This is a genomic window from Rhodococcus sp. IEGM 1318, from assembly GCF_033142465.1.
GTDB classification, from domain to species: Bacteria; Actinomycetota; Actinomycetes; order Mycobacteriales; family Mycobacteriaceae; genus Rhodococcus_F; species Rhodococcus_F qingshengii_B.
Map to the genome: position 1 here is coordinate 1 of NZ_JAWLSC010000017.1, position 57,671 is coordinate 57,671.

Consider the following 57,671-nt stretch of genomic DNA (forward strand, 5'->3'; position numbering starts at 1 on the left):
TCTTTGAGCACGTCGGGACGGGTGTCGTTGAGGATCTCATTGCACCCCTCGAGGCCGAGGAAGTCGTCCAGGGTGAGGTCCGCGGCCTGCAACATGGTGCCCATCGCTCCGTCGCCGATGACAACGCGCTGTTTCAGCGCATCAAGCAGGGCAGAGTTAAATGGGGCAGACATGCCGTCCAGAGTAGTGGGCGCACCGACAAGCTCTGGCCGTAGGCTGGGTGGGTGAGTCCAAGTGAGTTCCCCGTCACTCCCGACGGCCCGGTCGATTTCGACGATTCCGCGGCCTTCGAGAGCCCTGACGGCTTTGCCGTCGACAGCAGCGACCGCCTCGAGGGCGACATCCCTGTCCTACGTGATCCCATCCTCGTTGCAGCTTTCGAGGGCTGGAACGACGCCGGTGACGCAGCCAGCGGTGCGGTCGAACATCTCGAGCTGATCTGGGATGCCCAGCCGCTCGCCGAACTCGATTCCGAGGACTACTACGACTACCAGGTCAACCGTCCCACGGTCCGTCAGGTCGACGGTGTCACTCGCGAAATCGTGTGGCCGGCAACACGTTTGTCGGTCTGTTCGCCTCCCGGCAGTGAGAGCGACATCGTCCTTCTTCGCGGGATCGAACCCAACATGCGGTGGCGCAGTTTCTGCGAGGATCTGCTCGAATTGATCGACCAACTGAACGTCAAGACCGTGGTCATCCTCGGCGCCCTGCTCGCCGACACTCCGCACACCCGCCCGGTGCCGGTCACGGGCACGGCGTACAGCAGCGAATCTGCTGCACGATTCAACCTCGAACAAACCCGATACGAAGGCCCGACAGGCATCACCGGAGTCCTTCAGGACGAGTGCGTTCGTGCTGGTGTACCCGCTATTTCGTTCTGGGCAGCGGTTCCGCACTACGTCTCGCAGCCACCCAACCCGAAGGCCACGGTAGCCCTCCTTCAACGAGTCGAGGATGTTCTCGACATCGAGGTCCCCCTCGGTGAACTCCCGGCTCAGTCGGAGGACTGGGAGGAAGCGGTCAACGAAATGACCGCGGACGACGAGGAAATCGGCGAATACGTGCGCACCCTGGAAGAGCGAGGAGACGCCGAAACCGACATCAGCGAAGCAATCTCCAAGATCGACGGCGACGCCATCGCTGCGGAATTCGAGCGCTACCTCAGACGGCGAGGCCCCGGCAGCTTCGGACTGTGAGCAAGAACACTCCAGAGGAAGAAGGCGGAAGTACACAGCGCCCCATGCGCCTCCGGCTTCAACTGATCGCGCTGTACGCCGGCGGGTTCCTCGGCCCGTTCGGCGGCGGTGTGGTTGCTTCGATCCTCCCCGAGATCGGTGACGATCTCGGGGTCGGGCCGTCGGCGGCCGCCTCCTCGCTCACCGCGTACCTGCTCCCCTTCGCCGCTCTGATGTTGGTGTCCGGGACACTCGGGACGCGGTGGGGCAAAGTCCGGACCGTGCGGATCGCATACGGGGTCTACGTCTTCGCGTCGTTGGCGTGCTTCCTCGCCCCGACTCTCGAGATTTTCCTGGCCGCCCGGGTACTGCAGGGCTCCGCGAACGCATTCACCACACCGCTACTGCTCGCTTCGTTGGCGGCCGCAACACCGCAGGCTCGACTGGGTCGAGCACTCGGAGCCTTCGGCGCTTTCCAGGCCGCAGGGCAGTCGTCAGCTCCGTTGATCGGCGGCCTCGCGGCCGAATTCAACTGGCGTCTGGCCTTTCTCGTCATTGCAGTGGTCGCAGGCATCCTGGGAGCCGTCGGACTCCCGAAGTCCGAAGCGCCGACAGCGACCACTCCCGCACGCCTACGAGATGCACTGCGCCCCGAAGTGCTCCGGATCGGCATCGCTGCACTGCTCGGCTGGGGCGCCCTCGGTGGGCTGAGCTTCCTGCTTGCCTTCCGCTTCGAAGACGAGTTCGGACTGTCCCCCACCGTCCGCGGCCTACTGCTCACCGTTTTCGGTGTGGCCGGTATCCTCTCGGCCCGACGCATCGGAATCCTCATCGATCGCATCGGCGCACGTTCCTCCGTGATGATCGGCGCCCTGGGCGGTGCAGTTCTGGTGTCCGTCGTCGGCCTCGCCGGCTTGGTACCGGTGATCGCGATCGCATGGTTTGTCGCAGGCGTCGCGAGCCAGTTCGTCCTGGTAGGCGTCAACGCGGCGGTACTCGGCTCTGAGGGGCCCAACCGCGGCGGCGCCGTGTCGGTCGTGCAAGCGATGCGCTTCGGCGGCGCTGCCCTTGCTCCCCTGGCCCTGACACCGATCTACGACTCTTCGCCTGCCGCGAGCTTCCTGATCCCCGCGATACTGCTCGCCGTCGTCGCTCCCCTGGTGATGCCGAAGCAACGCTGATCCGTCTTGGCCGGTTTCGGAATTTTTGTTGTGCGAATGGTGACGAGCTTGGGTAAAAGGACCGCCGTTGTCTTGTGATCGACTGTTTGAGCGATATTCGGAAAATCTTGTGTTTCCGTCGTCGACAGATATTGGTACTATTAGAACATGAGCGAATCTGAGTCGGAACCGGAACGGCCGATCGACATTTTTCGGCGATCGGTTGCCGTCATCGAAGAAAATTTGCCTCCTACCTGGTCTTTGTCGACACAGCGCTCCCCCGACTTGTCCGAGGCGCCACTCCGACTCGACCTCCGCTCCCCTGACGGCGCGGTGGCCAAATTCGGCGTCTACGCTGCTCACGGTGTCCTGAGCAGCGACGTTCCCGGTATCGCCGACCGCTTCCCCACCGGTCAACCCGGCTTCGTGTGCGCAAAATATCTGTCCGAGCCGGTCCGCCGGCAGCTCGATTCCCACGCGATCTCGTACGCAGACGCCACGGGCAATGTGTCGTTGACCGCTGATCGACCCGCCGTCTGGGTGCGTGGACGCGGAGCCGACGCCGATCCGTGGCGGGGGCCCGGACGTCCTTCCGGACAACTGACGGGCGATCCGTCAGCTCGCGTCGTGCGTGCGCTCGCCGATTTCGCGGCGCCACTGGCGATCACTGCCTTGGTGCGCCTGGCCGGTGCGTCGACGGGAGCAACCTATCGGGTGGTTCAGACACTGTCGGATCGTGAACTGGTGACCAGGCTCCCCCGCGGTGGGATCGGCGACGTCCGCTGGCCGAAGATGCTTCGGGAATGGGCGGCTGAAGCCGGCGCCAAAGCGCCGACGCCTCACGGATTTCACGCCCCGGACGGTTTGGAGGCTCTCTTCGATCAACTGCGTCAACTCAGCGGTCACATCTATGCCGGTACTGCTTCGGTGGCCGCTGCGCCCTTTGCTCGGTATGCGCCCACCCGACGTGCTCACTTCCATGCCGACAACGTCGATCAGTTCGCCGACGCTCTCGGCCTCCGGCGAGTGGAATCCGGCGGTGACGTGTGGATCACCGCTCCCCTCTCACCGTCCGCGTTCGACCGATTGCTCACTCGCGACGGGATTCGCATCGTCGCACCGAGCCAGGCGTTCGCTGATCTTCTGGCCGGCCCGGACTCCGATGAAGCGGCAGCCGAGCACCTGCTCACGTGGATGATCGAGAACGAATCACAGTGGCGACGCGCCGCATCCCCTGCTACGGATCGCCCATAGGAAAAAGAGGGGGCGTCTCTCGCCTACCCTGTCATGGTGGAAGAAACGAGTGCGCCCGATTACGCCGCGTACGCCGACACCAATCGACTGAAGCTGTTTTCGTTCACGATCGCGGAAAAACGGGCCGAATACCTCTGGGTGCTTCGTGCCTTCGACCATGCTCGCGCCAACTACACCGTGCTGCTGCATGCCGGAACCGTCGCGCACATCCTCGAGAAGATCGGTGGCTCGGATCCGGCGGCCGATCTGTCGGCGGCGGAGGTCACTCCCCTGTTGGATCAGCTTCACGTCTGGGAGATCCTCGAGCGCAGCTACGACGGCACCCGCGCGGCCACGCTGGCCGAGTACCGTAATCGACACTTCGTCTACCAGTTCGGCCAGGCCGGATACCAGGTCTATCGATCAGTCGAAGACGTTCTTGCTGCCCGCCTGGACTCGGCGTCGCTTTCGCGTCTCGCCTTGGCGGATCTGCTCGCAGACATGTCCGAACTCGCCGAAGCCAACCGAAGTTCCGACGGCGACCTGATCTTCCGCAAGCTCAAGCGCCTGGACTCGACGCTCTCGGACATGGCTGATCGAGCCGCGCACTTCTATCTGACACTGGGCGACCTGGTACGTACCACGGAGATCACTCCGCAGGCTTTCCTCACGCACAAGGACGCTCTGCTGACTCACATGCGCGAGTTCAGTTCCGACCTGGCGCGCTACGCCCCCAAGCTCAAAGAAGCGATCGAGCACGTCGAATCCACCGGTGTCGATCGCATGATCCGCCTCGCCGCGGCCAGTGACGAGCGGGTGTTCGTCCCGATCACTGAACGTGAAGACGATTGGGCGGCGCGGTGGCGAGGATTGACCGCCTGGTTCGTCTCCGCGGAATCGGGGATCAGCGAATCCGAACGCCTCCGTGAAGGCACGATGAGTGCGATCGCGGCGGTTCTGGCCCTCCTTCGCCGCGTCACGGAGACCCGTCGCGGCGGCGTCAGCCGCGAGAGCCAGCTCCGGCACCTCGCCGGCTGGTTTGCCGCAACCCCGTCCGAAGACGCAGCTCATGCTCTGTTCCAGGCAGTGTTCGACCTCGGCCGTCCACGCCATCTCTCGATGGTGCATCCGGACGCCGACATCATTTCTCACTCGCGTTCGTGGTGGGAGGCGCCGCCGGTGGAGATCGCACGAACCCTCGCCGAAACCGGCCGTCCGCCCTCACCCGGATTGCCGAGCAAGGTCGCCCGCAACGACGGCAGCATCCGCCGACTGCGCGAAGAGCAGTTGGCGGCGCAACGTACCCGCAGCGCCGCCGCGCAATCTCTCGCGTCGAACGGTGTCTATCAGCGTGAACTCAACGAGCAGGAGACCGAAGTTTTGCTGAGTCTGCTCAATGCAGCATTGACCGCGCGCGTTCCGGTGGTGGGACGCGTCAAGAGCTCCACCGGTAGCGAGAACGGGGTGAAGCTGACACTGAGTCCCTCGGACGGTTCGACCACCATCAAAACCGCCCGCGGGCGTATGCACCTCGACGGTATCGAGGTCAGTGTTCGATGAGAGCTCGCGAGATCACGCCCCTTGCCCTCGATTCGTACCAACGAGCGGCGCGCGTGATTCTGTCCAACCACCTGATCACCTCGACGTATCCGGATCGAATTGCGTTGCCGCTCTTGCGCCGTTGGGCCACCGAGCTGCGTGACGACCTACTCGAACTGTTCGGCTACCGCCTCGAGGTGACAGAGACCACCGCGCGCCTGTTCACGGTGTCGGATCGACTCAACCCGTCGGCACCGGCGAGAACTGCCTCCGAGCGAACTTTCGATCGCACGCGCTACGCATACCTGGCGTTGTGCCTGGCCGCACTTGGCCGCGCCGGAAACCAGATCACGTTGTCGGAGTTGGCCGATCACGTCGCGGCCGACGCCGCGCAGGTCGACGGCGTCGAGCTGTCCACCGATCGTGCGTCGGACCGCGACGCGTTCGTCGATGCCGTCGGTTGGCTCGGCGTCCGGGGCGCCATCGCCCTCGCCGACGGTGACGCAAACGGCTGGGCGTCCAATCCCGAAGCGGGAGAGGCGCTCTACGACATAGATCGTTCCGTCGTCGTGGCCCTGTTCCGTCCGCCGCGCGCCCTGCAGCACCTGCACTCCATCCGAGGGCTACTGGCGGCGGAGACCTCGAGTGCCTCCGAGGACGACGGAATTCCCGTGGACGCGAAAGAGATCGGGCGCCGGGTGCGTCGGGCTCTCGTCGAGCGCCCGGTCGTACTGGCCGGCGAACTCGATCAGCACGAGTTGATCGCGTTGGCGCAGCCCAAGACCGCGTCGGAAGTCGAACTCCTGACGGGGTTGGTGGCCGAGCGTCGCGCCGAGGGAATCGCGATGATCGATCCCACCGGTCGACTCTCCGACGTCCGCTTCCCGAGCACCGGAACGATCGCTCAGGTAGCGCTTCTCTTGGCCGGCGAGATTGCCGACCGCGTACTCGACGTCGACGCTCCCGAATTGCCGAAACTTCCGATCCCGCACGTGTCGGACGATCACCTGATCGAACAGCTCGATGCCGCCATCCCCGAGGCTGGAATCTTCGAGGACCTCGCCGACGAGGAAGAAGAATTCGCGCTTCCTGCCGGCGAACCGACCGAGCCACCGGAACCCGTCACGTACCCGAAAATCGACGACGACTGGCTCGCCGACAAGGTCACCGAGTTGGTGGACCAGTTCGGGCGAACCTTCGCGGCGCAGTGGCAGGCCGATCACAACGGACTGCGCAAGCAGGCGCTCGGGTTGTTGCAGCGTTTACGCCTGACGCACGTGGTCGACGACGGAGTTCTGGTCTTACCCGTGTTGGCCCGGTACCGAGACGTCGTGGTCTCCGTGCGCGAACGCGACCCTCGGATCGACTTCGCGGTGGACAACTCCGCCCCGGATCCGGTCGACGAATTCGGCCCCGAACCTTCCCCCAACGGCGAACTATCAGAGGTAGAGAACGTATGAGCAACGCCCGCTTCCGACCTACTCGGGCTGGAATCATCAACCTCTGGGATTACCGAGACCAAGAGTTCTCGTTCGCCGACGGTCGACTGGTTCTGCGAGGACCCAACGGATCCGGCAAGACCAAGGCCCTCGAGGTCCTGTTCCCGTTCGTCTTCGACGGCCGCATCGAACCGCGGCGCCTCAACCCGTTCGCCGGTGAAGAGCGCACCATGAAGTCCAACCTGCTCTACCGCGGTCAGGACAGCGCGCACTCCTACGTGTGGATGGAGTTCTGCCGCGGCTCACTCGAAGATCCCGAGTCGGTGACCGTGGGAATTGGCATGCGTGCAACACGCACCAATGACAAGGTCACTCGCTGGTACTTCGTCGCCGACGGCCGCGTCGGGGTCGACTTCTCGCTGATCGGCAACGACGATCGTCCCCTGACCAAGAAGCAGTTGGCCGAACAACTCGGCAGCGATTCCATCACCGACCGTCCCCTCGACTACCGCACCGCGATCGACGCGCGGATGTTCGGTCTCGGTGTGCAGCGCTACGACCAGCTGATCAACCTCATTCTCACGCTTCGTCGCCCCCAGCTCGCGAAGAACCTTGATCCGAAGGGCCTCTCGCAGGCGCTCACCGACGGCCTCCGCCCGCTCGACGACCAGCTGGTCCTCGAAGCTGCGCGTTCGTTCAGCGACATGGAGGAGGTCGGCCGGGCGCTCGAGGGGCTGGCGGCAGCTGATCAGGCGGCACAGAGTTTCATCGGGGTCTACACCAAGTACCTGCGTCAACAGTCCCGCGGAGAGATCGAACAGGTCAGTACCCGCCTCGCAGCGGTCACCAGAGGTGTTGCCGCCATGGACGAGTCGTCGCTCGCCCAGACCCGCAGCCGAGAGGCGCGGGCAGCTGCCGAGGAACGCTTCAACCAGGCCGAGCAGGCACTCGAGAACGCGCGCGCCAATGTCGAAGCACTGCAACGCTCGAGCGCCTATGAAGGCAAGCAGCAACTCGACGATCTCGCCCAGGCCGTCGCGACGCTGAAGCTCTCGACCGAGCAGCAGGCAGACAAGTCACGAAAAGCGCAGGCCGCACTGGCGCAGCGCGGCGACGAAGCCGACAAGGCCGCATCGTCGGTCAAGCGTGCGGCCGAAGCACTCTCGCGTGCCGAGGACGAACTGCAGGCAGCCGCCGAGGACGCCGGCATCGTCTGGACTCCCCTACCCGACGGCTCACGCAGCGACCAGATCACGGCAGCCGTCCGTGGACATGCCGAAGAGCGTGACGGTGACGTACGCGTTGTCCGCACCGCTCTGGCGACCGTCGAGAAGGCGGCGACCGAACGAACCCGGGCTGAAAACAGCTCTCGCCGTGGACAAGAGCTGCTCGAAGCGTCCAAGGCAGCGGTGCTCGAGGGCGAAGCTGCCGTGGAACTCGCGCGCAGTCAGTGCGCCAGCGGGCTGCGCGCGTGGTGGACCGATCACTCCTCTCTGTTCTCGGCAGTCGGCGCCGACACGTCGCTGTTCGAGGCCCTCGACGCAGCGCTCGCCGAGGTCGGCGACGAGGACGCTCCGGCGCTGTCCGCAGTTCTCGCCGAGCACACCGAGGCAGGAACCGAGACGCTGCGCGAGCGTCGGCGCGAAGCAGAAGCGGAAATCTCGGCATCACACGCCTCCATCGCGGCTCTCAAATCCGAGCGCAAAGCCGTCTCGGCGGAACACGACGATGCTCCGCCGGCCTTCCACGCACGCACCGACAACCGCAGTGAACTGGGCGGTGCACCGCTGTGGCAGTTGGTCCGCTTCGCCGACTCCGTCGAACTGGACGTGGCTACAGGTATCGAATCCGCGCTCCAGGCAGCAAATCTGCTGGACGGCTGGGTCTGCCCGGACGAGAAGATTCCCGATCACGTCAGCGAGCAGTTCCTGACCGCTCTACCCGTCAAGCAGCGTCCGAAGGGACGAACGCTGGCCGATGTCCTCGAAGTCGAAGGCAATGCCGACGTACCCGACGCTCGGGTACAGGAGATTCTCGCGTCGATCAGTCTCGTCGAGGCACCGGGCGACTCCGATGCAAGCGTCGCGATCGGCGTCGACGGTCGCTTCTGGCAGGGCGTCGCGCGTGGCCGCCACGTCAAAGCCGACGCCGAGTACATCGGCACGACAGCTCGGGCGCGTCGACGCGAAGCTCGGATCACCGAGATCGACGCGGCCCTGGAAGAGCTTGCCGCAGCAGTCGATGCAGCCAAGTCACTGGTGACGCAGACCAACGAGCAGTTGAGCCGGATCAACTCTGCGGCAAAGGAATTGCCGAAGACCGGTTCGATTCTGCGTGCACTCAAGACCGTCACCGAATCCGCCGGTGCTCTCCGCACTCGCTCGGAAGCCACCGAAACAGCGCAACGCGAACTCGACGCGGCGATCGCCGATCTCGCGGCGAAGGAAAAGCAGCTCCGGGCGACGGCGTCGCACCACCGGACGCCGCACGTCGGCCGTGAACTGGACTCCCTCGCCGCGGCGATCCGGCACTTCGAGAAGCAGGGTGAACTGGCGCTGCGCTGCCGGCGCGAGCACGCCAAGGAAGTAGAACTCGAGCGCGAGTCCCGCGACCGCCTCGACGAATCACGCGCCAATGCCGAGGAATTCGCCGAAGAAGCCGCCATCGCCGAGGAGAGTCTGCTCCAGCAGGTGCAGCGTCTCGAGACGCTCCGCGACACTCTCGGTGCCAGCGCCGAGCAGATCGATCTCGACCTGGCAAAAGCGCGCGCGAAGATCGAAGAATGCAAGGTCGAACAGCGTGCTGCGCGAAAGGCATACGACGCTGCGGTGCTCCAGATCGGCACGGCAGAGGGTGCATACAACACCGCTGTCGAGACGTTGCGTCACACCCTGACCGAAACCCGCAGTGATGCAGAACGACTCGCACCCTATGCTCGCCCGGATCTTCTCGAGTTGTTGGGCGTCAAGGAACATCTGAGCTGGCCGGCAAGTTCGGCGGCGTGGATGAGCCCCGATCAGTTGGTCTACCGCATCCAGAACGAAGATCGCAGCGAGGACGCGGCCCACCCGCCCGTCCTCCCCGAAGACGTCGACAAGTTGTACCGAGCGCTCGAGGCTGCGACCTCGGCGGTACGCGTCACCGACGGCGCCCGCAAGGCAACCCGCACGGCACTGACCTCGGCGTTGCAGGACTTCGACGCCCAACTCGCAGCAGCCGGACAGGACTACCGTCTGCAGTGGGATGCACCGGACGGACTGACCGTCGTACGAGTGCAGGACGATCAGGGCTATTCGTCGATCGGTGAATTCGCAACGCGGATCCACGATGCTCGCGGCGATCAGGAGCAGTTGCTCACCGAATCCGAGCGTCGAATTCTCGAAGATGCCCTGCTGACCGGATTGGCTCAGCAGATCCATGAGCGCACAGTCGACGCACGAGAGTTGATCGCACAGATGGGCACCGAGATGCGTGAGCGTCGTATGTCCTCGGGCAACACCATCGGCGTTCACTGGGTGCTCGCCGACAACCTCGACGACAGCTCGCGGGCGATCTCCAAGCTGCTGGATCGAGATGCGTCGGCCCTCGGGGTTGACGAACTTGCGACTCTGCGAGCGCATTTCGCGACCCAGATCCGCACCGCCCGCGCTGCACACCCCGAACGCTCGTACCCGGAGATCTTGTCCTCGGCGCTCGACTACCGGCAGTGGCGCGTGTTCTCGTTCACCCTCATCAGCGGTGAGGGCAAGGAAGATCGGCTTACTGTTGCGCGGCACAGCGCACTGTCCGGTGGCGAGCAGTCGGTTTCGCTGCACCTTCCGCTCTTCGCCGCGGCGCACGTCATGTTGGACTCGGCCGACCCGCACGCCCCGCGTCTGTTGGCACTCGACGAAGCTTTCGCCGGTGTCGACGACAACGGTCGCAGCGAGCTTCTCGGCTTGAGCGTTCAGTTCGACCTGGATCTCTTCATGACCGGCTACGACCTGTGGATCACGTACGCAGACGTCCCCGGCTGTGCGCACTACGACCTCGCGCACTCCACGGCAGAACAGGCGGTCAGCGCCGCGCTTCTGGTGTGGTCCAACGGTGAGCTGCTCGCCGAGCACGACGGAACAGATCTTGCGCGGGCGCTGGGCTCGCCGCTACGGCGCCGGGTGCCGACCCCAGCCGAGGGTGCGTTGGACTACGCCTAGAAACTGCTGTGCGCGGTTGAGGACCGCAGAGGCTCCTCAACCGCGCACGGGGGGACTTCAGCGAAGCGAAATACCCAGCAACGCATCCACGGCATCGGCGAACTCGCCGGGTGCCTGTGCGTCGGATCCGCCACCTTCTATTGCGCGGCGTGCCCAACCGTCGAGCGCGTCGAGAGCCTTCGGGGTGTCGAGGTCGTCGGCCAGGTGCTGACGCAACCGTGCGACGGTGTCGGTGACGGACTGTGCGGAGCCGAGGGCCGCTGCCTCCCGCCACACCTTCAGACGCGACTGAGCATCCTCGAGGACCTCTTCGGTCCACGCGCGATCCTGGCGGTAGTGGCCGGAGAGCAGTCCGAGACGGATTGCTGCGGGGTCCACCCCCTCGCCGCGCAACTTGGAGACGAAGACCAGGTTTCCACGACTCTTCGACATCTTCTCGCCGTCGAGGCCGATCATGCCGGTATGCACGTAGTGCCGCGCGAAACGGCGATCACCCGTTGCCGATTCGGCATGCGCAGCCGAGAACTCGTGGTGCGGGAAGATCAGGTCGCTGCCACCGCCCTGGACGTCGAATCCGGAGCCGATGCGGTTGAGCGCAATGGCGGCGCATTCGATGTGCCAACCGGGGCGTCCCGGCCCGAAGGGCGAGGGCCACGAGGGCTCGCCCGGACGCTCCGCACGCCAGACAAGTGCGTCGAGCGGATTGCGCTTGCCGACGCGATCGGGATCTCCGCCGCGTTCGGCAAAGAACTTCTCCATCGTCGCGCGGTCGTACCCCGACTCGTAACCGAACTGCTCGGTCGCGTCGGCGCGGAAGTAGACGTCGGCGAACTCGGCGTCGTCGACGACGTAAGCGGCGCCGGACGCCACGAACTTCTCCACCAACTCGACTACTTCGTTCACCGACTCGACGGCGCCGATGTAGTCCTTCGGCGGTAGAACCCGCAACGCTTCCATGTCCTCACGGAAGAGTGCCGTCTCACGCATGCCGAGGACCATCCAGTCCTCGCCGTCGCGATTGGCGCGCTCGAACAGCGGGTCGTCCACGTCGGTCACGTTCTGGACGTAGTGAACGTCGTGTCCGGCGTCGCGCCAGATGCGGTTCACGAGGTCGAACGTGAGATACGTGGCCGCGTGACCGAGGTGGGTGGCGTCGTACGGGGTGATGCCGCAGACGTACATCGTCGCCTTCTTACCCGGCGTGACGGGACGAACCTGACGGTCGGCTGTGTCGTACAGCCGCAACGGCTGCCCCTGACCGGGAACGGACGGGAGTGCGGTATCGGACCAAGACTGCATGCTGCCGAGCCTAGTGGAGGCTGCTCTGAGGCTGGGAGGGTGCTGGCTGATCCTGCTCCGGTTCGGGCATCGACGCGAGCTTGCTCGGCCACCAGATCTTCTGACCGATGTCGTAGGTCAAGGCCGGTACCAGCAGAGATCGGACGATCAGGGCGTCGAGCAGGACGCCGAACGCCACGATGAACGCGATCTGCGCGAGGAACAACAGCGGGATCACCGCCAACGCCGAGAAGGTTGCTGCCAGAACAACTCCGGCAGAAGTGATCACCCCGCCGGTGACTGTGAGTCCCCGCAGAGCACCCGCGCGAGTGCCGATCTTCAGCGCTTCCTCCCGCACCCTCGTCATGAGGAAGATGTTGTAGTCGATTCCCAGCGCCACGAGGAACACGAATGCGAAGAGCGGAACCACAGGATCCGCACCGGGGAAACCGAAGACGTGGTCGAACACCAGCGACGAAATGCCCAGTGTCGCAGCAAACGAGAGCACAACGGTGCCCATGAGGAGCAACGGCGCCAGAAGCGAACGCAGCAGGAGCGAAAGAATGACGAACACCACGATGATCACCACCGGAATGATGAGAGTCCGGTCCCGAGTCGACGTGGTCTTGGTGTCGAGATCGGTCGCAGTGACGCCGCCCACCAACGCATCGGCGCCCTCCACGGAGTGAACTGCATTACGCAACCGGACAATTGTGTCCTCGGCCTCGAGTGAGTCGGCGGCGTCAGTCAGCGTTGCCTGCAGGGAGACTCGTCCGTCGACCACCAGAGGCACTCCCCCGTTCTGGACGACACTCACATCACTGACACCGTCGACGCGACTTGCTGCCGCGACCGCATCGACCTGGTCGGCATTGGCGATGACCACGGCCGGCGACCCTGAACCGGCGTCGAAGTGCTCACCGAGAATCTCCTGGCCTGCAACCGAATCGACGTCGAGCAAGAAGATGTCGGACGAAGAGACACCGCTGGCCTTGAACTGCGGCATCATCAGGGCGAAGATCACCAACACCAACGTCGACGCCACCCAGAAGCGCCGCGGATGCCTTCCGATTCGAGCAGCGAGCCCGGCCCAGAACCGGTGATCGTTCGCCTCGTCGTGGTGCTCCCGGTCGGCGTCGAACTTCGGCTTGGTCGGCCAGTAGGCAGTTCGCCCGAACAGAACCAGCATCGCGGGTAGGAATGTCATCGACGCGAGGAAGGACGCAGCAATCCCGATGGCCGCCACTGGACCGAGTCCGCGGTTGGAGTTCAGGTCGGAGAGCAACAGGCACAGAACGCCCGCGATGACCGTTCCGGCCGACGCTGCGACGGGTTCGAGCGTCGCGCGCCACGCGGTACGCATCGCCGCGTACTTGTCCTTCTCGATTCGCAACTCCTCGCGGTAGCGCGAGACCAGGAGCAGCGCGTAGTCCGTGGCGGCGCCGAACACGAGGATGAACAGGATTCCCTGGCTCTGACCGTTCAAGGCGATGACGTCTGCGTCCGCGAGCAGATATACGAGCAAGCTCGACAAACCGAGGGCGAAGATCGCCGAGAAGATCACGACGAACGGCAGGATCGGGCTCCGGTAGACGACGATCAGAATCAAGATCACTACGGACCCGGCGACCAACAACAGCAATCCGTCGATGCCCGCGAATGCTGCCGAAAGATCCGCAACCTGCCCCGCGGGTCCGGTCACCTTGACCGTGAGTCCATCAGGGCTCGATTCCAGCGCCGTGCGAAGCGCTTTCACACTGTCCTTGACCTCGAGCGTGCTGTCGACCGGCAAAAACATCTGCAGTGCCTGGCCGTCGGCTGACGGGATCGGCGGCGATGACGCGTCACCGAACCCCTCGGTACCGACGAATGAATCGACGGTCTGGGACAGGAAGGTGGAGTCCGAGGGTTCGAGTCCACCCGATCGTTCCGCCACGATGATGGCCGGCACGAAGCGTGTGTCCGTGAAGCTCTCTTGAAGCTTCGCCACCTCGGTGGCTTCGGCTGACGCGGGCAGGAACGAGGTGTTGTCGTTCTGCTGCACCGTGCTGAGCTTTCCGGCGAACGGCCCCCCGAACCCTCCGATTGCCAGCCAGCCGATCACGAGGAGAGCTGGCACAATCCATCGAAGGCGTCGAACAGGACGATTTTGTACTGGTGTGCTCACTGGGTCTCCAGGGATCGGCAACAGAGAGGACTTGTCGACTATTTTGTTCAGTATGCTGAGTAATTGCAACCGGAAGGCGAAAACATGAGCAGCGACGGCCTGGACGACTGGCCCACCGGCCGACTGTTGTCCACCGCTGCACGCCTGGTAGAGCACTCGTGGGAGAAGGTTCTGCGGTCTCAGGATATGACTCACGCGGGTCTCATCGTGCTCCATTCGATCGCTGGTGGACCGGCGTCGCAACGCGACATCGCGAAGAATGCCCGGGTCACCGATCAGACGATGAGTCGCACGATCGACCGTCTCGAACGAGCGGGTTACGTCACCCGAGACACCGATCCGCGGGACGAGCGTCGGCGCGTGATCGCGATAACCGACGCCGGCCGACGGACGTACGAGCGACTACTGACGCTCGAGAAGGAAGATGCGGCGTTGACCGTCGGGGTCGGGGATGTCGCCGCGCTGCGAGAACAACTACTGCGATTGGTTCGCTCACCCGGATTGAAGACGGCAACTCGCGAACAGCAGGAAAATTCGGGCGATTAGAAAGCAGGCCAGGGAATCGTTCGATGGCCGTTCGGTTCGGGCATCACAGCGGACTCTGCGAACTGCATGGCCCGCACCGCCAAAGCCACGATCTCTTCCTCGGTGATCAGCCCGGACAACTCGTCTCCGAGACCCCCGTCGAGAGTTGTCGCGAATTCGGCGACGTCGGTAATCAAGGCGCCCGGTACGGGCTGCCCGGCCCACCCCCACAACACCGTCCGCAGCTTGTTCTCCGAGTGAAGACAGATTCCGTGATCAACCCCGTACACCGAGCCGTCGACGCCCTCGAGGGCGTGACCACCCTTGCGGTCGGCATTGTTGATGAGGACGTCCAGAACGGCCATGCGTTGCAGCCGCGGATCGTCCGCATGGATGAGGGAGACGGGTTCACCCTCCGAGTCGAAGGCCTGCAGAACCTCGAACCACCCGGGTGGAACATTGCCGGGACTGCACAGGTCGACCATCTCGAGGCCGCCTGATCCGTCCGCGCGGCGATCAACGGTGTCGATCCACCGCTGCACCATTCCTGGACCGAAAGGACCGTCCCGCAACACTGTTCGCGGAATCACTCCCCAGCCCAGCGCCTCGGACACGCGATACGACGCGACCTCACGCCCCGCCAGAGTGCCGTCCGGGAAATCCCACAGGGGACGTTCCCCACGCACCGGCTTGTAGACCACACGGGTGGACTGCTCCCCCAGAGTCGACTCGCACACCAGCGTGGCGTTGCTCGCCGTGGTGATCTGACCGATCAGAGTCAGATCACCCTCGAGCAGAACGTCCGGCACTCCAGGTTCGGCCACGACGTCAGACCTCGTCGTCGTCTGCGTCGTCGATCGCAAAACCGAAGGACTCGCCGCGGCGGTATCCGTTCGTGCGGATGCAGACGTGTCCCTCGGGCGCCAACGGTTCACCACACAGTGGGCACGGCGCGCGTCCTGCCGCGATGACGCGTTCGGACCGCAGCGAAAATTCGCGCGCTTGCTCAGGTGTCAGAAACACACGGACCGCGTCGGGACCGTCGTCAGCGTCGTCGAGGACAACCGATTCGTCGAACTCCGTCTCGCTGACGGCAAGCAGCTCCACGACGACCGCGCCGGCATCGGCGTCCCAACCGAGTCCCATCGTGCCCACCCGGAACTCCGCATCGAGTGGAGTGACCAACGGGCTGAGATCGGAGACGTCGTCGGCTTGCGGCGGAACCTCGGTTCCGAACCGGCGATGTACCTCTTCGAGGAGTAGCCCCATGCGATCGGCAAGAACCTGAACCTGCTGCTTCTCGAGCAGCACACTCACCACCCGTGCTTCGTGCACGGCTTGGAGATAGAAAGACCTGTCACCGGGTTCGCCCACCGTTCCTGCGACAAATCGGTCAGGAGTGCGAAATACGTGAATCGCGCGCGACATTGCACCTCCTCGAGTTCGAGCAGAACATCACTGAGTACCCATTATCCGTCACAGCTCACGCACCGACCTCTCCGCCGGGTACGGACTCCTGCGCGGGAGCCGAGCCGTTGGTCGCGGCCTTCGCTGCACCGATCGCTGCGAGCACGTCTCCGGTGTCGTTGACCCGCAGTACGAACGGCAGCGTGGCCGTGTACCGAATCACGCTGACCGAAGCCGGCTCGGCGACGATGCGCTGGAACGAATCGAGGTGCATCGCAAACGCGTCGGCGAGAACCGATTTGATGACGTCACCGTGCGTGCACGCGATCCAGACGACGTCTTTGCCGTGTTCTTCGGCCAGCCGTGCGTCGTGCTCACGGATCGCGGCAACGGCTCGCGCCTGCACCTGGGCCAGTCCTTCACCGCCCGGGAACACCGCACCGGAAGCGTGGCGCTGCACCACTTTCCAGAGCGGTTCCTCCAGCAGTTCCTTGAGAGGGCGGCCCGTCCAGTCGCCGTAGTCGACCTCGATGAGGCGATCCTCCACCACCGGCGTCAGACCACGGTCGACGGCAATGGGGCCGACCGTCTGCTCGCACCGCAACAGCGGCGAGCGGACGATCTCCGCGATGTCCAGACCGACCAGCCGATCGACGACGCCTTCAGCCTGTTTCCGGCCGTGATCGTCGAGTTCCACACCCGGCGTTCGACCGGCCAGGGTATGGGCAGTGTTGGACGTCGACCGCCCGTGCCGCAGTAGGACAACTGTCATTCCACAACCCTAATGGGGCGGTGGCCCGACGGACGGGTGGTCGACGCCGAAACGGGCTCTATGTCGCGGACACGACCCCTGTGGCCAGCAGCGCAAGGACGACTACGCCGAGAGCGATTCTGTATCCGACGAACCAGTACATGGAGTGATTCACCACGAAGCGAAGCAGCCAGGCGATTGCTGCGTAGCCGACCGCGAAGGCGATGACGGTCGCCACGAGCAACTGCGGGCCGCTCGCGTTCAGGCCCTCACCTGCCGGTTCGAAAGCGTCCGGAAGGCTGAACAGGCCGGAGGCGAGAACTGCCGGAATCGCCAAGAGGAACGAGTAGCGAGCTGCGGCCTCACGGGTGAGCCCGAGGAAGAGACCGGCGCTGATCGTGCCACCGGAGCGCGAGACGCCCGGGATGAGCGCGAGTGCCTGCGCCGAACCCATGATGATGCCGTCTCGCGCTGTGAGCGTTTCGATGGGCCGAGTCTTGCGCCCGTAGTACTCGGCAGCGGCAATGACAAGCGCGAACACGATCAGCATTGTGGCGATCAACCACAGATTGCGTGCGCCGGTACGGATCTGGTCTTTGAAGAAGAAGCCGAGGATGCCGACCGGAATGGTGCCGATGATGACGTACCAACCCATGCGGTAGTCGAGATCGCCCCGGTGCTCGGCGTTGAACACACCCCGGAACCAGGCAGTGATGATCCTCACGATGTCCCGCGCAAAATAGATCAGCACTGCCAGCTCGGTGCCGAGCTGCGTCACCGCGGTGAAGGACGCACCGGCGTCGCTGCCGAAGAATATCTCCGACACGATTCGCAAATGTCCGGAAGACGAGATGGGCAGAAACTCGGTCAATCCCTGCACGAGGCCCAGGATCACGGCCTGGAGCCAGGTCATCGCTTCGCCCATCACTCACCGATCCCGGCTGATTCGAATGGGGTTACTGCACACAGGTTTCGTGTGTCGGGTTCACGTTTCACCGGCGCCACGCTACCGGTGCTCACTGCCGCGCGCCGCGCCCGGCACGTCCGTGTCCGAATACCCCGACTCGGGGCGAGCGCCCACTAGTCTGCACGTGGTGAGATCTCTCGGGTGCCGCACTTGCGCACACGAGTCGGGCGCGAGATGCAGGCGGTTATGAAGCACAGATCTGTCGGAACGAGCGGACTTCGGGTCTCGCGACTTGGACTCGGCACACTGACATGGGGACGCGACACGGACGGTGACGAGGCTGCGGCGCAGCTGCTCGCCTTCGCCGAGGCCGGCGGAACCTTGGTCGACACCTCGCCCGCGTACGGCGCCGGTGCGGCGCAACGGATCCTCGCCGAGTTGCTCGACGACGTCGTTCCGCGTGACGAACTCATCATCAGCTCGAGCGCCGGAATCGATCCCACTCCGATCGGCACCGACCGCGTCGACTGCTCGCGGCGCGGATTGCTCCGCCAACTCGATGCGACTCTTCGTGAACTCGGAACCGACTTCCTCGACATGTGGCAGGTCGCAACCTGGGATCCGCTCACGCCCGTCGACGAGGTTGCAGCAACCCTCGACTACGCGGTCGCGAGCGGCAAGGTGCGGTACGTCGGGGTGCGCGGCTACCTCGGCTGGCAGCTAGCGACGGCCGTCGGAGCCGGTGGCGCAACAACACTCGCCGCGACGCAGGCCGAATACTCACTGCTCGCACGCGGCGTCGAGGAGGAATTGTTCGCAGCGGCCGCCCATCACGGCGTCGGAGTGTTCGCCGCCGTACCCCTCGCGGGCGGCGTGCTGACCGGCAAATACCGCGACGGCATTCCCGTCGATTCCCGCGGCGCCGACGAAGCACATTCACAGGACGTTCAGAGCTACCTCACCGATTCCTCGATCCGGGTGGTCGACGCCGTCGTTACCGCCGCCGACGGTCTGGGTACTTCCCCACTGGCGGTGGCACTGGCCTGGGCGCGCGATCGTGCCGGGGTGGCCAGTGCCGTCGTCGGTACGCGTGATCTCGCCCAGTTGACAGGAGTACTGGCAACCGAAGAATTGGAACTGCCGAAAGCGATTGCAGCGGCTCTCGACGACGTGAGCGCTTAGTTCGTCCCGCTGATCGAAATACCGAAGGTATCGCCTTGGCGAGGGCAGGCTAACCTAGTAGGCAACGCTTTACTACAGCCTCAGGAGAATCCATGACCACGCTCGACGCAGACAGCCTTTCCGCAGACGCAGGCCCCGCCTTCTCCGAACGAATCAAGACAGAGACGGACGCAGCGCACCGCGAGACCGAGCAGTCGCGTTTCGTGGGTGCTCTGCTCGGCGGTGAGCTGACCACCGCAGGCTATGCCGCGCTTCTGGGACAGACCTACCTCGTTTACACCAGCCTTGAAGAGGCAGGCCGCACACACGCCGACAACGAGTTGGTCACTCCGTTCCTGTCCGAGGATCTGCTGCGGGTGGCTTCACTCGAGGCCGATCTCGAATTCCTCGGCGGACCGAACTGGCGCGACGAACTCGTGGCACTGCCGGCAACCGAGCGCTACATCGCGCGGCTGAAGGAGGTGGCGTTCGACTGGCCCGCCGGCTTCGTCGCACACCATTACTTGCGCTACATGGGCGATCTGTCCGGCGGACAGATCATCCGCCGCATGCTCGAGCGCGCCTACGGATTCGAGACCGACGGACTTCGCTTCTACATCTTCGAAGGCATCCCCAAGCCGAAGCCCTTCAAGGACGATTACCGCTCGAATCTGGATGCACTGCAGATTCCCGCCGAGGAACAGCAGCGTTTCATCGACGAGGTGAATCTGGCGTACCGCCTCAACGGCGACCTGTTCGCCGACCTCGAAGGCGACATCGAGAGCTACCTCGTCAAATGATGAAGCGCTTGGCCGCGGCGGCACTGGTCGCAGCAGCCGGTTTCGGTCTGGTGGCTTGCGGGTCCAGCGACAATTCCACGACATCTCTGGGTGCCCGGACCGCGGTACTCGAAGATTCCAGCCCGGTTCCCGTGTCCGACAACCCGACCGCAACACTGCCCGTGACGGTGAAGAGCTTCGACGGCGTCGACGTGACCATCACCGACAACAGCCGGATCGTTGCGGCCGACCGCTACGGGACGCTCGCGACGACGACGGTGGCGCTCGGCCTCGGTGACAATCTTGTCGGCCGCGACACCGCAGCCAAGTTCCCCGCAGTCGCGGATGTGCCGGTTGTCACGGTCGGCGGCCAATCGCTCAATACCGAGGCGATCCTCGACCTCGATCCCACCGTGGTTCTCACCGACACGAGTATCGGGCCCAAGAGCGTCCAGGATCAGTTGCGTGCCGCCGGTGTTCCAGTCGTCTTCTTCGATCCGACCCGAACACTCGAGGGTGTGCCGGGACAACTCCAGGCCGTCGCCGACGCGCTCGGCGTCCCCGCCCAGGGCGCGGCGCTGGTCGATCGGACGGAATCGGAGATCGATGGAGCTCGTGATCTGGTCCCTACCGAGGGTGATCCACTGAAGATCGCGTTCCTTTACATGCGCGGATCGGCCATCACCATGATCGGCGGTGAAGGGTCCGGAGCAGATTCCTTGATCGAGGCACTCGGCGCCACCGATGCAGGAACCGCCTCGGGCATCACACAACAGTTCGTGCCCATCACCAGCGAGGCGCTCATTGCCGCCGCACCGGACGCCCTGCTCATGATGACGGACGGGTTGGCATCGATCGGCGGTATCGACGGCCTCGAAAAGGTCCCTGGCATTGCTCAGACACCGGCTGGAAAGAACAAACGAGTAGTCGACATGGAGGACGGCGTGTTGCTCAGCTTCGGGCCGAACACCGGACGTGTCATGGCGGCACTTGCCGAAGCGATCTACGAGCCCGGTGGATCGTGAGCAGAGATTTGTGAGTGCTGATTCGTGAGTACAGAAACAGATAGTTCCGACCCAGGTAAGACTGGGTCCGCAGCCGAGGATTCACACGACGTCAAGGGCGCCGACAAGTCGGCGTCTGGCCCCGCGTCGCGGTCGCGGGTGAGTGCGGTTCTGATCAGCTTGACTCTCGCTTTGGTGATCGTCGCAGTGCTGTCGGCGTGCATCGGTCAGGTTCCGACGTCGCCACTCGAGGTTTTGGGCAGCATCCTGCACCGCATCGGGCTCGATCTCGGTCCGATGCCCGCACATCCCAGCGGTGAAGTGACCTTGTGGGAGGTTCGTTTCCCCCGCGTCGTGCTCGCCATCTGTGTCGGCGCGGCGCTGGGATGTTCCGGTGCGCTTCTGCAAGGTGTGTTCTCCAATCCGCTGGCCGAGCCCGGAGTGATCGGAGTGTCCGCGGGTGCGGCGGTCGGCGCGAGCGCTGTCATCGTCGTCGGCGGCACGTTCGTGGCCGGTTGGGCTGTAGCTGCCGCGGCGTTCGTCGCCGGACTGGTCACCACCGCTGCGGTGTATCTGCTCGCTCGGCACGAGGGAAGAACCGAAGTGGTGACTCTGGTGCTGACCGGCGTTGCGATCAACGCGTTCGCCGGCGGTCTCATCGCCTTCTTCACCTTCGTCGCCAGCCCGTCTGCTCGCGATCAGATCGTGTTCTGGCAACTCGGCTCACTCAACGGCGCTTCCTGGAACGCAGTCCTGATCGTGGCCCCGATGACCGTCGTCGGGATCGCCACGACGATGATGATCGCCCCACGCCTGGACCTGCTGGCGCTCGGTGAACACGCGGCCCGTCACCTGGGCGTCAACGTCGAACGGCTGCGCCAGTTCGCGGTACTGATCGTCGCTCTCCTGGTCTCCGCGAGTGTTGCCTTCACCGGCATCATCCTCTTCGTCGGTCTGGTCGTTCCGCACCTGATGCGCATTCTCGTCGGACCTGGCCACCGCGCGCTGATTCCCGCGAGCGCCCTCGCCGGCGCACTGGTTCTGCTGGTCGCAGACCTCGGCTCGCGGTCGCTGATCGACAACGCGGACCTGCCCCTCGGAATGCTGACCGCTCTGGTGGGTGGACCGTTCTTCTTCTGGCTTCTCCGACGCACTCGCGCACAACAGGGCGGGTGGGCATGAGCAACCTCGTACGAAACTGGCGCGAACTCTTCGGGCGCGTCACCCCCGAACCGGAGAGCCCTGGCGTCGGTGATGTCACCCTCGAGGCACGCGACATCACCGTCGAGCGCGGTGGTCGGCACATTCTCGAAGGCGTGTCCATCGAAGTCCGGGCCGGAGAAGTCGTCGTCCTCGTCGGACCGAACGGCGCCGGTAAGTCGACACTTCTTGCGGCGTTGGCCGGTGATCAGCCCGTCGTCGCGGGGCGGGTGGACGTCGACGGCACCGACCTCACTCAGTGGTCGCCGATCGACATGGCGCGCCGACGCGCGGTGCTCCCCCAGAAACACACCATCGGATTTTCGTTCAGTGCTCGCCAGGTCGTTCGCATGGGACGCGCACCCTGGGCCGGAACTCGCCGAGAAGACCGCGACGGCGCTGCCATCACCGCGGCGATGAAGACCTGCGATGTCGAGGGGTTCGCCAATCGGCCGTTTGCCGTGCTGTCCGGCGGCGAGCAGGCGCGAGTCGCACTTGCGCGGGTACTGGCGCAGGAGACGTCGACCATCCTGCTGGACGAACCGACGGCAGCACTCGATCTCGGACACCAGGAGGCGGTGATGTCCGTGGCGCGCGCCCGCGCTGCGGACGGCGATGCCGTCGTCGTCGTGTTGCACGATCTCGCATTGGCGGCGGCGTACGCGGATCGGATCGTCGTGCTCGAAAATGGCCGCATCGCCGCTGACGGTCCCCCGGAATCGGTGCTGCACGAAGAGCTTCTGACCCGCGTCTACGGATATCCGGTCGAGGTGTTCCCGCATCCGAAGACCGGAGCGACCCTGGTGATCCCGCGCCGAGAATTCACCGAACAGAATCGATGATCGATCCCAGCCTGTTGAGGACGGCTCTCACCGTCGGCAGGCTGCGACCGTCGCCTTCACGAACTCCGTCACCGGGACCGGGCTGTGACCAATCAGTCTCCGTCGACAGAACTGCGTCGCGGACCACACCGGCGATGCTTCGCTCGTCGGTCAGATCGATATCGGTCACCGATCGCTCGGCCGTAGCGATGACATCCGACGGGGTCGGCACACTGTGCTCGCAGTATTCGCCGTAAACCTCGACGAACAACACGCTCTTGCGTACGCGGAACGCGAAAGTCCGACCGTCGGACCTGCCGAAACCATGTGCGTGAGCGCCGACGGTGAGGTCCTCGATCTCGAAGCCCGGCCGCGCCGGTTCGGGCGACTGCGCGCCGGAATCGGTGGGTTCTGTGGGAATCACAATGATCTCCTCGGTGATTGCAGCGTCAACCGCAATCGCTGTTCGTACGGTATCGCGTCAAGGGTGTGAGCGGAATGGTCGGTAGTTCCTCGACGCGATGAACGGCGCCCGACTGCGATCAGGGATGATCGATGACAGTCGCACTGCGTGAAGAACAGATGACAAGAAAACGAGGAACTACACATGGCTCGCCTAGGGATCCGCACCACTGCAGCAGCAATGGGGGCGGCGGTTCTGCTGGTCACAGGATGTTCTTCCGGAGATGACCTCATCACGATCGATCCCGCTACGGCCGCGGTCTCGCCGGCCACCACCAGCACCCCGGACGGCGTGGTTCACCCGTATTCAGGTCTGATCGATTCCATCACATTCGACCCGATCACGCGCAGCGCTGTGGTGGTTGCCAACAACCCACGCTCGGTGCTGGTCGTTCCTGCGGACAGCTTGGCCGGCGCCGACCCCGCCTCTGCAGGTCGTCCGACAGCCCTGGATTCCGACGTACGCGACGTTTCGATCGCCGCTGACGGCAACGCGCTGCTGTCGATGGATCGCCAGGTAGGCAAGCTGAATCTGGCCTCAGGCGAACTGACGACCATCCCGGTCGACGGCCAGGCGAATTCCGCGGTCGAGCTGACCGACGGCCGTATCGCGATCGGCACGGACAATGGTTCAGTTCACATCGTCGACCCGAAGACCGATCAGTCACAGAAGGTTTCGGGATTCGCATCCGTCGACGAACTTGCGGTCACCGGCGACAACTTGAGCGCCCTCGATCACCGTCAGACCTCGCTGACGGCGATCAATCTCGAAGACGGCAAACTCGGCGTCGCCCTCCGTGCCGGTGAGGGCGCAACTCATCTGGCCACCGATCGCTTCGGACGCATTCTGGTCACCGACACCACCGGCAACGAACTGCTCGTCTTCACTGCCGATCCGCTCCTGATGCACCAGCGCTACCCCGTCGGCGAGTCACCGTACGCCGTTGCCTACGACGAAACCGCGGATCGCGTGTGGGTCACGCTCACCGCGACCAACGAGGTAGTCGGCTTCGACCTGTCGTCCGGCATCCCCGTGGAGACCAGACGGTTCAAGACGGTGCGACAGCCGAATTCGTTGGCCGTAGACTCTTCCAACGGCAATCTGATCGTCGGATCGGCAACCGGTGACGGGCTGCAGGTCATCCCGTCACGGGAGAACTGATGGAAAAGCGTGCGCGCGGGATCCCCGCGCCGTGGGAAACGTCGGACGACAAGTTCGACTACGTGCCACTCCGGCTACCGCCGAACGTTTCGCGGGTCACGGCGTCGATGCGGCTGGCGATCTCCGCCGAGTTCGGCGGGTGGGAACTCTCCCGCGTTCGTCTCTACCCCGACGGCAGCCGACGTGTGCTTCTCAAGCGCAAGAAGACGCCGCTGCACGTGACCGATCCGGACGGCATTCAGCACTGATCGTTCGAGATACGAACAAGATCCGCCGCCGTCGAAGCCGCTGACAACATCACACCACCGAAGAGCTGGAGAATCGTGTACCAACTGCTGCTGAGCCTGATGTTCCGTGTACCACCGGAACGCATCCACCACATTGCCTTCACCGCGATGAAACTGGTGACACGGTTCGCTCCCCTTCGCTGGCTGGTCTCGAAAGTTCTTGTAGTCGACGACCCGGTATTGCGCAGTCAGGCGTTCGGTCTGACGTTCCCGGCACCTCTCGGCCTGGCGGCCGGGTTCGACAAGGACGCCACCGGAGTCGACGCCTGGGGCCCGTTGGGCTTTGGTTTCGCCGAGGTCGGAACCGTGACGGCCCAGGCTCAGCCCGGTAACCCCGCGCCGCGTCTGTTCCGGCTTCCGGCCGACCACGCTCTGATCAACCGGATGGGCTTCAACAATCACGGCGCCGGTCATGCAGCCAACTTCCTGCGGCAGCGCCGCGTCACGGTGCCGATCGGCGCGAACATCGGCAAGACCAAGATCGTCGAAGCCGCCGACGCCGCTGCCGACTACACCGCCAGCGCGCAGCTTCTGGGTCCGCTGGCCGACTTCATGGTCGTGAATGTCAGCTCGCCGAACACACCCGGACTCCGTGATCTGCAGGCCGTCGAATCACTGCGCCCGATCCTGCAGGCCGTGCTCGACACCGTCAGCGTGCCGGTACTGGTGAAGATCGCTCCCGATCTCTCCGACGAGGACGTCGACGCTGTCGCCGATCTGGCAGTCGAACTAGGACTTGCCGGAATCGTCGCGACCAACACCACGATCCGCCGCGACGGATTGAAGACCCCGGACGCCGAGGTTGCTGCACTCGGCGCGGGCGGGCTGTCCGGCGCACCGGTTGCGGAGCGCTCGCTCGAGGTACTTCGGCGGCTGTACGCCCGAGTCGGCGACAAGATGACCATCATCTCGGTCGGCGGTATCGAGACAGCCGATCAGGCGTGGGAGCGCATCCTCGCCGGCGCGACGCTGGTGCAGGGATACACCGGCTTCATCTACGGCGGACCCTTCTGGGCCCGCAGCATCCACAAAGGCATTGCCAAGCGCGTGCGCGCAGCGGGCTTCTCGTCAATTGCCCAGGCAGTCGGAGCTGAGAACCCTCGTTAGAAACTGCTGTTCGCCTTTGTTAACCGCCCGCGGTTAACAAAGGCGAACAGCGGGGTGATTATTCGACCTCGAACGTCCCGGTCAGGGTTGCACGCGCAATCGCGTGATGGAACACGTTGAAACCGAGGAACGCCGGCGACGAGTCAGGGGTGACTCCGTCGAGCGTCTCCACGTCGAGGGCATGAACCGCGACGATGTAGCGATGCGGACCGTGTCCGGGAGGCGGGCCTGCCCCGATGAAACCGAATCCGCCGCCGTCGTGGCGGAGGGTGACGGTTCCCGCGGGCAGGACATCGCTGTCCGCCGCGCCGGCACCAGCGGGGAGTTCGGTGACGGAAGCGGGGATGTTCGCCACGGCCCAGTGCCAGAACCCCGACGCAGTCGGTGCGTCCGGATCGAACACTGTCACGACGAAGCTCTTCGTCTCGGCCGGAAAGCCCGACCACGAGAGCTGCGGTGAGATGTCTTCGCCACCGGGGACACCGAAGGCTCCACTGGCCTGAGCAAGCTTCAGCGGCTGGCCCGCAGTGATGTCGTCACTGGTCAACTCGAAACTCGGCAACTTCGGCAATGGTTCGTACGGATCGTGCGCCATGCGAATCCTTTCTGTGACAAGAGAGCTCGATGTGCGTCGAGCTCACGGATCTATCCACGTGCTCGTCAGGAATTGAGCAGGAAATGTTCCAGAACACGTGTCCCGAACAGTAGTGCGTCCACCGGAACCCGCTCGTCGACGCCGTGGAACAGCGCACTGAAATCGAGCTCGGGCGGCAACTGCAACGGTGCGAAGCCGAAGCAGCGAATGCCCAGTTTCGCGAATGCCTTCGCATCGGTTCCGCCGGAGAGCATGTACGGAACTGTGCGAGCCTCCGGATCATGGGCGAGGATCGCCTCGTTCATCGCGTCGACGAGATGGCCGTCGAACGTCGTCTCGTACGAATCCAGCTTGGTGATCCACTCGCGGGTCACGTCGGGGCCGATCAGTTGATCCACCGTGCGCTCGAATTCGGCCTGACGTCCCGGCAGCACGCGGCAGTCGAAGACCGCCTCGGCCGTCTGCGGAATGACGTTTGCCTTGTATCCGGCCTTGAGCATCGTCGGGTTCGCGGTGTCACGGAACGTCGCGCCGATGATGTTGGCGATCGTGCCCAGCTTCGCGAGGGTCCCGTCGATGTCGGGTGATCCCGGATCGAAGTCCAATCCGGTCTCCTCGCCGACGGCGGTGAGGAACTCGGCAACCGAATCCGAGATCACGATCGGGAACTGGTGGGCAGCAAGCCTCGAGACCGCGCCGGCGAGTGTCGCGACCGCGTTGTCGTCGTGGAGGAAGGAGCCGTGCCCGGCGCGTCCCTTGGCGGTCAGACGCATCCAACCGAGACCTTTTTCCGCAGTCTCCACGAGATAGAGCCGGCGGTCGGTTCCGTCAGGCCGCGGGACCGTCAGCGAGAAGCCGCCGACCTCACCGACGGCTTCGGTCACTCCCTCGAACAGATCCGGGCGGTTCTCGACCAGCCACTGGCAGCCGTACTTTCCGCCCGCTTCCTCGTCCGCCACGAAGGCGAACACCAGATCACGCGGCGGTACGACGCCTTCCGCCTTGAACTGTCTGGCGAGGGCCAGGATCATCCCGACCATGTCCTTCATGTCCACGGCGCCGCGCCCCCAGACGTAACCGTCCTGGACGGTGCCGGCAAAGGGGTGCACGCTCCAGTCGGCGGGCTCGGCCGGGACGACGTCGAGGTGACCGTGAAGCATCAGCGCACCGCGACCCGACTCGGCTCCCTTCAAGCGAGCAAAAACGTTCCCGCGTCCGGGTGCGCCGGACTCGACGTATTCCGTCTCGTAACCGACTTCTCGAAGCTGCGCGGCAACCCACTCCGCGCACGCACGCTCGCCCTTGGTGGTTTCGAGTTCTCCCGTGTTCGAGGTGTCGAAGCGAATGAGGGAACTGACCAGTTCGACTACTTCTGCTTCGGCTCTGCTCGGATTCGGATTATTCGGGGTTGTGGTCATTCCACTTTCCTACCATCGAATCAAACGACGCGGGCGACCGGAATGCCCCGCAACCTGGCGATTTGGGGCAGCTCACCTAATCGGATACTCTTTCCCAGCACCGAGAAATCGGGGCCGAGTCCGAGTGGCGGAATGGCAGACGCGCTAGCTTGAGGTGCTAGTGTCCTATTAACGGACGTGGGGGTTCAAGTCCCCCCTCGGACACTCTGTGTTGAGACAGACAGGAAAAGCTCCGGTTCATCGAACCGGAGCTTTTCTCGTAATTGGCGAAGTTCCCGAACCAGGGAGCAGTCCGCGCGAGCGGCGATCGAGATGGAACAGAAGTTCGAAGTGGATACAGACACCAAGAAGTCGGATGCACTGCAGGCAGATTCGCTGGAAACAGCCGATTCGGAATCTGCGCGAGCCGAACTCACCGGACTCGACCCCGCAGAACTCGAAATCTGCTTGAAGGTCCTTTCCGAAGCCGCCGAACTCGACGACGAGCATCCCGATTCGATCACCATGCAGCGCGCTGTCGGCCATCTGTTCAAGCGACTCAAGAAGAAGCGCCGCCTCGCTTCGCGCGCAGCCGTCAACGAAGCCGACCGCCAAGTAGTCGCCGCGACGGCGACCGGTTCACCCGATCGCATCGACGACGAAACCGCCGGCATTCCGATCAAGTCGAACACCGCGGGCGCTTCCGCCGGCACGCTCATCAAGGCGCGGCCGTGCTACATCTGCAAGCAGCGCTACACCGCAGTCGACGCCTTCTACCACCAACTGTGCCCCGATTGCGCTGCCACCAGCCGCAGCAAACGTGACGCGAGCACTGATCTCACCGGCCGACGCGCACTTCTCACCGGCGGCCGCGCGAAGATCGGCATGTACATCGCGTTGCGCCTGCTGCGTGACGGCGCACATCTGACGATCACGACGCGATTCCCCAACGATGCGATCCGCCGATTCAAGGCGATGGAAGACAGCAACGACTGGATTCATCGTCTTCGCATCGTCGGCATCGACCTCCGCGACCCCGCCCAGGTTGTTGCACTCGCGGATTCTGTTGCCGCACAGGGTCCACTCGACATCCTCATCAACAACGCCGCACAAACAGTTCGACGCTCCCCCGGTGCTTACGGCGCTTTGGTGGACGCCGAGTCCGGTGCACTACCTGCCGGTGAACTGCCAGATGTCCTGACCTTCGGCAAGACGAGCGACGCTCACCCCGCGGCGCTGGCCGGATCGCTGTCGGACGTCGCGAGTATCACCTCCGGAAATCTCTCGGCCGACGCGGTCAGCTCGCTCGCTCTCGTCGCCAAGTCGGCGTCGCCCGATCGCATCGAGCAGGGCATCGCCATCGACGCGGGCGGGCTGCTGCCCGACCTCGCGCACACCAACAGCTGGGTCCAGACCGTCGAAGAGGTCGATCCGATCGAGCTTCTCGAAGTCCAGCTCTGCAACTCGGTCGCGCCCTTCATCCTCGTTTCGCGCTTGCGCCCGTCGATGGCCGCGGCCGCTGCACGACGCAAGTACGTCGTGAATGTTTCCGCCATGGAGGGCCAGTTCAGCCGCGCGTACAAGGGGCCCGGCCACCCGCACACCAACATGGCCAAGGCAGCACTGAACATGCTGACCCGCACCAGCTCCAAGGAAATGCTCGACGACGGCATCCTCATGACCGCCGTCGACACCGGCTGGATCACCGACGAACGCCCGCACTTCACCAAGATGCGTCTGGCCGACGAAGGTTTTCACGCACCACTCGACCTCGTCGACGGTGCCGCCCGTGTCTACGACCCCATCGTTCAGGGTGAACTGGGCGTCGACCTACACGGCTGCTTCCTCAAGGACTACAAACCTTCGCCGTGGTGATGGGTGGCACGCCGCCTTCGTGATGGGCGGCACGCCCGCGCCCCGTTGTGGCGATTTCGTCACCGCCAAACCCCCGTGTCGAGCAGCTCATTTCAGGTAGGGCACAGCATTGCAGGCGATAATGGACTGCGAACCTGCTCACCGACTCGGAGGAACCATGACGATCGCCGTCGTACACAAGGACAGCCCGGAAGGCCGCGCCGCAATCGTGGCCGCTGCACGGGAATCCGTGGGTCGAAGCGAGGAACTCCTGGTTCTGCACGTCCTGGACGACGTCAACATCGGAGACACCGTCAGCATCGGAAACATCGAGGATGATCGGGCCGCTCTTCGCGGCGAGATCCAGTCGGCACTCGACGCCGGTGGATTCTCGGAGACGAAGTGGGATCTGCGCACCACCGAGCACGACGGCGATCCGGTGACCGCGCTCGTGAACCTGGTCCACGGCGCGGGTGTCGATCTCCTGATCGTCGGAACACGCCGGATGTCCCCCATCGGCAAGTTCCTCCTCGAACGCCCGCTGCAGCGTCTCCTGCTCGAAGTGGAGGCTCCGATCCTCGTCGTCAAGGAACCCCTCCCTGCTGAGTGACCTCGGTCACATCACTTTCGAGTGCGCGTTTGTAGGCTGGCTCCATGACTGGAACCTCGCCCGCCCGAGAACTCGACATCATCGTCTACGGAGCGAGCGGCTTCGTCGGAAAGCTACTCGCCGACTACCTCGTCAAACATGCTCCCGAAGGCACGAAAATCGGCCTCGGTGGCCGCTCCCTCGAGAAGTTGGCAGCCACTCGCGCCGATCTGGGTACCGCCGCTGCCGATCTCCCCCTGATCATCGCCGACGCCGACGACGCCACCGCATTGAAGGCGCTCGCGCAGCGAACTCGGGTCGTCGCCACCACGGTCGGCCCGTACGCCAAGTACGGTCACACCCTTGTTCACGAATGCGCCTCCGCCGGAACTCATTACGTTGATCTCACCGGAGAGGTGCTGTTCCATCGCGAGAGCATCGACGCCAATCACGAGCTCGCGGTCTCGACCGGCGCAAAGATCGTGCATTCCTGCGGATTCGATTCCATCCCTTCCGATCTCGGAGTTCACGTCCTCCACGAGAAGGTCGCCGCCGACGGCGCCGGCGAGCTCACCGACACAACCCTGGTGGTCACGGCACTGCGCGGCGGCGTCAGCGGTGGCACGATCGATTCGCTTCGCAACCAGATCGACGTGTCGAAAGACGATGCGCGCCTGCGGAAACTCGCCGCCTCGCCGTACTCACTGAGCCCCGATCGTGATCGGGAGCCCGAACTCGGACGCCAAAGCGACGTGAGCGTGGTCGACGGCAAGAAGATCGATCCTTCGCTGAAGGGGTGGAAGGCACCGTTCGTGATGGCGTCGTACAACACACGAGTCGTCCGTCGCAGCAATGCGCTCCGAGAGTGGGCGTACGGCAAGAAGTTCAAGTACAGCGAGGTGATGAGTGTCGGTTCTTCGGTGGTGTCACCGGTAATCGCGGGCGGAGTGGCGGTCGGCCTCGGTGCGCTGGTCGCCGGACTCGCCCTTCCCCCGACGCGCTTCCTTCTCGACAAGGTATTGCCGGCTCCCGGCGAAGGTCCGAGCGAGAGCACCCAGAAGAAGGGGCACTTCACGCTCGATGTGTTCACCACGACCACGACCGGCGCTCGATACACCTCACGAGTGAAGGCGAAGGGCGACCCGGGATACAGCGCGACGGCGGTAATGCTCGGCGAATCTGCGTTGTCGTTGGCGAAGGACCACAAGGATCTCCCCCCGGCCACCGGCGTTTTGACACCCGCGACAGCGCTCGGCGACGTCCTGGTCGAGCGTCTACGCGCGGCTGGTTTCGAGATTTCCGCACGCAAACTCTAGACAGAACGAATTTCACTTGATCGTTTCAGCTCTTCGCGCCCGATTATCGCAGCTCAGGGCGCGGACAGCGGTGGGAATACTCCCAGGTAACATTGATGTTGGTTCATGGCATCCATATGTGGTGCTCCGCTTTCGGAAAAGTGAGGCTATTCATGACTGAGCGCGTTCAGGTCGGCAGTCTTCAGGTTGCCAAGGTTCTCTACGACTTCGTGGTCGAGGAGGCTCTTCCCGGCACCGGTGTAGATGGCGAGACGTTCTGGGCCGGCGCCGACAAGGTCATCACCGAGCTCGCACCGAAGAACCGCGACTTGCTTGCCAAGCGTGACGATCTGCAGGCTCAGATCGATCAGTGGCATCGCGATCATGCCGGCGCTCCCATCGACGCCGCCGCATACAAGGCGTTCCTGCAGGAGATCGGTTACCTCCTGCCGACCCCTGCCGAATTCTCGGTCACCACAGCGAACGTCGACACTGAGATCACCTCGACGGCCGGCCCGCAGTTGGTCGTGCCGATCCTCAACGCGCGCTTCGCACTCAACGCGTCCAACGCCCGCTGGGGTTCGTTGTACGACGCGCTGTACGGCACCAACGCCATCTCCGAGGAGAACGGCGCCGAGAAGGGTTCCGGCTACAACAAGGTCCGCGGCGACAAGGTCATCGCCTGGGCACGTGAATTCCTCGATGCGGCAGCACCTCTCGCGTCAGGATCGCATGCAGATTCAACTAAGTACGTTGTCGACGGCAGTGAACTGAAGATCACGTTGGCAGACGGTACTGTCACCACGCTCGCCCAGCCGGAGAAGTTCGTCGGCTACCTCGGCGAGAAGGACGCACCCACGAGCATCCTGCTGCTCAACAACGGCCTGCATGCCGAGATTCAGATCGACGCCTCGTCCCCGATCGGCAGCACCGACGCTGCGGGCGTCAAGGACGTCGTTCTCGAATCCGCCGTCACCACGATCATGGACTTCGAGGACTCGGTCGCCGCTGTCGACGCCGACGACAAGGTTGTCGGTTACCGAAACTGGTTGGGTCTCAATCGCGGTGACCTGTCCGAGGAGATCAAGAAGGGCGCCAAGTCCTTCACCCGCACGCTCAACGGCGACCGTAAGTACACCGCCGTCGACGGCAGCGAACTCAGCCTGCACGGTCGTTCGCTCCTGTTCGTCCGCAACGTCGGTCACCTCATGACCAACCCTGCGATCCTCGACGCCGACGGCAACGAGGTCCCCGAGGGCATCCTCGACGCCTTGATCACCAGTGCCTGTGCAGTGCACGGCCTCTCGATCAGTGACGCCAACGGCCCGCTCGACAACAGCCGCACCGGCTCGATCTACATCGTCAAGCCCAAGCAGCACGGTCCCGAGGAAGTTGCCTTCACCACCGAACTGTTCGGTCGTGTCGAGCAGGTCCTCGGGCTTCCGGAGAACACCCTCAAGGTCGGCATCATGGACGAGGAGCGTCGTACGACGGTCAACCTCGCTGCCTGCATCAAGGAAGCCAGCGACCGCGTGGTGTTCATCAACACCGGCTTCCTCGACCGCACCGGCGACGAGATCCACACGTCCATGGAAGCCGGCGCGATGGTGCGCAAGGCCGAGATGAAGAAGCAGAAGTGGATCGGCGCCTACGAGGACTGGAACGTCGACACCGGTCTGGCCTGCGGTCTGCAGGGCAAGGCGCAGATCGGCAAGGGCATGTGGGCCATGACCGAGTTGATGGCGGACATGCTCGAGCAGAAGATCGGCCACCCCAAGGCCGGCGCCAACACCGCGTGGGTTCCGTCGCCGACCGGTGCAACGCTGCACGCGACGCACTACCATCGCGTCGACGTGTTCGCTGTTCAGGACAGCCTGAAGGGTAAGCCTCGCGCAAGCGTCGACGACATCCTTACCATCCCGCTCGCTCCCAGCACCGACTGGACGGACGCGGAGAAGAAGGAAGAACTCGACAACAACTGCCAGTCCATCCTCGGCTACGTCGTCCGCTGGATCGACGCGGGCGTCGGCTGCTCCAAGGTTCCCGACATCCACGATGTCGCGCTCATGGAGGACCGCGCCACCCTGCGCATCTCGAGCCAGCTGCTCGCCAACTGGCTGCGTCACGGCATCGTCAGCGAGAGCGACGTTGTCAGTGCACTCGAGCGCATGGCCCCGGTTGTCGACCGTCAGAACGAGGGCGACGCCGAGTACCGCAACATGGCACCTGATTTCGATTCCAACATCGCGTTCCAGGCTGCCAAGGAACTCATCCTCGAAGGCGCGAAGCAGCCCAGCGGATACACGGAGCCGATCCTGCATCGCCGCCGCCGCGAGTACAAGGCTGCCAACGCCTGATTTCACCTTCTTCGAACTCGAAGCTGAACCCGAACAGCCTCGGCACCGCTCCCGGTGTCGAGGCTGTTCGCGTAGGCCCCGAAGTTTCGTCACTAGACTGGCCGAGGACACAGTCCGTTCAACAGACATTCTTCGAGTGACCAAGGTAGGGCAAGGTACGTGGGCGAACATCGCGGCGGGTCAGGCGCCAGAGGTATCAGCAAGGGGCCGATTCTCGTCGTCGTGCTGATCGTCTTGATCGTGGCAGGCTTCTTCGGATGGAAGGCCCTCAGCAACCGGATCGACGATCAGGGACAGCAGGCAGCCGGCACGTGCGTCGAAGGCAACAAGACGCTCGACGTCACCGCGGATCCGTCCATCGCCCCACAGGTCGAGGAACTGGCCAAGCGGTACACCCAGACCTCGCCGGTGGTGCGTGATCACTGTATCGCCGTCGTGGTGCACGGTGCGCCGTCCGCGTCAGTCTCGACGGCACTCGAAACCGGTCCGGCGGCACCCTGGGACGACGCAGCATTGGGACCGCGTCCCTCCCTGTGGATCCCGACGAGTTCGTTCGAACTCGCGCCACTGTCGGGCAAGGCCGTGATCAACGGTGATCCTCGCTCGCTCGCGAGTTCCCCGATCGTTCTGGCGGCCGGCCCCGAGACCGCGGCAGCATTAGCCGGCGCAGCATCGAGTTGGAAGTCATTGCCTTCGGATCTGACGGTTGCCCTGCCGGTCGGAAGTACCGAAACTTCGATGGCGGCACAGGCAATCGCTGCCGACGTCGCCGATGCGGGTGCCGGTCCGGTGACGACGGATCAGGCGAAGTCCGCGCAGGTCAACGCTGCGCTCAGTGCGCGGGCGTTGCAATTCCAATCCTTGCCGACTCCCCCCACGTCCACCGCCGAAGCCCTCGGGGCACTGAGCGCCGGACCACCGGATTCGGTGAAAGCCGTTCCGGCCACGGAACAGTCGATAGCGCAGAGCGCGAACGCTGCGATGACGACGTACTCCCCCGCCGGCGCAACGCCAGTCGCGGACTATCCGGCGGTCATCGTCTCGGGCAGTGGGATCGACGAAACCGCGTCGCGCGCAGCGGCACAGTTTGCCGATTTCATGCGTGAGCCGAATCAGTCACAGTTGTTCGTCGGCGCCGGTTTCCGCGTCGAGGGTCAAGATCTTCCTGATCTCGGTGCGGTGTCTCCGGCCAAGATCTCGTCCACGTTGAAACCGGCTTCGGCCGAAACCGCAGCTGCGCTCGGTGACATCGTCGCCAATCCGGTCTCTCCGCGTAGTGCCACCATCCTGATGGACACGTCGGCGTCGATGGGTACCGACGACGGTGGCACTACCCGCTTGGCGAACGTTGCCGCGGCAGTGAACACCCAATTGGGTCGCAGCCCTGACGCTTCGGACATCGGCCTTCGCGAGTTCAGCACGGGCACCGACGGAAAACCGTCCGAGCGCATCCTGGTTCCGGGCGGTTCACTGTCCGAGCCGAATCGGCGTGCCACCATCACCGATTTCCTCAACGGACTTCGAGCCGGCGGAAAGACCTCCAAGTACCCGGCGCTTGCCAGTTCGTACAAAGCCGCCGTTGACGGTTTCGACGCGGGACGAGTCAACTCGGTGCTGCTGATCACCTCGAGTACACCTGACGAATCCACCACGACGCGAGCCGAACTGCTCAGCGCGATCGCCGCTGCGGGCAATCCGTCGCGTCCGGTACAGGTCGACGTGATCGTCGTCGGTGCGGGCGACGACGTCTCCACACTCCAAGACGTCTCGGATCGGACTGGCGGAACCTTGGTTCGCGTCGATTCGACGTCCGACCCCGCTCTCGCGGCCGCAGTGACCAAGATGCTGTCCTGATGGGGCGCGTCGCGGTTTTTGCAGTCCTTCTCGCCCTTCTGACCTGGTTCCTGCACCGCAGACTCGTTCGCGCCACCGGCATCCCGAGGCGATGGGCTCGTCTCGCCGACACTGCGCTTGCCGTCTTGGCGGTCTCGACGCTCATCGGGGTCGGCAGCGGCGAAATCTTCCCGACGTCCTGGGCGCAACCGATCGGATTTCTCGGATGGGTCTGGCTGGCTTCGTGGCTGTACCTGATTCCCGGATTGCTCGTGATCGGACTGTTTGCCGGGATCAGTCGACTACGTGCACGCCGGACGGATACCACGACCGAAGTCGACCCGGCCAAGCGTCGTACGTTGCAGTTGGCCACGGCGGCAGTCACTCTCGCGGCGATCGGCACCGCCGGCTACGGCGTCTACGAGGCGTCGGGCCCCAAGATTTCCCGCGTCCGCGTGCCGCTCGCTCGCCTACCTGAGGGCTTCGAAGGATACCGGATCGCCTTGATCACCGACCTGCACGTGGGACCGGCCCGCGGGGTCGACTTCACCCGCAAGGTGGTCGAAATCGTCAACGCGCAGGATGTCGATCTGATCGCGATCGGCGGCGATCTCGTGGACGGCACCGTCGCAAAAGTTGCTCCCGATCTTGCTCCGCTCGCCGATCTTCAGGCGCCGGACGGAATCTTCGGAGTCAGCGGCAACCACGAGTTCTACGCCGACGACGGTGGCAAGTGGCTCGACGTCTGGGAAACCTTGGGGATCACGACGCTTCGCAACAGTCGCGCCTCGATACAGCATGGCGGCGACACCATCGACATCGTGGGCATCCACGACTACACGTCGCCGGCCCCGTACGAGCCTAATCTGACAGCCGCAGTCGCAGACCGCGATCCGAATACTTTCGCCTTGCTTCTCGCGCACGAACCACGTCAAGCGATCGAGGCCTCCGAGATGGGTGTCGATCTGCAACTGTCCGGGCACACTCATGGCGGTCAGATGTGGCCGCTGAGGTATCTCGTTCCGCTGCAGCAGCCGTCGGTGCAAGGCCTGGACAAGGTCGGAAACACAGTGCTGTACACAACGCGTGGCGCCGGGGCTTGGGGCCCGCCGGTACGCGTCGGCGCACCGCCGGAGATCACCGTTCTCGAACTCGTACGCGAGAGGTGATGATCTCCGGCGGGCACTCGGCTTAGTTGCCTGCGAACGCTTCGATCGGCGGGCACGAGCAGACCAGGTTGCGGTCGCCATGTGCACCGTCGATACGACGTACGGACGGCCACACCTTCGGGCGAGCCTTGCCACGCGGGAAGACTGCGATCTCACGCGAGTACGGGTGATCCCACTGCGACGCAATGCTTCCGGCAGTGTGGGGAGCACCGCGTAGCGGGTTGTCCTCCACCGTCCACTCGCCGGCGCCGACGCGATCGATTTCGCCGCGAATGGCGATCATCGCCTCGCAGAACTCGTCGATCTCTTCGAGGTTCTCGCTCTCGGTGGGCTCGACCATCAGTGTGCCGACCACGGGGAAGCTCATGGTCGGTGCGTGGAAACCGTAGTCGGCCAGACGCTTTGCGACGTCGTCGACGGTGACGCCGGTGTCCTTGGTCAACCCGCGGAGGTCGAGGATGCACTCGTGCGCGACCATGCCGTTCTCACCGGTGTAGAGAACCGGGAAGTACTCGTCGAGTCGACGCGCGATGTAGTTTGCCGACGCGATGGCGGTCAGGCTGGCGCGGCGCAGGCCCGCAGCTCCCATCATCCGGATGTAGGTCCAGGTGATGGGCAGGATGGACGCGCTGCCGTACGGCGCTGCCGAGATCGTGCCTCCACCACCGAGTTCGGGGGCCATCGGATGTCCGGGCAGGAACGGCGTCAAGTGTGAGCGCACACCGATCGGGCCGACGCCTGGTCCGCCGCCGCCGTGCGGGATGCAGAAGGTCTTGTGCAGGTTCAGGTGGCTGACGTCGCCGCCGAAGCGGCCCGGACGAGCAAGGCCGACAAGCGCATTGAGGTTGGCACCGTCGACGTACACCTGGCCGCCGGCGTCGTGTACCGCTGCGCAGATGTCGGAGATCTCGTGCTCGTAGACACCGTGGGTGGACGGGTAGGTGATCATGATCGCGGCGAGACGCTCGGCGTGATCGGCGATCTTCGCACGCAGATCGTCGACGTCGACGTCACCGTTGGGACGGCACGCGACAACCTCGACGCGCATCCCGGCCATGACAGCCGAAGCCGCGTTGGTGCCGTGAGCACTCGAGGGAATCAGGCAGGTGTCGCGGTGATCGTCGCCCCGGCTGAGGTGGTAGTTGCGGATGGCGAGCAGACCCGCGTACTCCCCCTGGCTACCGGCGTTGGGTTGGAGACTGACGTTGTCGTAGCCGGTGACAGCGACCAGCCAGTCTTCGAGATCCTTGATGATCTTCAGCAGACCGGGCGCATCCGATGTCGGCGCGAACGGATGGATCGCGTTGAACGCGGGCCAAGTGATGGATTCCATCTCGGCGGTCGCATTGAGCTTCATGGTGCACGAACCCAGCGGGATCATGCTGCGATCGAGGGCGATGTCCTTGTCGGACAGCGCGCGCAGGTAGCGAAGCATTGCCGTTTCCGTACGGTAACGGGTGAAGGCTTCGTGCTGCAGGTAGTCGGAGGTGCGCTCCTGAGCAACGGGAACCGAGTTGCCCTCGGCTTCGATGGCGACAACAGCATCCTCGATGCCGAACGCGTCGAGCACCGTGAGAACGTGATCGGCGGTCGTGGCCTCGTCGCAGGAGATCCCGACGTGATCGGCGTCGACCAGACGCAGGTTGATCCCGGATTCCTTGGCCGCAGCGACAACGTCGGCCGCCTTGCCCGGAACCTGAGCCAGCACGGTGTCGAAGAACGAATCGTGGACAACGGTCACGCCGCCCTCGCGCAGGCCGTTTGCCAACGCGTGTGCCCGCGCAGCGACGCGCAACGCAATCGCCTTGAGTCCCTCGGCGCCGTGGTAGCTCGCGTACATCGCAGCGAGGATGGCGAGGAGCACCTGAGCGGTACAGATGTTGGACGTTGCCTTCTCCCGGCGAATGTGCTGCTCACGAGTCTGCAGCGCGAGGCGGTATGCCTTGTCTCCGTCGGCGTCGATCGAAACACCGACCAAGCGCCCGGGCAGCTGACGCGCATGCTTGGAGTGCACAGCCAGGTAACCGGCGTGCGGTCCGCCGTACCCCATGGGAACACCGAAACGCTGGGTGGTGCCGAAGCACGCATCCGCACCGAGTTCGCCCGGCGAGGTGATGAGCGTCATCGCAAGGAGGTCGGCGCCGACGGCAACCAGTGCGCCGCGCTCGTGAGCCTCCGCGATGATCGAGGTGTAATCGACGACTCGTCCCGAGGCGCCGGGGATCTGGGCGATGACGCCGAAGAAATCACCCTCGGGCAGTCCGGCAGTGAGATCTGCGGAGACGATCTCGATGCCGAGCGGCTCGGCGCGAGTCTCGATGACGGCGAGGGTCTGCGGGTACAGGTCCGCGTCGACGACAAACCGTGGGGACTTGCTGCGGTTCGCACGACGCAGAAGCGTCATGGCTTCGGCAGCGGCGGTGGCCTCGTCGAGCATCGACGAGTTGGCCAGTTCCATGCCGGAGAGATCGGCGACCATGGTCTGGAAGTTGAGGAGGGCTTCGAGACGGCCCTGGCTGATCTCCGGCTGATACGGGGTGTACGCGGTGTACCAGGCCGGGTTCTCGATGATGTTGCGCAACAACACCGGCGGCGTCAACGTATCGAAGTAGCCGAGGCCGATCATCGACGTCGCGACGGTGTTCTGGGCGGCGAGAGCGGTCAGCTCGGCAAGTGCCTCGTGCTCTCCGACCGGCAGCGGCAGAGCATCGAGTCCGGCAGCGATGCCCTCCGGTGCAGCGTCGAGGATGACGGAAGGAACGGCCTTGGTTGCCAGTTCGTCGAGTGAATCGACCCCGACAAGTTCGAGGATGCGCGCGAGTTCCGCGGCGTTCGGACCGACATGGCGGTCGGCAAATATACGGCTTGCAGCGTCGATCACGACAACTCCCAGACAGATCGGAGGATCAGGACACACACCGACCTGCGGTGTGTTCCTCCCCCTCTGTCGCATGCTCGATTCCCGAGCGCCTGAGAGATTCGGTAGTGACCCGCCAATCGACGGTAGCCACAGCCTTTCCCCGTCGGCGGGTGGGTTGTCCCACCGCTTTCCAGAGGCGTCGGAGCCCGTACGGTCCTTGGTGCCTGAGAGATTGACGGGGAGGTATTGCTCCTTCGGCGCCCTGATCCCGCTCACCACTGGCCTTTGTAACAAAGACTGAAACAAAGACTGAAACAAAGACAAGTTCGGTGAATCGGTATCCGAGGCTCTCCCGTACGCCGGCGACGCAGGCTCAGTCTAGTAGACCGAGGCGCCTACCTGCACCGTGGCATCCTCCAAAGCGATGTGACGTACGTTATCCGGTTTTGCGGCTGGCGCGATTCTTGCGTCGTGAGGCCAACTCGTCTTCCGGGTTGGGGTCACTTTCACCGCCGTCGGCGCGCTCGGCCGGGAAGTCGGCAATGGTTCCGGTGAGTTCACGCATGGCGCCGCTCACCGCGATGCCGAATACACCCTGCCCACCTTGAAGAAGGTCGACGACCTCTTCGGGAGACGTGCATTCGTAGACGGTGGTGCCGTCGGAGAAGAGAGTGATGTTGGCAAGATCGCGCACGCCGCGCTTGCGCAGGTGATCGACGGCGACGCGGATGTTCTGCAGTGAGATTCCGGTGTCGAGTAGACGCTTCACGATCTTCAGGACAAGGATGTCCTTGAAGGAGTACAGACGCTGGCTACCGGATCCGGCAGCGCCGCGGATGGACGGCACGACCAACGATGTCCGTGCCCAGTAGTCGAGTTGGCGATAAGTGATCCCGGCAATCTGGCAAGCGCTGGGTACTCGGTATCCGACCAGATCGTCAGGAATGGAGTCGTCCGGGAACAAGCCGGGCTGCAGCTCTTCGGAAGACATTTCTGCAGTCGGATCGGCACTACCGGTTATGCCCGTTCCGCGCTCATTCGACTGTTCTTCCACTGCCGTCTCCCTCTCGCTTCGCCATCATGTAACCAACCTGTGCTATCAGCAGTCACGAGAATCCCGTGCCGACCGAACTTTCAGATGTGAATCCAAGGCAGGTAATTCCATGAGTGGACTTACCCAGAGTACGCCTCGATCGACAAGGCGAGAAGATCTCCACCGCACGCAACGGTAAGACCACGAGGGTGCTCGGTCAACGCAACACGCCGACCGAGACTCAACCTCTACTTGAGAGTTGAAGACTAAAGCCTGATTACGGACAAACAGGACTAACCGTCAGTCGCCTTGAAGTCGTCCGGCGAGATGGTGTCGAGGAATTCCTTGAACTTCTCGACCTCGTCTTCGCGTTCGTCGGGAATGACCAGGCCGGCTTCGGCGAGAACGGCTTCCGACGCGAAGATCGGAACGCCGATGCGCAAGGCCAATGCAATCGAATCCGACGGACGTGCCGACACGGTGGTCTGCTCGTCGAAGACCAGATCCGCGTAGAACGTGCCCTCTTGCAGGTCCACGATCCGCACTTCCTTGAGACTCCGACCGAACGATTCGATCAGAATCTTGATCAGGTCGTGAGTCAGTGGACGCGCCGGCTCAACTCCCTGTTGTTCGAGAACAATCGCGGTAGCTTCGGTTTGCCCGATCCAGATCGGCAGGTACCGATCGCCGTCGGACTCCCGCAGCAACAGGACCGGCTGATTCTGAGGCTGCTCGACACGAACTCCGATCACACGCATTTCGCCCATCGAGCTTGCCTCCAACCTGACGTGATCCAGTAGACCGACTCCGATGCGGTCGTACTGAAATTCTATTCGAGTGAGCCCCGCTGATCGAGGAACTCAGCGATCGAGACTTCCCCGAACCGCCGATTTGACCAGACACGTGTGCAAAGTCAGTGACAGGGCAGCGAGTTCCCGGACCATTTCCTCGGCGCGATCACGCGCTCCGGCGTCACGACCCTTGGCAACCGGTCCGGCGATTTGAGTCACCAGTCCCGCTTCGCGATCGGCAGCCAACTTGAACGCCCGCAGATGGCGGACCTCCAAGCCGTACTCGGACATCGCTTTTGCGGTGCGCGCCAATGTCACGGCGTCCTCGTCGAAGAAGCCCGCCGCGCCGGGAACCACCAAACCGGTGCGGATCAGATCGGTCAGAAACCGATCGTCGATGTCGGCGCGCGCCAGAAGGTCCTGACGACCGACTCGAACTTCGCGGTCGACACGGAAAGCTTCGGGCGAGACATCGCCCGAAGCGATCGACAGGACGCGGGCCCGACGAGGCGGAGGAACTTCCGCACTCACCGTCGCCGCGCCGCTGTCGATGGCTTCGAGCTGTTCTTTGATCACTTTGAGCGGCAGGTACTGATCGCGTTGCGCGGTCAGCACGAAGCGAAGACGCTCGCAGTCCTCTACGGAGAATCTGCGGTATCCCGACGGTGTCCGTTGTGGGCTGATCAATCCCTCGGACTCGAGGAAACGGATCTTCGAAATCGTCACGTCGGGAAAATCTGGACGCAACCGATCCAGCACGGAACCAATCGACATTCCGGGCTGGCTCTGCTGCCGCACTGCCGTCATTAGCTACCCGCACCTGCTGACGACTCGCCGACCTGCGAACCGCCGGCACGAGGGCCGGTGAGGAACACCAGACGGAACTTGCCGATCTGAACCTCGTCACCGTTCGCGAGAACTGCCGAATCGACAGGCTCACGGTTGACGTAGGTGCCGTTGAGGCTTCCGACGTCGACGACGTGGAAATCTGCATCTTCCTGACGGAACTCGGCGTGACGACGGCTGACGGTCACGTCGTCGAGGAAGATGTCGCTGTCCGGGTGCCGACCTGCCGACGTCGTCGGCTGATCGAGCAAGAAGCGGGATCCTGCATTCGGTCCCCGCTTGACCACCAGAAGTGCAGCTCCGGTGGGAAGGCCTTCCACGCCCGAAACCGGCTGCTCGGCGGCCGGTGCTGCAGAGGAGGTGTTGTCGAGCTCATTGAGGAAGTCCGCACGGAAAACCGAAGTGGTCTCCGCCGGCGACTCCCCATAGCCCGCGTCGTTACCGTTCTCGCTCACTGTTTCTCCTCCTGGGTCAATCATCCAGATCATGAATCACTGGACTACGCAGTGCACTTTCTTCACGAGCATCTTTCACAGTCACGTTCGATACGGCCCTGCGCCCCGACTCGGCACATGCGTACCTAACGACCGTACCCTGCGCAGACCGCCGTGTGCAGCGAGACAGGCCGCGACACAACGCGAGTTGACCGGTCCACGCGTAGGTTTTCTACTCGGACGTCAGTCCGTTGTACGCCTCCGCGTCCAGAGTTGCCGCGAGCGCGGCATCGAGTGTGGCTTCGTCGGCAACCTCGAGCTCGACCAACCAACCCTTGTCGTACGGATCGGTGTTGACGAGGTCAGGCTGTCCGTCCAATTCTCCGTTGGCTGCAAGAACTTTCGCAGTGAACGGAGCAAAGATGTCGGAGACGCTCTTGGTCGACTCGACCTCGCCGAGCGATTCACCGGCGGTCACATCTTCGTCGACAGCGGGAAGCTGGACGAACACGACGTCACCGAGCTGCGACTGAGCAAAGTCGGTGATACCGACTCGAACTGTGGTCGGGCCGGTCCGCTTCACCCACTCGTGCTCCGCGGTGTAGCGCAGATCGGTAGGTGTATCGAGCTCACTCACAGTGGCTTCCTTTCACAGGCCGTCCGAAAGTCGGACGCAAAAAGATCAATTTCCAGGTTGAGCGTATTGGCGCGGATTCAATTGTCGCAAGACGGAGATCGTGACCTGCTGCGATTGCTCGACCGAGGAAGTTCCGCCGTTGCGTGCGACGTTGTCGAAGACGCCTCCGGGAATGTTCAACGCTGCTGCCAACGTCGGCGGATCCCCGATCGCGGTCACAGTGTACGGCTGCTCGATCCGGGTTCCGTCCAATTCGATTTCACCGCCGCGCCCACTCACCCACGAGTTCACGCCGATACGAATGGGTTCGCCGTTCGCACCTGCGATCGAGATGGCTTCGGCACCGGCAGCACGCAATTCCTGGATGAGATCGAGAATGACTTCGGAGCCGACACCACCCGCCGGATCTGTCAGGGTCATCGTCACACCCGGTCCGGTAGCAGGAGCAGTCCCCACTTGAATGGAGAGCGAGGTCAGCCGCGCCCGCGCCTCGTCCAACGCTGCTCCGGTGTTGCCGCCGGCTTCCAAAGTGGCAAGCGATTCCTGAAGATTGGCAACTTCCTGCCTCAGCGCGGCTTCGCGCCGATTCAAGTTGTCGAGAACGACCAGAAGGTCGGCAGGGCGCGCGGCGTCGAGTGAATCTCCGGCCACGGTGCTGCGTACCTGTGTGGCAATCGCGACACCGAGCACACCCAGGAGCACGGCCGCGAGGATGGCGAAGACGACGTTGGTGCGGTGCTTCGACGGTGAACGCAGCTCGTGACGACCTTCACCCGCAGTGGTGACAGGTGGTTCTTCGGGCTCGGTCGTGGAGTGATCCGCCATGACTCACGCTCCGAACAGTCGGCGTCGCAATGCCGCTGCGTTGCCGAAGATCCGGATACCCAACACGACGACGATTGCCGTCGAGAGTTGAGTACCCACACCCAACTGATCACCGAGCCAGACGATCAACGACGCAACGAGCACGTTGAAGACGAAGGAGACCACAAACACCTTCGCGTCGAAGATCTCGTCGAGATACGCGCGTAGTCCGCCGAAGACGGCGTCGAGTGCCGCAACGACCGCGATCGGAAGATACGGCTGGATGACGTCGGGCACCTGCGGGCTGAAAACGACGCCCAAGACGATGCCGACGACCAGTGCTGCGAGTCCGTACAGGGCTGAACCGGCCTTCATCGAACTCCTTCTGTCACTTGGGTTCTGTGGGTTCTGTTGCCACCCGGACGGCGCGAGGCGTCGCGGGCGGCAATGTCAACGAATCGTCTTCGGCCACCGCGAAACCGACTCCGTACAGTTGCGAGACGCTAGACATTCTCACGTAGGCGTCGCTGACGACGAACTCTCGCTGCAGTGCGCGCGTGTCGCCGATCGCCTCGACGCGGTACGGCGAGAAGACAGGTTGGTTGTCGACGAGCATCGCGCCGCCGGCCTGGCGGATGGTCACCGTCGGCCCGATTCGCACGCCGCCGACGGCGATTGCCTCCGCGCCGCCCGCCCACAGCGCGTTGACGACGGTTTGCAGATCTCGATCGAGGACGACGGTCTTACCGCCGACGCTCCGCTGCGACGCGTCCGTAAGGTTCGGGCGTCCGGCCGGGTCCGTCAGCGTCACGACCAGACCTTCTCCGTGAACAGCTTCGGCTCCTGCACCGGATTCGACCGCTCGCAGTTGATCGAGGACCGCGCTGCCGCGTGCATCGCCTTCAAGCGCCACGCCGCGCGCGGCGTCCACGTCACCGCCGAGTGAATCGCGGGACGCGGCCAGCGAATCGATACGATCCTCGGCGTCACGGACCTTGGCCACCAACTCGCTTCGAACCTCCTCGGTACCGGTCACCTGTTTGGTGGCCTGCACTGCGGACACCGTGACGATGAACCCGATCAACAGTGCGCCGAGAGCCAGCCAAGGCCCGGTTTTCGAGGATCTGTTCTTGGTGTGCTCGTGTTGGCGTTCGAATGCCGTTGCTTCGTAGCCCGGGTCGAGATGTTCGGTCATGAGCGACCGAAGCAGCGACGGTACCGGGTTACGACGGACGTCCTCCCCGGTCGACTTCATCGGGGCTCGACCTCGTGCGTTCGCGCCACGTCAACGGCTTTGAGCACGTAGATCGCGGCAGTCCACACGTACAGGACGGTTCCCCAGATCAGGAAAGCGAAACCGAAGGCATGGGTGAACGGTCCGATGGCCCAGTCCCCGTGTCCGGCAAGTATCAACGGCAGAGCGAACATCAGCAGGAAGGTCGCGGCCTTGCCGAGATAAACCACCTCGGGCGGCGGCAGTCCACGCCGGCGGTAGATCGGCAACGTCAACGCGAGTAGAAGATCACGGCCGATCAATATCGCCGCGACCCACCAGGGAATGAAATCGCGGGCGACGAAGGTGACGAGTGTCGTGACGACGTAGAGACGGTCGACCAGCGGGTCGAGAAGCGCTCCCAGGCGCGAGGTTTGTCCGAGCACTCTGGCCAACTTGCCGTCGAGCCAGTCGGTGAACCCGCTGAGCATCAGCAGCGCCAATGCCCAGCCGTCCGAGTGTGTGACGAGCAGCAGGTAGGCGAACAGCGGAAGGGCGAGTAGACGCACGATACTGAGCACGTTGGGAACAGTGAGAATCCGATCCGTCGGGATCGGTTCTTGTTCGCCAGAGTTCACTGCACACACCTCGCGTCGTTCGATTGCCGTGCGGTCAGCTTTCCACAGCGGGGCGCACTATTCGCCGAGGCGCCGAAGCCCGAACGACCCCGAGCGTGTCGAGCTGCTCTCATCGCCAGGCGAACACCGGCTGTTCGAGGTTGTCGATGCGGGTGTGCCGGCCGTTCAACACCTCGCGGAACTGATAGATGACAGCTCCGGTCGGCGCATGGATCAAGCTCGTTCGGAACGGCCACTGGATCACCGGGTTCGGTGATTCCTCGATGGTGACGAATCGCGAGTCCACGTCGAGCTCCTCCGAGGTCACGGCGTACACCTGGGCCACCTCGTCCGGATTGGGTACCAGACCCGCGATGTCCTCGCCGGACCAGACGACAAACGGACGGATCACGAACCCCGAACGGGTGACGTAATCGTCGAGTCGGCCGATGATGTCCGACTCAGAGACCTCGACGCCCAGCTCCTCGGACAGTTCCCGAACCGCTGCTTGTTCGGACGTCTCACCCGGATCGACGCTTCCGCCTGGCAAGGCGAACTGACCGGGGTGAGCTCGCATCTTGCTGGGCCGCTTGGTTACCGGAAACACCGGTGCCCCGTCCGCGGTCCGCATGACGACGATGACCACCGACGCCGAGCGCCTTCCGTCCAATTCGACCGACCGAGGTTCGAAAGCGGCAAGTGAGGCGACCACGTGGTCCCGATTCAGTAAATCTCCGTTCACCATGGCTCGACAGTAGCGCCACGAGACTGAGACCCCCAGCCAGTCTGGTCCATTTTGACCGCTTCGCCTGATTATCGGTCTGTATTCCTGTCATGCTGAACAGGCAGAATCCACCGTGCGGCATGGCGAGAAGAGAACCTCGATGGCTGAGCAGTCCCAGACCCCCACCCCGCAGACCGACCAGAGCGCGCCGGGCGGGTCGAATCGGGCCTCCCGCTTTGCCTCCGACACCCTGAGTGTCCTGCGGCGTGTGCCGTTCACCGCGAGCGTCGTGCTCACCATCACCGTCGTCGGGATCGCGACCGGCGCCTTGTGGAATCACGTCCGTACCTACTCGTGGTTCAACGACATCGCCTACGGAGTTCCTGCCTTGCAGGAAGGCAAGTGGTGGACTCTCGTCACGGGGTGGTTCTTCGGATTGACGCCGGGTCAGTATGTTTCGATCATCGTCGTTTTTGCCTTCGCGGTCGGCTGGTGCGAATGGCGCCTGGGAACCAAGAACGCGGCCATCGTCACGATCAGCGGGCAGTTGGCGGGCGAACTCGGTGCATCGCTGCTCCTCTGGGCGGGCAGCCATACCGACTGGGATTGGGCTCGCAACCTCGCCACCCACCGCGACGTCGGTGTGACCACCGCAATCATTGCCGCTCTCGCCGCGACCACGGCAACTCTGCGCTCGCCCTGGCGAATGCGAGTCCGCGCCATTCTGTGTGCGTACATTGCGATCGCGTTCCTCTTCGAAGGCCGCCTCGCCGACGTGCAGCACCTCATCGCGGTCGCGATATTCCTGCCGGTGGGCGAAAAGTTCTTCGGCGACGGAGAGCGCGGGTTCATCCCCCGAACCCGACGCGAGATCCGCCTGCTCGGATTCATCGGCCTGCTCCTGATCGGAGTGGTCGAGATCGCCGTGTGGCTGTTCCCCGGAAGCGGACCGTTCGGGCCGACGGAAGCCGAAACCGGTTCGGGCTGGACCGCATTGATCGACGTGGTCATCGTTGCACTGATCGCGGATCAGTTGCGACGAGGACGCCGCTGGGCCTGGTGGGTTGCCGTCGTGTTCGGTTCACTGACGGTTTTGGCCACCACCCTCGTCCTCGTTTCGGTCATCTTCTTCGACTACGAAAGCGCCGGCGCCGTCACGGTCGGAACCGCGCTGCTCTGGCTTCTCGAACTCATCTTGTTGATCAAGGGCCGTCACGCTTTTCACGTACCGATGCGGCGCAAGATTCGAGGTGGGCCGTTGTCCGGGAACGATCCGCGCGCCACCGCTCGGGAACTGCTCAAACAGCATGGCGGCGGAACCATGTCGTGGATGACGACGTGGGACGGCAACAATTACTACTTCGGCGAGTCGGGTGACAGCGTCGTTGCATTCCAACGGCACGCCGGCGTCGTCGTAGTCCTCGCTGATCCGATCGCGAGCCCCGACCGACTTGCCGCAGCGGTAGACGAATTCACGACGATGTCCGAATCCAACGGCCTCACTCCTTGCCTGTTCTCCGTGGGGAAGGAGACAGCCGATGCCGCCGCCCGGCGCGGCTGGCGCACCGTTCAGGTCGCCGAAGACACGATCGTCGACCTGCCGGAATTGCAGTTCACCGGCAAGTCTTGGCAGGACATCCGCTCGGCGCTCAACAAGGCCAAGAAGGACGACATCACCTTTCGGATGACAACTCTGGCCGACGAGCCGTTCTCCGTGCTGGCTCAGGTGCGCGCCATTTCCGAGGAATGGGTGGGTGACAAGGGACTACCCGAGATGGGGTTCACCCTCGGCAGCGTCGAGGAGGCGCTCGACCGCGACGTCCGGGTCGGTTTGGCCGTCGACCCGACCGGAAGCATTCACGGCGTCACCTCGTGGTTGCCGGTGTACGGCGAAGGCGGAGTGGTCCAGGGTTGGACGCTCGACGTCATGCGTCGACGCCCCGACGGCTTCCGGCCGGTGGTCGAGTTCCTCATCGCATCGTCGGCCCTCGAATTCAAAGAACAAGGTGCCCAATTCGTCTCACTGTCCGGCGCGCCACTGGCCCGCAGCGACGACGGCGCCGACGCCGCATCGATGGACCGCCTGCTCGACATGCTCGGAGCCGCGATGGAACCGCTCTACGGCTTCCGGTCTCTTCACGCGTTCAAGAAGAAGTTCAAGCCGAGATACGAGCCCGTTTTCCTGTGTTTCCGCGACGAGGCCGACCTGCCTCGAATCGGAATCGCGCTGACGCGTGCTTACCTTCCGGACGCGACGGCTCCTCAGCTGATCAAGCTCGCCACCAGCAAGAGCTGACGCCGTGCGGTCCTGGTTCGAGCACACGGTTGTCGACACCGGCAGACTCCCTCTGTTCTTCCTTCTGCTCGCCTTTGTCCTGACGTTCCTGTTCATTCGGTTCAGCGTTCGAATGATCCGAGCTGAGGTCTCGTGGTGGCCAGGCAATGTCACGCCCGGTGGAATGCACATCCACCACATGGTTTTCGGTTTGATGATGATGCTCGTGTCCGGCTTTGCCTTCGTCGCTCTGGCCGACTATCACACCCCGATCGCCAACTGTGTTCTCGCGTCGGTGTTCGGTATCGGCAGCGCGCTGGTCCTCGACGAGTACGCACTCGTGCTGCATCTACGCGATGTCTACTGGGCCGAGGAGGGTCGCTCGTCCATCGACGCGGTGTTCGTTGCCATCGCGATCTCGTTCCTTTTCCTTCTCGGAGTCCACCCGATCGGGTTCGCGGGAGAGTTCGACCCGTATGAGCAGGACCGTAGCCTGGCGACGTTGATCGGCGTTGTCGTCGCGATCGTGATCCAACTCGGACTCGCCGTGATCACGTTGATGAAGGGCAAACTCTGGACCGGCTTGATCGGGCTGTTCTTCACCCCGCTTCTGTTGGTCGGAGCGATTCGGTTGAGTCGCCCGGGTGCGCCATGGGCGCGTTCGCGTTACCGCGACAAGCCCGCCAAGATGAGCCGGGCAGTCGCCCGTGAGCAGCGGTATCGCGAGCCGATGATCCACGCGAAGATCTACGTTCAGGAAACGGTGTCGGGAAGTTTCGGTTCCACTCCCCCGACCCCACCACCGCTCCCGGTCGTCGACACCACAACCCCCACGACGAAAGTCGGACTATCACGGCGGCTTTCGGACAGAATTCGCTGGCGCCGAACTCGCCGACGACTACGAACCGTCCCGGTCTGGCGCCTCCCCGTGATCCTCGTCGTCCTGTCCGTCGTCACCGCGAACATCCTCGTCGGGATCGACGGAGACCTGGTGGGTGACGGCGACGTCGGTACCATTTCCGAGGGCGTGGACGCCGGGGCCACCGCAACGCTGCTCAGCGTCATCGCCGGCGGGATGATCACTCTCACCGGTCTGGTGTTCACCGCCATCACCCTCGCCATGCAGTTCGGCGCCTCGCAGATTTCGGTGCGGGTGGTCCCGATGCTCGCGCAGCAGCGAGTGATGCGGTGGTCGATCGGCATGTTTCTGGCCACGTTTGTCTTCTCCTTGATCATTGCGCTCGATTTGGCGCTCGACTCTGAGAATTCCTCTCCGTCCATCTCCACGGCGATCGCACTGCTTCTGGCATTGGCCAGTGCGATCCTGTTCATCGCATTGGTGGCGAAGGTCGGGTCGATTCTCAATTCCAGTCGGTTGTTGCGTTGGATAGCGGCCCAGGGCCGAAGCGCGACGATTCGTGCCTATCCGCTGTACGAGGACTTACCCTCGGGCGCACCGAAGCCCAGTCAGCCGCTTCCCCTACGCGAACCGCGCGAGTCCCAAACCTCCGAGAGCGCCGACGCACTGGTGATTCGCCTGCGCCACCTTTCACCCGACGGCCGGATTCTGCTGGCGATCGATCTCGCCCGACTGCAGCGGTTGGCCGGCCGCTGGGACGTCTCGGTCGAGGTTGTCCCCAGCATCGGCGAGTTCGTCGCCCAGAACGCGCCCCTCTTCGAGGTACGCGGGCCATCACTGAAGGTACGTCCGGACACATTGATGTCGTGCTTGATCTTCGGTGACACGCACAGTCCTGTCGTCAGCCCCGGTGCGGCGCTGCAGTCGATCGTGGACATCGCGCTCAAGGCGCTCTCACCTGCCATCAACGACCCGGGTCGAGCAGTCCAGGCTCTCGATCACATCGAGGATCTTTTGGTACTGCTCGCGCCGCGGGTCCGCTTCGACACATCAACCTCGGATCTCACGCTGATCCGGGGCCGGCAACGCACCTGGACCGACTACGTCTCTGTCGCCACCGACGAGATCCGGCACTTCAGTACCAATTCCGCGCAGGTCCAGCGCCGTCTACGCGCGGTATTCGCGACCTTGCTCGAAGCCTGCCCGCCGGACCAGCACCCTCCGCTACTCGAGCGCGTCGACGCACTCGATGCGCAATTGACCCGAGAATGGACCGGCGCACTCGACCTTCGGCTCGCGAGTGTGGCAGATCCGCAGGGATTGGGCTCCGAAGCCGGGGCGACCGGAAGAATTCACCCGCTGATCATCGGGTCTTCGGAACTTCCAGACGATCGTTCATCCGGGCAGACCGAGTCGCGTTCCCAGCCAACCTAATTGACTCGCCAATCCAGCCGACCACACCTGGAAGCTGTGTCCACCGTCGACCTCGGCGTACTGGACGTCCATCCCTGCGGCCTTTGCGGCTTCGTAGAGCGTTTGAAGACCTGGGCGGTAGTCGTTGTCCTGTTTGCCGACCACGAACACCCCGGCGCTGTCGGGGAACTTCTTCTCCCGGAGCAGATCCTGCGGATTCACTGCCACGAACGCGGCGTCATTACCGCCGAACGCTGCATCGACCGTCTGCTTCCGATCACCGAGGGTGGGTTCGATCTGACCGGACAGATCCAGGAACGTCGGATACACCGCGGGGAAGTTCGTTGCCATCTGGAACGCGCAGGTACCGCCGTAGGAAAGTCCCCCGATCGCCCACTTCCTCGGGTCGGGATCCACCTGGAGGTTCCCGCGCACCCAGTCGGGAACATCGCGCGAAAGGTACGTTGCGACGTTCCCGAGTTGGGAATCGACGCAGAGCGGATTCGCCAGTTCCGACCCGGTCCCGTCAGCAACGACGACAACGGGAGCCAAGCCCGAATGCGCAGCGGCGTAGGCGTCCATGGTCTGGACGAGACGTCCGCCCTGTAGCCAGTCCTCGGGCGCGCCTGGTTGTCCGGCAAGCAGTACCAACACCGGCAACTCCGGTCGTGGGTTGGTGAAATACGCGGGCGGTAGGTAGATCTCGGCGTCGCGGGCGCTGAATCCGGAGACCGTCCCCGCAATCGTGACCGTGCTGACCTTGCCGGCCGACGGCATGTCCGCTGGAGCCTTCCATTGCGAAACCGGTACCGCCCCGTCCTTGCCGTCGTCCAGGTCGGCGAGTGAAACCTTCTCCGCGTCCGAGAGTCCCAGCGCTGTTCCCAACGTCGGATACGACTGGAACTGCAGATTCACGTGAGCTGCGCTAGACACGACCACCAGGAGCACGGAGACGACGGTGAGCACGCGGCCGTCGATCCGCGTCGCCGCAAATACCCGCGAAACACCCAGCAGCACGCCAAGAATGCCCAAACCGATCCACACGTAGACCGGACGGGCAATCGGATCGGGGAACGGGTGCCACACCTTCTCGATCAGCCAGTACAGCACGAGAGTGATCGCAATTGCCGCGACGATGCAGACCGGAATCGAGATCAGCACGTGACGCCTCGATCTCGAGAAGATCAGCCACAGAAGTGCCAGAATTCCGAGCACCGTCACCACGGGCGGAACCGGGCCCGTGACCAGCGACAGATCCGTGATCGTGTGCACGTCGTCTCCCGTCGCAGCCCTGTTTAGACAATATCCAAGAACAGGACATTTCGGAGCTGATGGCGTCAGATCACTGCGTTCGACGCCTGGGCACGTAGGTCTCGGGCCAGGTGATCCCGACGCTCGAGAACAAGCCTCCGCAGCGACGCGGGCGCCTCCGCATTGGCCTGGATCCAGGAATCGACAGCAGAGGTGTCTTCAGCTGCCGGGAAGAGTCCGTTCACCAACCGTCGGGCGATCTCGATGCTGCGTTCGGACCACCACTTCCCCAGGGACGAGAAGTACTCGACCGCATATCCCTCGATCAACGACGGGTCCGTGCCCGAACGGAATCCGACGATCGTCGCATCCAGGCGGTCGTTCGAGAGTGAGGCATCGGTGGTCGCCGACGCCCAGGCAGCCGCCTTGGTCGCGGCATCGGGAATCGACGCCACAGCGCGGACGTACGCAGTTCGACCCGCCGATGTGCTGTCCTTGCTCAGCTCACCGTCGAAGTCGCTCACACTCGCATGGCCGGTCGCCGACAGGGCAATCCACAATGCCCACCGCAGATCAGGATCGAGAGCCAGTCCGACCGGCCCCGGGCAGGTGCCGTCGAGTATCGACCGCAACTCGTCGGCGCGAGCATCGTTGACCGCTGCGGCGGCCGACAGAGCCCGTGCCCATGCCAGCTGTCTTCCGGACTCCGGTTCGGCTTCGAACACCGCCTTCCAGGTCGTTTCCAACCAGCCCGCACTGACATTGGGCCGCAAGCTTTTCGGAACGTAGTGAAGAACCGCGTATTGGGCATCGGTCAGGATCGCGCTGAGAATCGCAAGATCTGTCTCTGCGGGAGCGAATCGTTCCACCATGTCGAGGTATCGGAACACCGAGAGCTGCGCATCGCGCACCGAGTTCCACAGCGACGACCAGATCACTCCGCGCGCAAGCGGATCGCTCACGCGGTCCAGGGATGCCTCGACCGTGGACAGAGATTCCGCGTCCAATCGCACCTTCGCGTAGGTGAGGTCTTCGTCGTTGAGCAGTGTGAGCGCTCCGGGCGGAAGGTCGACCGGCGTGCGGGATTCGGTGATGTCGAGTTCGACGCGTTCGGTGCGAACAAGATCTCCGGACTCGTTGTAGTCGTAGATTCCGACTGCGAGCCGATGCGGCCTCGGGTCCGTCTGGACCAGGTCTGTTCCGTCGAGCGACAGCGTGGACACTCCGGTGGTCTGCAACCAGATTCGGGCCCATTCGCGCACATCACGTCCGGAAGTCTCCGCGAGCACGTCGAGCAGATCGACCAGCGTGGTGTTCCCGTACGCGTGTGCCTTGAAGTACCGGCGTGCCGCTTCGAAGAACGCGTCACGCCCGACGAACGCCACAAGTTGTTTGAGGACACTGGCACCCTTGGCATAGGTGATTCCGTCGAAGTTCAGCTTCGCAGCTTCGAGATCGACGATGTCGGCGACGATGGGGTGCGTAGTCGGCAGCTGATCTTGGAGGTACGCCCACGCTTTTCGCTTGATGGCGAATGCCACCCAGGCATCGGTGAAGCGAGTGGCTTCGGCGCTGACCAGCGATCCCATGAAATCGGCGAAAGATTCCTTGAGCCACAGGTCGTCCCACCAGACCATGGTCACGAGATCGCCGAACCACATGTGCGCCATTTCGTGCAGGATCGTGTTGGCGCGGCGCTGATGCTGCTCGTCGGTCGCGGTGCCGCGGAACACATACGCCTCGGTGAAGGTCACCAGTCCCGGGTTCTCCATGGCGCCGAGGTTGTACTCGGGGACAAAGATCTGGTCGTACTTGCCGAACGGATACGGATAGTCGAAGTGCTCGGCGTAAAAGTCCAAACCCTGACGGGTGATGTCGAAAACGTTCTCCGCATCGAGGTGTGGAGCCAACGACGCCCGGCACAGCGCACCCAATTCGACAGTGAGTTCGCCGCGACTCCACGACGACGCTACCCGGTGATACGGCCCGGCCGCGATCGCGGTGATGTAAGTCGAGATCGGCAGCGTCGGCGCGAAAGTGACGCGTTGCGCACCGTCGACGGAGAGCGTCTGTGTCGCGGGCTGATTCGACAGGACTTCCCAGCCGTCAGGTGCTGTCACCTCGAATGTGAAGGGCGCCTTGAGGTCCGGCTGCTCGAAGCAGGCGAAAACACGTCTGGCGTCGGCGGGCTCGTACTGCGTGTACAGATACGTCTGATCGTCGGCGTCGTCGACGAATCGGTGCAGCCCTTCACCGGAACGGCTGTAGTGGCCGTGAGCTGCCACTCGTACGACGTTCGATCCGCCGAGTCCGCGCAGCACGATCCGGGATCCGTCGTACTCAACCGGAATCGACGCACCGTCGACCTCTACGGAATCGACTGCAGCACCGATGAAGTCGAGCCACGTGGACTCCGCAGACGCCGTCAGATCAATTGTCGTGACGGTCGAAAAGGTCTTCGAGGCAGAGTCCGCCGCCGATCGCAGATCCAACTCCACCCGGTACCCGGTGACGTCAACGATTCGAGATCGTTCGGCGACTTCGCTTCGATTCAGGTTCGCAGTACTCACGCACTCGATCCTGCCAGGCCGCGCGCGGCGATGTGAGCCGCAGTGTGCCTATCCCTTGAAAGCGCCCTGCCAGACGGTGTCGAACGGCGTGTGTGCCGAGACGCGGCCTTCGATGCCCGCCGTGACGAACTTCTTGGCCAGAGCGACGGCTTCTCCCACGTCGGCGCCCTTTGCCAGTTCGGCGGTCACTGCGGCGGCCAGCGTGCAACCGGCACCCGAGACGCGCTCTTCGCCGACCTTGGGGGCGGAAAGAACCGTCACGTCGGTCCCGTCGAACAACACGTCGACAGCGTCGCCACCGGCAAGTTCGACCCCGCCCTTTGCGAGCACGTACTTGGGTCCCAGGTCGTGGATACGACGTGCGGCTTCGATGAGCTCGTCGACGCTCTCGATGCTGTCCATTCCGGCGAGGGTGCGTGCCTCGAAGAGGTTGGGTGTGACGACAGTGGCGAGCGGCAGGATCGAATCACGAAGTGCCGTATCGGTATCGAGAGCCGCACCGGGCTCCTGGCCCTTGCAGATCAGGACCGGGTCGAGGACGACGTGGCGCCAGGACTGCCGACGCAGGCCCTCTGCCACAACCTCGATCGTGGCGGGCGTGCCCAACATGCCGATCTTGACGACGTCCAGATCGTGAGCCGCAGTGGCAGCCTCGATCTGATCGGCGATCACGTCAGGAGCGATCGGCACGAAGCGATGACCCCAGTTGTTCTTGGGATCGAACGAAACGATGCATGTGGTGGTCGCTACGCCGTAGACGTCCAATGCCTGGAACGTCTTCAGGTCGACCTGCAGGCCGGCACCGCCAGTCGCTTCGGACCCAGCGATGACATAGGCGAGGTCAACCACAGCACAATCTCCTTCTTCGGACTTTCGAAACGTGCGTGGATGGCCACGAACGCGGGGCCCAGTTTATCAACCGGCCCGACGTCGAGTTTTCGCCTATGCGGCCACCGGGGTCCCCCACGCGACGTCGTTGTCCTCGTAACCGAGCGGTGGACCGACGAATTCGCCACCACAGGTGATCAGCGCGAGGGTTTCCGGTCCGTCGAGGCTGTTCAATCGCTCGACCGGCAGCTCGCCGTCCTTGCCGTAGTGATCGACCACATCGATACGGTAGTTCCAGGTCTGTCCCCCGGCGCCCGCCACGGTCACGATCGAGCCGATTTCCAGTGTCGAGAACTTCTTTCCGAAACCGTCACCCTGATAGATGTCGTTGATGTGTCCGGTGATCACCACGGTGCCCGCGCCCGAGCCCGGGAATGCCGAATCTGCCCACCATCCGATCTCACGGACATCCTCGGGCGGAATGAGCGAGCCGTCTGCCGTCGTCTTGATCGACAGAACGTCAGCGGTGCTGTCGACTATGCGAAGCGTGGTCGGGACATCCGGACCGTCGACCACAGCGCGAATCTCCGGCGGCAAATCTTGTTGGCCAGTCGCGAGGACGCGGGTCGGCGAGTCACCGTCGTCAGAACATCCGCCGATCAAGAGCATTGTCGCCACTACTGCAGCGGCCCATGTTCGACGGACCGTGGATCCAGGTGCCGCTGTCACGGGCGAGAAGTCGGGCCGGACGGAACCTGGGAAATTGGTACGCGGTTTCCGACGTCACGACCGGGAAGTGCGTCACCGGAATCCCCACCGTTCCCACCGGAACCGTCACCACCGCCATTCCCGCCACCGCTTCCATTCCCACCGCCGGGGCCCGGGCCGGGGCATTCACCTCCCGGATCGGTGGTGTCGCCTGCCAAGACAATCTTGACTGCCGAGAGGTTGACTGTCTGGCTCTGTGCCACTTGTCCAGGCGTTGTGACGTCGAATGCGAGCTTGGCACGAACCGGAATGACGGAGCCGTCGTCGGCATCGGTGACCGTTGATCCTGAGCGACCGAGATCTTGGGTCAACGTCATTCTGGAGATCAAATCCTGATCTCCGGTCAAGCCGGCGCCGTCGATCCGAAGGGTCCCTCGGACGGGACTTCCGTGCGCTCTGATCGTCACCGACGCGCGAAACTCGAGAACATCTCCGGGTACGGCTCGCCATGCCTCGATCGAGCTGATTTTCGTTCCCGGTGAACCAGTCGAGATGTCGTACCAACCGTCGATCACGGCCGGATCGAGTGACATCGAATTCTCGTTGATTTCCGAGTTGCACGCGCGGGTGAGCGCGACGGGGGCAGCCGATCCCACTGCGGGGAGTGCTGTCGACAGAACGGTCGCCAAGACGAAGGCCGTCGCGGTGATGCCCGCGGTACGCCTGCCGAAGATCGTCATTCTCTCGCTACTCTTTTCCGCGGACCGTAGCTTCCGGTCAATTCAGTCAAAATACCAGTACAGCTGGGCAAATAGGGCGAATTACGTGCCGAATTCTTCCTGTTTTCTGCGAACTTCAGTCACGAGCAATTCCTCCGCACACGCGTTCCGGCAAGGGCTACATCGCATCCACAGGCGCCAGAAGTTACATTTCGCCCGCACATCGAGCTAGAACACACTGAT

The 57,671-nt window shown here is 63.7% G+C and carries 49 protein-coding genes, 1 tRNA gene and 1 riboswitch; of the genes, 24 read left to right on the plus strand and 26 right to left on the minus strand.

All coding sequences use genetic code 11. The features are described 5' to 3' along the window. Positions 1-173: homocysteine S-methyltransferase family protein (locus R4P65_RS33230; RefSeq protein ID WP_411742596.1), on the minus strand; the 173-nt coding region annotated here is incomplete at its 3' end. Positions 174-341: 168 nt separating this feature from the next. Here R4P65_RS33230 and R4P65_RS28940 point away from each other — a divergent pair. The 6 genes from R4P65_RS28940 to R4P65_RS28965 all read left to right on the plus strand — a co-directional run bounded on the left by R4P65_RS28940 (position 342) and on the right by R4P65_RS28965 (position 10,739). Next, positions 342-1,196, plus strand: a complete 855-nt coding sequence (locus tag R4P65_RS28940) for a PAC2 family protein (RefSeq protein ID WP_223257810.1) — start codon at positions 342-344, stop codon at positions 1,194-1,196. Between the two features lie 44 nt (positions 1,197-1,240). Next, the gene (locus tag R4P65_RS28945) at positions 1,241-2,356 is read left to right on the plus strand and encodes an MFS transporter (protein WP_230815759.1); all 1,116 of its coding nucleotides are present in this window, start codon (positions 1,241-1,243) and stop codon (positions 2,354-2,356) included. Positions 2,357-2,503: 147 nt separating this feature from the next. After that, entirely contained in the window at positions 2,504-3,589 is a 1,086-nt protein-coding gene (locus R4P65_RS28950; RefSeq protein WP_317829053.1) for a hypothetical protein, read from the plus strand. A gap of 33 nt (positions 3,590-3,622) precedes the next feature. Further along, positions 3,623-5,128, plus strand: a complete 1,506-nt coding sequence (locus R4P65_RS28955) for a TIGR02677 family protein (RefSeq protein ID WP_317829054.1) — start codon at positions 3,623-3,625, stop codon at positions 5,126-5,128. Beyond that, positions 5,125-6,567 carry a TIGR02678 family protein gene (locus R4P65_RS28960; RefSeq protein WP_317829055.1) on the plus strand — a complete coding sequence of 481 codons (1,443 nt, stop codon included), beginning with the start codon at positions 5,125-5,127 and terminating at the stop codon, positions 6,565-6,567. The genes R4P65_RS28955 and R4P65_RS28960 overlap by 4 nt, the downstream gene beginning before the upstream one ends. After that, complete coding sequence (locus R4P65_RS28965; RefSeq protein ID WP_317829056.1) at positions 6,564-10,739, plus strand: TIGR02680 family protein; 4,176 nt, start codon at positions 6,564-6,566, stop codon at positions 10,737-10,739. Before R4P65_RS28960 ends, R4P65_RS28965 begins: the two co-directional genes overlap by 4 nt. A gap of 57 nt (positions 10,740-10,796) precedes the next feature. Here R4P65_RS28965 and mshC read toward each other — a convergent pair whose 3' ends face one another. Both mshC and R4P65_RS28975 read right to left on the minus strand, forming a co-directional pair. Then, entirely contained in the window at positions 10,797-12,038 is a 1,242-nt protein-coding gene (gene mshC / locus R4P65_RS28970) for a cysteine--1-D-myo-inosityl 2-amino-2-deoxy-alpha-D-glucopyranoside ligase (protein WP_317829057.1), read from the minus strand. 10 nt (positions 12,039-12,048) lie between these two features. Beyond that, positions 12,049-14,139, minus strand: coding sequence for an MMPL family transporter (locus R4P65_RS28975; protein WP_411742597.1), 2,091 nt, complete (start codon positions 14,137-14,139; stop codon positions 12,049-12,051). Positions 14,140-14,268: 129 nt separating this feature from the next. Between R4P65_RS28975 and R4P65_RS28980 the strand changes: the two genes are divergently transcribed. After that, positions 14,269-14,730: a MarR family winged helix-turn-helix transcriptional regulator gene (locus tag R4P65_RS28980; protein WP_317829059.1), complete on the plus strand. Its 462-nt coding sequence runs from the start codon at positions 14,269-14,271 to the stop codon at positions 14,728-14,730. Here the strand turns inward: R4P65_RS28980 and R4P65_RS28985 are convergent. The 4 genes from R4P65_RS28985 to R4P65_RS29000 are packed head-to-tail and all read right to left on the minus strand — an operon-like array spanning position 14,727 to position 17,792. Next, the gene (locus tag R4P65_RS28985) at positions 14,727-15,533 is read right to left on the minus strand and encodes an SCO1664 family protein (RefSeq protein WP_317829060.1); all 807 of its coding nucleotides are present in this window, start codon (positions 15,531-15,533) and stop codon (positions 14,727-14,729) included. The two genes, R4P65_RS28980 and R4P65_RS28985, sit on opposite strands and share 4 nt — an antisense overlap. 4 nt (positions 15,534-15,537) lie before the next feature. Next, positions 15,538-16,137 (minus strand): DUF3090 domain-containing protein, encoded by a 600-nt coding sequence (locus R4P65_RS28990; RefSeq protein WP_030537532.1) that lies wholly within the window; start codon positions 16,135-16,137, stop codon positions 15,538-15,540. 55 nt (positions 16,138-16,192) lie between these two features. Then, entirely contained in the window at positions 16,193-16,888 is a 696-nt protein-coding gene (locus R4P65_RS28995; protein WP_003946173.1) for a histidine phosphatase family protein, read from the minus strand. 58 nt (positions 16,889-16,946) lie between these two features. After that, complete coding sequence (locus tag R4P65_RS29000; RefSeq protein WP_230815760.1) at positions 16,947-17,792, minus strand: undecaprenyl-diphosphate phosphatase; 846 nt, start codon at positions 17,790-17,792, stop codon at positions 16,947-16,949. A gap of 228 nt (positions 17,793-18,020) precedes the next feature. Between R4P65_RS29000 and R4P65_RS29005 the strand changes: the two genes are divergently transcribed. From R4P65_RS29005 to R4P65_RS29025, 5 genes are all read left to right on the plus strand, one after another. Then, positions 18,021-18,956, plus strand: a complete 936-nt coding sequence (locus tag R4P65_RS29005; protein ID WP_317829061.1) for an aldo/keto reductase — start codon at positions 18,021-18,023, stop codon at positions 18,954-18,956. Positions 18,957-19,048: 92 nt separating this feature from the next. Continuing rightward, positions 19,049-19,735 (plus strand): heme oxygenase (biliverdin-producing), encoded by a 687-nt coding sequence (locus R4P65_RS29010; RefSeq protein WP_283304768.1) that lies wholly within the window; start codon positions 19,049-19,051, stop codon positions 19,733-19,735. Beyond that, complete coding sequence (locus tag R4P65_RS29015; protein ID WP_317829062.1) at positions 19,732-20,739, plus strand: hemin ABC transporter substrate-binding protein; 1,008 nt, start codon at positions 19,732-19,734, stop codon at positions 20,737-20,739. The genes R4P65_RS29010 and R4P65_RS29015 overlap by 4 nt, the downstream gene beginning before the upstream one ends. Before the next feature lie 138 nt (positions 20,740-20,877). Further along, a complete protein-coding gene (locus R4P65_RS29020) occupies positions 20,878-21,900 on the plus strand; it encodes an iron ABC transporter permease (protein WP_317829112.1) in 1,023 nt (340 codons plus the stop codon). Beyond that, positions 21,897-22,760, plus strand: a complete 864-nt coding sequence (locus R4P65_RS29025; RefSeq protein ID WP_317829063.1) for a heme ABC transporter ATP-binding protein — start codon at positions 21,897-21,899, stop codon at positions 22,758-22,760. The genes R4P65_RS29020 and R4P65_RS29025 overlap by 4 nt, the downstream gene beginning before the upstream one ends. On the opposite strand, the gene R4P65_RS29030 is transcribed toward R4P65_RS29025, so the two are convergent. Next, the gene (locus R4P65_RS29030) at positions 22,741-23,163 is read right to left on the minus strand and encodes a hypothetical protein (protein ID WP_317829064.1); all 423 of its coding nucleotides are present in this window, start codon (positions 23,161-23,163) and stop codon (positions 22,741-22,743) included. The genes R4P65_RS29025 and R4P65_RS29030 overlap by 20 nt on opposite strands. A gap of 183 nt (positions 23,164-23,346) precedes the next feature. Here R4P65_RS29030 and R4P65_RS29035 point away from each other — a divergent pair, with 183 nt between their 5' ends. The 3 genes from R4P65_RS29035 (at position 23,347) to R4P65_RS29045 (ending at position 25,757) form a co-directional block, all read left to right on the plus strand. Beyond that, positions 23,347-24,363 carry a hypothetical protein gene (locus R4P65_RS29035; protein WP_317829065.1) on the plus strand — a complete coding sequence of 339 codons (1,017 nt, stop codon included), beginning with the start codon at positions 23,347-23,349 and terminating at the stop codon, positions 24,361-24,363. Further along, positions 24,363-24,611: a DUF5703 family protein gene (locus R4P65_RS29040; RefSeq protein WP_230815692.1), complete on the plus strand. Its 249-nt coding sequence runs from the start codon at positions 24,363-24,365 to the stop codon at positions 24,609-24,611. The genes R4P65_RS29035 and R4P65_RS29040 overlap by 1 nt, the downstream gene beginning before the upstream one ends. 75 nt (positions 24,612-24,686) lie before the next feature. Continuing rightward, a complete protein-coding gene (locus R4P65_RS29045) occupies positions 24,687-25,757 on the plus strand; it encodes a quinone-dependent dihydroorotate dehydrogenase (protein ID WP_230815693.1) in 1,071 nt (356 codons plus the stop codon). Between the two features lie 58 nt (positions 25,758-25,815). Here R4P65_RS29045 and R4P65_RS29050 read toward each other — a convergent pair whose 3' ends face one another. Both R4P65_RS29050 and R4P65_RS29055 read right to left on the minus strand, forming a co-directional pair. Next, a complete protein-coding gene (locus tag R4P65_RS29050) occupies positions 25,816-26,352 on the minus strand; it encodes a YbhB/YbcL family Raf kinase inhibitor-like protein (protein WP_007733394.1) in 537 nt (178 codons plus the stop codon). A 65-nt stretch (positions 26,353-26,417) separates the two neighbouring features. Further along, a complete protein-coding gene (locus R4P65_RS29055) occupies positions 26,418-27,770 on the minus strand; it encodes a M20/M25/M40 family metallo-hydrolase (protein WP_317829066.1) in 1,353 nt (450 codons plus the stop codon). A gap of 118 nt (positions 27,771-27,888) precedes the next feature. Between R4P65_RS29055 and R4P65_RS29060 the strand changes: the two genes are divergently transcribed. From R4P65_RS29060 to R4P65_RS29090, 7 genes are all read left to right on the plus strand, one after another. Continuing rightward, positions 27,889-27,974: transfer RNA gene (locus R4P65_RS29060), tRNA-Leu, on the plus strand. Positions 27,975-28,082: 108 nt separating this feature from the next. Further along, on the plus strand, positions 28,083-29,624 hold the full coding sequence (locus R4P65_RS29065) for an SDR family NAD(P)-dependent oxidoreductase (protein ID WP_074447104.1): 1,542 nt from the start codon (positions 28,083-28,085) through the stop codon (positions 29,622-29,624). Positions 29,625-29,781: 157 nt separating this feature from the next. Next, complete coding sequence (locus R4P65_RS29070; RefSeq protein WP_317829067.1) at positions 29,782-30,213, plus strand: universal stress protein; 432 nt, start codon at positions 29,782-29,784, stop codon at positions 30,211-30,213. A gap of 44 nt (positions 30,214-30,257) precedes the next feature. Continuing rightward, positions 30,258-31,508, plus strand: a complete 1,251-nt coding sequence (locus R4P65_RS29075) for a saccharopine dehydrogenase family protein (protein WP_317829068.1) — start codon at positions 30,258-30,260, stop codon at positions 31,506-31,508. Between the two features lie 152 nt (positions 31,509-31,660). After that, a complete protein-coding gene (locus R4P65_RS29080) occupies positions 31,661-33,844 on the plus strand; it encodes a malate synthase G (protein ID WP_317829069.1) in 2,184 nt (727 codons plus the stop codon). 159 nt (positions 33,845-34,003) lie between these two features. Then, the gene (locus R4P65_RS29085) at positions 34,004-35,698 is read left to right on the plus strand and encodes a VWA domain-containing protein (protein ID WP_317829070.1); all 1,695 of its coding nucleotides are present in this window, start codon (positions 34,004-34,006) and stop codon (positions 35,696-35,698) included. Further along, entirely contained in the window at positions 35,698-36,846 is a 1,149-nt protein-coding gene (locus tag R4P65_RS29090; RefSeq protein ID WP_317829071.1) for a metallophosphoesterase, read from the plus strand. The genes R4P65_RS29085 and R4P65_RS29090 overlap by 1 nt, the downstream gene beginning before the upstream one ends. A 22-nt stretch (positions 36,847-36,868) precedes the next feature. Here R4P65_RS29090 and gcvP read toward each other — a convergent pair whose 3' ends face one another. From gcvP to R4P65_RS29145, 11 genes are all read right to left on the minus strand, one after another. Beyond that, a complete protein-coding gene (gene gcvP / locus R4P65_RS29095; protein WP_317829072.1) occupies positions 36,869-39,727 on the minus strand; it encodes an aminomethyl-transferring glycine dehydrogenase in 2,859 nt (952 codons plus the stop codon). Positions 39,728-39,780: 53 nt separating this feature from the next. Next, positions 39,781-39,910: riboswitch (glycine riboswitch) on the minus strand. A gap of 232 nt (positions 39,911-40,142) precedes the next feature. Beyond that, entirely contained in the window at positions 40,143-40,697 is a 555-nt protein-coding gene (locus R4P65_RS29100) for a MerR family transcriptional regulator (protein WP_021344354.1), read from the minus strand. 335 nt (positions 40,698-41,032) lie between these two features. After that, the gene (locus R4P65_RS29105) at positions 41,033-41,506 is read right to left on the minus strand and encodes a bifunctional nuclease family protein (RefSeq protein WP_003946194.1); all 474 of its coding nucleotides are present in this window, start codon (positions 41,504-41,506) and stop codon (positions 41,033-41,035) included. Between the two features lie 93 nt (positions 41,507-41,599). Continuing rightward, complete coding sequence (locus R4P65_RS29110; protein WP_230815701.1) at positions 41,600-42,337, minus strand: MerR family transcriptional regulator; 738 nt, start codon at positions 42,335-42,337, stop codon at positions 41,600-41,602. Then, positions 42,337-42,831, minus strand: coding sequence for a glycogen accumulation regulator GarA (gene garA / locus R4P65_RS29115; RefSeq protein ID WP_317829073.1), 495 nt, complete (start codon positions 42,829-42,831; stop codon positions 42,337-42,339). The genes R4P65_RS29110 and garA overlap by 1 nt, the downstream gene beginning before the upstream one ends. A gap of 211 nt (positions 42,832-43,042) precedes the next feature. Continuing rightward, positions 43,043-43,447: a glycine cleavage system protein GcvH gene (gene gcvH / locus R4P65_RS29120; RefSeq protein ID WP_230815702.1), complete on the minus strand. Its 405-nt coding sequence runs from the start codon at positions 43,445-43,447 to the stop codon at positions 43,043-43,045. A 45-nt stretch (positions 43,448-43,492) separates the two neighbouring features. Then, positions 43,493-44,272, minus strand: a complete 780-nt coding sequence (locus R4P65_RS29125) for a DUF881 domain-containing protein (protein WP_230815703.1) — start codon at positions 44,270-44,272, stop codon at positions 43,493-43,495. 3 nt (positions 44,273-44,275) lie between these two features. After that, the gene (locus tag R4P65_RS29130) at positions 44,276-44,626 is read right to left on the minus strand and encodes a small basic family protein (RefSeq protein WP_003946178.1); all 351 of its coding nucleotides are present in this window, start codon (positions 44,624-44,626) and stop codon (positions 44,276-44,278) included. A 13-nt stretch (positions 44,627-44,639) separates the two neighbouring features. After that, positions 44,640-45,506: a DUF881 domain-containing protein gene (locus R4P65_RS29135; protein WP_095970050.1), complete on the minus strand. Its 867-nt coding sequence runs from the start codon at positions 45,504-45,506 to the stop codon at positions 44,640-44,642. Then, the gene (locus R4P65_RS29140; protein ID WP_317829074.1) at positions 45,503-46,102 is read right to left on the minus strand and encodes a CDP-alcohol phosphatidyltransferase family protein; all 600 of its coding nucleotides are present in this window, start codon (positions 46,100-46,102) and stop codon (positions 45,503-45,505) included. The genes R4P65_RS29135 and R4P65_RS29140 overlap by 4 nt, the downstream gene beginning before the upstream one ends. Before the next feature lie 109 nt (positions 46,103-46,211). After that, the gene (locus R4P65_RS29145; RefSeq protein WP_317829075.1) at positions 46,212-46,826 is read right to left on the minus strand and encodes a CoA pyrophosphatase; all 615 of its coding nucleotides are present in this window, start codon (positions 46,824-46,826) and stop codon (positions 46,212-46,214) included. A 139-nt stretch (positions 46,827-46,965) separates the two neighbouring features. On the opposite strand from R4P65_RS29145, the gene R4P65_RS29150 reads away from it, so the two are divergent. Next, entirely contained in the window at positions 46,966-49,101 is a 2,136-nt protein-coding gene (locus R4P65_RS29150) for a DUF2156 domain-containing protein (RefSeq protein WP_317829076.1), read from the plus strand. 4 nt (positions 49,102-49,105) lie between these two features. Then, positions 49,106-51,373 (plus strand): DUF2254 family protein, encoded by a 2,268-nt coding sequence (locus R4P65_RS29155; RefSeq protein WP_317829077.1) that lies wholly within the window; start codon positions 49,106-49,108, stop codon positions 51,371-51,373. Here R4P65_RS29155 and R4P65_RS29160 read toward each other — a convergent pair. The 5 genes from R4P65_RS29160 to R4P65_RS29180 form a co-directional block, all read right to left on the minus strand. Then, the gene (locus R4P65_RS29160; RefSeq protein WP_064688170.1) at positions 51,335-52,624 is read right to left on the minus strand and encodes an alpha/beta hydrolase; all 1,290 of its coding nucleotides are present in this window, start codon (positions 52,622-52,624) and stop codon (positions 51,335-51,337) included. The two genes, R4P65_RS29155 and R4P65_RS29160, sit on opposite strands and share 39 nt — an antisense overlap. Before the next feature lie 65 nt (positions 52,625-52,689). Continuing rightward, entirely contained in the window at positions 52,690-55,173 is a 2,484-nt protein-coding gene (pepN, locus tag R4P65_RS29165; protein WP_317829078.1) for an aminopeptidase N, read from the minus strand. Between the two features lie 48 nt (positions 55,174-55,221). Then, entirely contained in the window at positions 55,222-56,022 is an 801-nt protein-coding gene (gene thiD, locus R4P65_RS29170; RefSeq protein WP_317829079.1) for a bifunctional hydroxymethylpyrimidine kinase/phosphomethylpyrimidine kinase, read from the minus strand. A 93-nt stretch (positions 56,023-56,115) separates the two neighbouring features. After that, positions 56,116-56,730 (minus strand): class F sortase, encoded by a 615-nt coding sequence (locus R4P65_RS29175; RefSeq protein WP_317829080.1) that lies wholly within the window; start codon positions 56,728-56,730, stop codon positions 56,116-56,118. Next, complete coding sequence (locus tag R4P65_RS29180) at positions 56,727-57,449, minus strand: hypothetical protein (protein WP_317829081.1); 723 nt, start codon at positions 57,447-57,449, stop codon at positions 56,727-56,729. The genes R4P65_RS29175 and R4P65_RS29180 overlap by 4 nt, the downstream gene beginning before the upstream one ends. Positions 57,450-57,671: the final 222 nt, after the last annotated feature.

What these genes read in the sequence shown, in the direction of transcription:
- R4P65_RS28945 (WP_230815759.1), top strand. Translation starts at nt 1,241, where the DNA reads ATGCGCCTCCGGCTTCAACTGATCGCGCTGTACGCCGGCGGGTTCCTC.
- R4P65_RS28950 (WP_317829053.1), top strand. Translation starts at nt 2,504, where the DNA reads ATGAGCGAATCTGAGTCGGAACCGGAACGGCCGATCGACATTTTTCGG.
- R4P65_RS28955 (WP_317829054.1), top strand. Translation starts at nt 3,623, where the DNA reads ATGGTGGAAGAAACGAGTGCGCCCGATTACGCCGCGTACGCCGACACC.
- R4P65_RS28960 (WP_317829055.1), top strand. Translation starts at nt 5,125, where the DNA reads ATGAGAGCTCGCGAGATCACGCCCCTTGCCCTCGATTCGTACCAACGA.
- R4P65_RS28965 (WP_317829056.1), top strand. Translation starts at nt 6,564, where the DNA reads ATGAGCAACGCCCGCTTCCGACCTACTCGGGCTGGAATCATCAACCTC.
- mshC (WP_317829057.1), bottom strand. Translation starts at nt 12,038, where the DNA reads ATGCAGTCTTGGTCCGATACCGCACTCCCGTCCGTTCCCGGTCAGGGG.
- R4P65_RS28980 (WP_317829059.1), top strand. Translation starts at nt 14,269, where the DNA reads ATGAGCAGCGACGGCCTGGACGACTGGCCCACCGGCCGACTGTTGTCC.
- R4P65_RS28990 (WP_030537532.1), bottom strand. Translation starts at nt 16,137, where the DNA reads ATGTCGCGCGCGATTCACGTATTTCGCACTCCTGACCGATTTGTCGCA.
- R4P65_RS28995 (WP_003946173.1), bottom strand. Translation starts at nt 16,888, where the DNA reads ATGACAGTTGTCCTACTGCGGCACGGGCGGTCGACGTCCAACACTGCC.
- R4P65_RS29000 (WP_230815760.1), bottom strand. Translation starts at nt 17,792, where the DNA reads ATGGGCGAAGCGATGACCTGGCTCCAGGCCGTGATCCTGGGCCTCGTG.
- R4P65_RS29005 (WP_317829061.1), top strand. Translation starts at nt 18,021, where the DNA reads ATGAAGCACAGATCTGTCGGAACGAGCGGACTTCGGGTCTCGCGACTT.
- R4P65_RS29010 (WP_283304768.1), top strand. Translation starts at nt 19,049, where the DNA reads ATGACCACGCTCGACGCAGACAGCCTTTCCGCAGACGCAGGCCCCGCC.
- R4P65_RS29015 (WP_317829062.1), top strand. Translation starts at nt 19,732, where the DNA reads ATGATGAAGCGCTTGGCCGCGGCGGCACTGGTCGCAGCAGCCGGTTTC.
- R4P65_RS29025 (WP_317829063.1), top strand. Translation starts at nt 21,897, where the DNA reads ATGAGCAACCTCGTACGAAACTGGCGCGAACTCTTCGGGCGCGTCACC.
- R4P65_RS29035 (WP_317829065.1), top strand. Translation starts at nt 23,347, where the DNA reads ATGGCTCGCCTAGGGATCCGCACCACTGCAGCAGCAATGGGGGCGGCG.
- R4P65_RS29040 (WP_230815692.1), top strand. Translation starts at nt 24,363, where the DNA reads ATGGAAAAGCGTGCGCGCGGGATCCCCGCGCCGTGGGAAACGTCGGAC.
- R4P65_RS29050 (WP_007733394.1), bottom strand. Translation starts at nt 26,352, where the DNA reads ATGGCGCACGATCCGTACGAACCATTGCCGAAGTTGCCGAGTTTCGAG.
- R4P65_RS29055 (WP_317829066.1), bottom strand. Translation starts at nt 27,770, where the DNA reads ATGACCACAACCCCGAATAATCCGAATCCGAGCAGAGCCGAAGCAGAA.
- R4P65_RS29065 (WP_074447104.1), top strand. Translation starts at nt 28,083, where the DNA reads ATGGAACAGAAGTTCGAAGTGGATACAGACACCAAGAAGTCGGATGCA.
- R4P65_RS29070 (WP_317829067.1), top strand. Translation starts at nt 29,782, where the DNA reads ATGACGATCGCCGTCGTACACAAGGACAGCCCGGAAGGCCGCGCCGCA.
- R4P65_RS29075 (WP_317829068.1), top strand. Translation starts at nt 30,258, where the DNA reads ATGACTGGAACCTCGCCCGCCCGAGAACTCGACATCATCGTCTACGGA.
- R4P65_RS29080 (WP_317829069.1), top strand. Translation starts at nt 31,661, where the DNA reads ATGACTGAGCGCGTTCAGGTCGGCAGTCTTCAGGTTGCCAAGGTTCTC.
- R4P65_RS29090 (WP_317829071.1), top strand. Translation starts at nt 35,698, where the DNA reads ATGGGGCGCGTCGCGGTTTTTGCAGTCCTTCTCGCCCTTCTGACCTGG.
- R4P65_RS29100 (WP_021344354.1), bottom strand. Translation starts at nt 40,697, where the DNA reads ATGTCTTCCGAAGAGCTGCAGCCCGGCTTGTTCCCGGACGACTCCATT.
- R4P65_RS29105 (WP_003946194.1), bottom strand. Translation starts at nt 41,506, where the DNA reads ATGGGCGAAATGCGTGTGATCGGAGTTCGTGTCGAGCAGCCTCAGAAT.
- R4P65_RS29110 (WP_230815701.1), bottom strand. Translation starts at nt 42,337, where the DNA reads ATGACGGCAGTGCGGCAGCAGAGCCAGCCCGGAATGTCGATTGGTTCC.
- R4P65_RS29125 (WP_230815703.1), bottom strand. Translation starts at nt 44,272, where the DNA reads ATGGCGGATCACTCCACGACCGAGCCCGAAGAACCACCTGTCACCACT.
- R4P65_RS29130 (WP_003946178.1), bottom strand. Translation starts at nt 44,626, where the DNA reads ATGAAGGCCGGTTCAGCCCTGTACGGACTCGCAGCACTGGTCGTCGGC.
- R4P65_RS29135 (WP_095970050.1), bottom strand. Translation starts at nt 45,506, where the DNA reads ATGAAGTCGACCGGGGAGGACGTCCGTCGTAACCCGGTACCGTCGCTG.
- R4P65_RS29145 (WP_317829075.1), bottom strand. Translation starts at nt 46,826, where the DNA reads ATGGTGAACGGAGATTTACTGAATCGGGACCACGTGGTCGCCTCACTT.
- R4P65_RS29150 (WP_317829076.1), top strand. Translation starts at nt 46,966, where the DNA reads ATGGCTGAGCAGTCCCAGACCCCCACCCCGCAGACCGACCAGAGCGCG.
- R4P65_RS29180 (WP_317829081.1), bottom strand. Translation starts at nt 57,449, where the DNA reads ATGACGATCTTCGGCAGGCGTACCGCGGGCATCACCGCGACGGCCTTC.